The organism is Ensifer sp. Root278 (genome assembly GCF_001429285.1).
Taxonomy (GTDB): domain Bacteria; phylum Pseudomonadota; class Alphaproteobacteria; order Rhizobiales; family Rhizobiaceae; genus Ensifer.
This window is the reverse complement of record NZ_LMJJ01000041.1, coordinates 286480-342346: the sequence shown is the minus strand read 5'-3', so window position 1 is coordinate 342346 and position 55867 is coordinate 286480. Positions and strand designations below refer to the sequence as shown.

Sequence of the window (55867 nt, the reverse complement as noted above, 5' to 3'; positions counted from 1 at the left end):
ACCGTGATAGCCCGAGACCATCACGCGTCGGTTGTGGGCGAAGCCTGCGAGAATAGCGAGCGTGGTTTCGCGATCGAAGAGGTAATCCGGGTCGAGGTCCGGCACATAGGCGTCGCCCTTCGAATAGGCAGGAACGCGCAAATCCGTATCAATGCCGAAAACCTCCCGGACCGAGATCGTCGTATCGGGGAGGTTGGAAATGTCGAGGTCAATCTTGCTCATCATGTCTCCAGAGCGGCCACCGGACGGCACCCGCGCATTCGCCTGCAAAAGTGCTTCTGTAATAATCCGCGTTGTTAGCAGAAACCAGCCTGTTTTAACAATTGGTAGGCTTGAATAACCGCGCGAAAACGCTCTTCGGATCCCCTATCTCCGCCATTGGCATCGGGGTGATGCTTCTTGACGAGATCCTTGTAGGCAGCCTTGATATCGGCAGCAGTGGCCGAGGCCCCGAGGCCGAGTGTTTCGAACGCCTTTGCCTCGAGCGTCTTCAACTTGCGCTGGCGCGGCTCCGGGCGACGGGCGCGCGCTTCGCTGACGAAACCGAAGGGGTCGCGCATCCGGGCCTGGGCGCCGGCCGAGCCCGACCGCGTCTGCGACTGCGTCGGACCGTTCTTGGCATTCTTGTTGACGCCGACGGTCCAGGTCGGCCGGTGGCCGGTCACCGCTTCCTTCTGGTAGCGGGCGACCTCGCTGTCGGAAAGGCCGGAGAAGTAATTGTAGCCCTTGTTGTATTCCTTCACATGTTCGAAGCAGAACATGAAGTACTGGCCCTCGGCATTGCGGCCGACGGGCGCTTTATGCACGCCCTTCTGATCGCAGCCGTCCCACTGACAGACGGGCGCAGCCGGCTCCGCCCGGGGCTCAACCTTGCGCCGGGTGCGAATGCGATCGAAGTATTTTGAATCGAGTCTCATGGTGCTCATTATGGGGCTTGGCTGGGGCCACAACAAGAATTGACAAAACGGAATGTTGCTGGCTTTGTGCGGGCATTTTGCGCCGCCAAGCCAGCGATTACCGGGTACTGCAGATCCGCGAGGGGGCGTCAAGCAACCAAGGAAATGGGACGGAAGAATGTCGCTCACGGACACGATCGAAAAGAAGCTGATCGAGGCCTTCCATCCTGAGAGATTGGCGGTCATCAACGAGAGCCACATGCATGCCGGTCATCAGCCGGGTTTCGATGGCGGCGGCGAAACCCACCTGCGGGTGCGCATCGTTTCCAGCGCCTTTACTGGCATGAGCCGCGTCGCCCGTCACCGCGCCATCAATGATCTCCTGAAACCGGAACTCGATGCCGGCCTGCACGCGCTTGCCGTAGAGCCCGCGGCTCCCGGCGAAGCGACCCGCTGGTAGCAATCAAGACGTCGGAGCGGCACCGTCTTCCGCCGGGCGGATGCGCAGCTTGGTGATCCGGTTCTTCACCCGTTTCATCACGATGAAGCGCTTGCCGTGGAAGGTGAAGGCCTGGCGCTCCTCCGGGATGCTCTTGGATTCGTGGATGACGAGCCCCGCCACCGTCGTCGCTTCTTCGTCCGGCAGCGACCAGTCGAGCGCGCGATTGAGGTCGCGGATCGGTACCGAGCCGTCAACGACGATCGAACCATCGGCCTCCTGGCGCACACCCTGAATGTCGAGGTCGTGCTCGTCGGCAATATCGCCGACAATCTCCTCCAGGATGTCTTCCAGCGTCACCAGGCCCTGAACCTGGCCGTATTCGTCAACGACGATCGCCAGATGCAGCTTGCGGCGCAGGAAAGCGTTGAGCTGGTCCTTGAGGTTGGTGGTGTCCGGCACGAACCAGGGCTTCTGCGCGATCTTGACGATATCGAGGTTCTCCGGCTCGACATTGGGCTCCGCTAACGCCCGCAACAGATCCTTGGAGTGCACGAGGCCGATGATGTTGTCGGTCGAACCGCGCCAGAGCGGCAGTCGCGTGAACGGGCTTTCGAGGATGTCACGAACGCAGGTCTCCGGCGGCTCGTCGGCATTGATCGCCCGCATGGCGGTGCGGTGGATCATGATGTCGGAGACTTCGAGTTCGCCGAGATCGAGCACGCCGCCCAGCCGGTCGCGGTCGGCCTTGATCACCGAACCCTCTCGGTGCAAGAAGTCCACTGCGCCGCGCAGTTCCTCATGCGCCGAAAGCATCGACATATCGGCGGCAAGATTGACGCCGAAGAGATTGAGCAGGCGCCGGACGATGCCGTTGACGAGGCTGGAGACCGGCCCGACGACCGCGACGAAGGGGCGGACGAGCGGCGCAACGGCAATCGCGAAGCGGTCTGGCGAAGCGATCGCCCAGCTCTTCGGCAGCACTTCCGAGAAAATAACGAGCAGCACGGTCATGGCGAGCGTCGCGATGGCGACGCCGGAATCGCCGAAGAGACCGATCAAAAGGCTCGTCGTCAGCGACGACGCGAGAATGTTGACGAGATTGTTGCCGATCAGCAGCGTGCCGATCAGCCGGTCACGGCGTTCGATCAGCCGGTTGACGATGCCGGCACGCTCCTCGCCGTTGTTTTCGAGCGTGTGCATGCGCGAGCGCGAGGCTGCCGTCAGCGCCGTCTCAGAGCCCGAGAAGAACGCCGACAGCACGAGCAGGCAGAGGACCGAGAGGATCGACAGCCAGTATTCCGCCAGAAAAGCAATAAAGGCTTCGCCTGTCATTGCGGATGTTTTTCCCTCAGGAAGCTTAGGACCTCCGATGCCGGAACGTCATCGGCGACAAAGGATTGTCCGACGCCGCGCGTCAGGATGAAAGTGAGCTTGCCGCCCTTGACCTTCTTGTCCTGGGCGATCGCGTCCATCAGCCTCTCGGCCGGAGGCAAGGTGCCCGGGATTTCCGACATGCGGGTCGGCAAGCCCACAGTCTTCAGATGCGCCTCGACACGGGACGCATCGTCCGGGCTCGCAAGGTTCATGCGTGCCGAGAACTGATGCGCCAGCACCATGCCGATCGAAACGCCCTCGCCATGCACCAGCCGGGCGCTGTCATACTCGGTCGCAGCCTCCAGCGCGTGGCCGAAGGTATGGCCGAGGTTCAGCAGCGCACGCAAGCCGTTCTCGCGCTCGTCCGCAGCCACGACGTCGGCCTTGGCCTGGCAGCTGATCGCGATCGCCTCGATGCGCGCCGCGCCGCCGGCAAAGACCGCCTGCCAGTTCTTTTCGAGCCAGGCGAAGAAGTCCGGCTTGTCGATCAGCCCATACTTCGCGACCTCGGCATAGCCGGCGCGAAACTCGCGTGGGCTCAGCGTGTCGAGCACGTCGGTATCGGCGAGCACCAGATCCGGTTGATGGAAAACGCCGATCAGGTTCTTGCCGTGGGGGGAATTGATGCCGGTCTTGCCGCCGACGGAGGAATCGACCTGTGCCAAGAGCGAGGTCGGGATCTGGATGAAACGCGAGCCACGGCGCACGATGCCGGCGGCAAAGCCGGTAAGATCGCCGATGACGCCCCCGCCGAGCGCGATCACCGCATCGTTGCGCTCGATCCGGGCGCCAAGCACGGTTTCACAGACCGGGATCAGTTGCTCGAAGCTCTTGGTCTTCTCGCCGGCGGGAAGCACGAGCGACACTGCGTCGATGTCACGCTCCTTCAGGCTCGCCATCAGGGGCTCGAGGTAGCGCGGCGCTACGTTCTCGTCAGTGATCACGGCCATCTTGCGCCCCTTGAGGCGGGCCGCGATCTCCTGGCCGGCGGCGGCAATCAGCCCGGGACCGATCAGGATATCGTAGGAACGGTCGCCGAGGTCGACGCGGACCTTGCGTTCGGCAGCGGGCGCAACATGGCTATTCATGGTTCTTCTTGTCCTGGTATTCGATAACGGCGGTGAGAACGTCCTCCACCATCGTCTCTTTCTTCACATCGCGCGACAGCACCGTCAGGTCGGCTTCCGAATAGATCGGGTAGCGCGCGTTCATCAGGTTTTCGAGCGTCTGCTTGGGATTTTCGGTCTTCAGCAGCGGCCGGGTATCGCGCTTGTTAACCCGCTCCCAGAGCACGTCGAGCTCGGCATTGAGCCAGACCGTCAGGCCGCCCTTCCTGATCTGTCGGCGCGAGCGCTCGTTGATGTAGGCGCCGCCGCCAGTCGAGACCACACGCGGACCACTTCTCAGAAGCCGTTTCAGCACCCGCGTTTCCAGCGCGCGGAACTCCTCCTCGCCGTAACGGGCAAAGAGATCGCTGATCGTCATGCGCGAGACGCGTTCGATCTCGTGGTCGGAATCGACGAAGGGAATTCCGAGCGCCTGGGCGGTCAATCTTCCGATTGCCGACTTGCCGGCGCCCATGAGACCGATGAACACGAGATTGCGTTTACCGAGTACAAGCTTCGCCCGCTCGGCAAGCGTTGCGGAAACCGGTTCGATCACGTCGTTCATTGGACTTCTTATTCCCCATTCCCTTTCGGTATCGACAAATCGGGGTGTAGCGTCAAGTCGTCGCGCGCGTCCGCTCACGGTTCTTGAACTCGGCCGAAGCGGCGTTCATATAGGTCTGGCACCCGCCTTCGTGCCGCGCATTCATCCGAACGCGAGATGACGATGGCCGTTTGAACGCCTGCATGCATAGCCTTTGGTCCGCTTCGACCGAACGCTTCATGCAGAGGAGATTGAAATGCCGACCCTGTTCCGGTTCCTGTTCTTTTGTGCCGTCGCCGCCGGATTAGTCTACGGCACGATGGTCTCTCTCGTCACCTTTGTCGAACCGGTTGAGCGCGACGTGACCGTGAAAATCCCGTCCGAGCGGGTGAACAAGCCCCAATGAGCGACCTCTCTGCCGCCCATGTCGAGGCCTTCCTCGAAATGATGAGTGCCGAGCGCGGCGCTGCGGTCAACACGCTGCAATCTTACGAGCGCGACCTGGAGGATGCTTCCTCGCACCTGCGCACGCTCGGAACCGGGCTGACGGCGGCAACCCCGGACGATCTTCGCACCTACCTCGCCCATCTCTCGGGCCAGGGCTTCAAGCCCTCCTCGCAGGCACGGCGCCTCTCCGCACTCCGGCAGTTCTACAAATTCCTCTACGCCGAGGGTATGCGCGGCGACGATCCGACAGGCATTCTCGACGCCCCGAAGAAGGGGCGCAGCCTGCCGAAGACGCTGAGCGTCGAGGACGTCTCGCGGCTGATCGGGCAGGCCGAGAGCGAGGCCGCATCAGGAGGTCCGGACCACCTTGCGAAGTTGCGCATGCATGCGCTGATTGAGCTTCTGTACGCGACCGGCATGCGCGTCAGCGAGCTGGTCTCCCTGCCGGCAAGCGTGCTGGCGCAGAACGGCCGCTTCCTCGTGATCCGCGGCAAGGGCAACAAGGACCGGCTCGTGCCGCTCTCGCAAGCGGCAATCCGGGCGATGCGGGCCTATGGCGAGGCGCTCGCCGAGGAAATGGCCAGGGAGGAAGCGGGCAACCGCGAGAGCCCGTGGCTCTTCCCCTCCTCCGGCAAGCAGGGCTTCCTGCCGCGCCAGGTTTTTGCGCGCGATCTGAAATCGCTCGCGGCACGCGCTGGCATAAGGGTCGCCACGATCTCGCCGCACGTGCTGCGGCACGCCTTCGCCAGCCACCTGCTCGCCAATGGCGCGGACCTTCGCGCCGTGCAGGAACTGCTCGGCCATTCGGACATTTCAACGACACAAATCTATACACATGTGCTGGAAGAACGGCTGCACAACCTCGTGCAAAACCATCACCCTCTTGCCAAACAGGCGAAAAAACAGGATTAGGACGGCCGGGCACGCTGGTTTCGGCCCGCTGGTCCTTGTCGCAAAATGATCGGAAACGCATCTCATGCACAACTATCTCGATTTCGAAAAGCCCATCTCCGACCTCGAAGGCAAGATTCTCGAACTGAAGAAGCTCGCCGGCGAAGACGAGAGCGTGAACACTTCGGATGAGATCGAACGCCTGGAGACGCGCGTCCGCGACGCGATGATCGAGATCTATTCCAAGCTGACGCCCTGGCAGAAGACCCAGGTCGCCCGTCACCCCTCGCGTCCGCACTTCCTGGATTACGCCGCCGAGCTCTTCACCGAGTTCACGCCGCTTGCGGGCGACCGCAACTATGCCAACGACGATGCCATCCAGGCCGGCCTTGCGCGTTTCCGCGGCATGCCGGTCGCCGTTCTCGGCCAGGAGAAGGGCAACGACACGAAGTCGCGCATCAAGCACAACTTCGGTAGCCCCCGTCCTGAAGGCTACCGCAAGGCGATCCGCGTCATGGAAATGGCCGATCGCTTCGGCCTGCCCCTGATCACGCTGGTCGATACCGCCGGTGCCTATCCGGGCGTCGGCGCAGAAGAACGCGGCCAGGCGGAAGCCATCGCCCGCTCCACTGAGATGTGCCTCAATGTTCGCGTACCGATCGTCACCGTCGTCATCGGCGAAGGCGGCTCCGGCGGCGCCATCGCGATCGCTACCGGCAACCGCGTCTACATGCTGGAGCATGCGATCTACAGCGTCATCTCGCCGGAAGGCGCTGCCTCGATCCTGTGGCGCGATTCCACCCGCGCCAAGGAAGCCGCCAGCAACATGAAGATCACCTCCGAGGACCTGAAGGCACTCGGCGTCATCGACGGCATCATTCAGGAGCCGGTCGGCGGCGCACACCGCGACCCGAACGCGGTCATCGGCCGCACCGGAACCGTGATCGCCGACGCGTTGAAGGAATTGTCCGGACGCAATGGCGACCAGTTGCGCACGGATCGCCGACAGAAGTACCTCAATATCGGCCGCAACCTCTAAGCTGGACCGGGATGCGGGCGGAAATCCCACGCCCTCTATCCGATCTGGTCCTGGTGGTTCGCGATTGCGCAAGCGGATTTCGCAACTGCAAAGCGGAGTATGGCCAAATCTTGGCCATATTCATGAGGTCATGAACAGCGCATCGGCAGGGCCACCCTGCAGGGTTAAGAATTCGTGAAGTATAATCGCTTAGTGATTCTCTGAAGAGCCCACCCGTCGCGGACCTGGGCTTTCCTATTCGAGTTGGGTTTGAACGGGCCTCTGCTGATGCGTTTCAGAAACCTTGTAGCCTCCGCCGCCATCGTCGCCGCGCTTGCCGGCTGCACCAATGAAACGCTGGACACGACGACATCGGTCGACCTCAAGTCCGTCAAGAACAAAACCGAGTACCAGGTCTCCGGACCCATGGTCAAAAAGATGACCGAACTCGGGATGCAGAAGCAGGCCCCGATCTCGCTGCGCATCTTCAAGGAAGAAGGCACGCTCGAGGTCTGGAAGGCCAATACGGCCAATCGCTTCCAGCTGCTGAAAACCTATAAGATCTGCGCCTGGTCCGGCAAATTGGGCCCGAAGGTAAAGGAAGGCGATCGTCAGGCGCCGGAGGGCTTCTATCCGCTCTTCCCGCACCAGATGAACCCCAACTCGAATTATTACCTGGCGATCAACACCGGCTATCCCAACACCTACGACAAGGCGAACGGCCGTCAGGGAACGCACCTGATGATCCACGGCGCCTGCTCGTCGTCGGGCTGCTACTCGATGACCGACGAGCAGATGATCGAGATCTTCGCCCTCGCCCGGGATTCCTTCAAGGGCGGCCAGGAAAGTGTTCAGCTCCAGGCCTTCCCCTTCCGCATGACCGCGGAAAACATGGCGCGCCATCGCAACAACCCGAACATCGATTTCTGGAAGATGCTGAAGGTCGGCTACGACCAGTTCGAGATCACCAAGCGTCCGCCTGAAGTGAACGTCTGCGAGAAGAAGTACGTCTTCAACCAGCAGGCCTCCGGCCCGTTCAATCCGAGCGGCCAGTGCCCGGCCATGTCGACCCCGCCGGCGCTGCAAGTGGCGATGGCAGGCTTCGAGAAGACCTACCAGACCGACTACGACAAGGCCATGAAGAAGTATGACGGCATGGTCTGGTACGAGCCGAGCGAAGCCGAGCGCAAGGCGATCGTCGCCAAGCAGCGCGTCGGCCGCGAACTCGCCTATGCGCCAACCGGCAACTCCTTCGACGCCGGCAAGCTGATGAAGGCCAGCGACCTCGAGAAGAAGCTCGCCGACCAGAAGGAAGCGGAAGAGACCAAGCAGGCCGTCGAGATCCAGAAGAAGGAACTCGAAAAGGCGACCGACGGCGGCAAGCACGTCCCGGTTCCAGCCGCCAACCCCGTACCGCAGCCGGTGATGCAGGCAGCCGTCGAGCAGCCGGCGAAGAAATCCTTCTGGAGCCTGTTCTCGAAGAGCGAGCCGGAGGCAGAAGCACCCGCTCCGGCCGTTCAGACACCCGAACAGCAGGCAGCCGTCGCACCGCAGGCGCAGGAACCGGCGAAGACGACCAAGCAGGCACGCACGACGGCGCCAGCTGCGACTGAGCAGCAGACGGCCGCCGTTGCAACGGCACCTGCCCCCGAGGCGGTGGCGGAAACGCCTGTGCTCACCGAAGAGCCGCCGAAGAAGCGCCCCTTCTGGAAAATCTGGGGCAATTGATGCCGAGTGAGACCAAGATCGTCTACGACCTCAGGGGGCTTAAATGCCCCCTTCCCGTTTTGAAGACGCGCAAGCGCATGTCCTCACTAGCCCCGGGCGCATTGCTGGAGATCGAGACGACCGATCCTCTGGCAGTGATCGATATCCCGCACTTCTGCAACGAAGACGGCCACACGCTCGAAGAGTCCGCTGCTGCCGACGGCGGCCACCGGTTTCTGATCCGCAAGGGCGCCTGAGACGCCGCGACGGGCCGCGGCATCACAATGCTATCTGAATGATGATTAAAACCGCATGCCGGGAACGGAGAGCGGGTTGTCGGAAAGCGCCTGCGCGTCCGGCCGGTCGATGCGCGGCTGGCCGGTGAAGGCGTCGAACAGGTCGCGGACGAAGTCTTCCGTCAATCCCTTGGTGATCAGCACCATGCGGGTGCGCCGGTCGTTCGGGTCCGGCCATGCCGTCAGACGCTCCGGCGTATGGAAGACATTCTGCACGCCATGCAACACCAGCGGCCGGTCCGGTCTGTCGGCCACCGCTACGATTGCCTTCATCCTGAGCAGCTTCTCGCCATGAGCCGAACGCAGGAGGTCGATGAACATATCGAGTGCCATCGGCTCGATCGGCCGGTCGTGCACAATGCTGAACGAGCGGATGTCGCCGCCATGCCGGTTCACATCATGATGATGATCGTGGTCATGGTGGTGATCATGATCGTGATGGTGGTCACCATGATCGTGGTGATGATGGTTGTGGTCGTGATGGGCTTCATCCTGCAGCCAGCGGCCGACATCGGCGATCTTCGAGGATGGATCATAAAGGCCGCAGGCGAAAAGCGCTGAGCGTCCCGCCTCGTCGCTGTCGCCATCGATGAGCGGCGCACGCGGATTGAGCGCCCGGATACGAACCGTCAGGGCGTCGCGCGTGGAAGCATCGGCTAGACCGGTCTTGCTGACGACGATGCGGTCGGCGACCGCGATCTGCTTCAGGGCTTCCTCGTGGTTGGCGATCGTCTGCAGGCCGTTGACGGCATCGACGACGGTGACGACGCCGTCCAGCCGGAAGTTCTGCGCGATGATGGGATTGCCGATCACCGATTGCAGCACCGGCGCGGGGTCGGCAAGGCCGGTCGTTTCGATGACGATGCGCTTCAGCGGCCTGATCTTGCCGGTCTGCATCCGGTCCATGAGATCGGCGAGCGTGTCGACCAGTTCGCCACGCACCGTGCAGCAAAGGCAGCCGTCGGAAAGCTCGATAACCCCGTCGCTGGAGGCCTCCACCAGCAGGTGGTCGATCGAGACGTCGCCGAATTCGTTGATGATGACGGCCGTGTCCGAGAGATCGGGATCCTTCAGCAACCGGTTGAGCAACGTTGTCTTGCCCGCACCGAGAAAGCCGGTGAGGATGGAGACCGGCACCGCCGGCAAGGGACTAGCCATCATGAACTCCGATCAGAAGGTCGGCCGCGGCACGGGGATCGGCACATTGGCGGCATCGCCCTGGCCAGCTTGGTCGGCGACGACTTTCGGCGCCTTCTCACCGCTGCCGGCGATAAGACCGGCGAAGGCGAGATTCAGCGGCCGGTTGATTTCGTGGATATAGGGCGAGAGCAGCTTCTGGCGGCCGCCCTCGTCGCGGCCTTCGCTGCGGACCTTGGCCGCTGCCTTCGAGCAGATCTGCTTGCTGACATCGGCCACCATGTCGCGCGTCTCGCCATAGGGCGGGATCTGCACCAGGGAAGGTTTGCCATTGCCGCTCGTCGTCAGCGCCATCTGCATGAGCCGCGCAGATTCGTCGGCACGCGCGCCGAGGCTATCCTCGCCGAGTACGACAGAGACGACGCTACGCCCGTCACGGGTGGCAGACGAAACCTGGTTGAAACCGGAGGCGCAGATGAAGCCGGTCTTCATGCCATCGGCGCCTTCGAAGCGTCCGATCAGCATGTTGTAGTTCGGATAGTTCTTCTTGCCGGTGGTGAAGCCTTCCAGCGAGAAATAGGAGGCATACTGCGGGAACTCGCGCTTGAGCGTAATCGCCAGCACCGCAAGGTCGCGCGCCGTCGTATACTGGCCCGGACCCGGCAGGCCGTTGGGATTGATGAAGTTGGACGAGGTCATGCCGATGCGGCGCGCCTCGGCGTTCATCCGCTCGATGAAGGCGGGCTCCGAACCGCCGACCGTCTCGGCGATCGCGACTGCGACGTCGTTCGCGGACTTGACCAGCATCATCTTCAGCGCGCTGTCGAGCGTCATCGCCTGCCCGGGCTTGTAGAACATCTTGCTCGGCGGCTCGGAGGCCGCATTCTTGGTCATGATGACCGGGCTCTCGAGCGTGAGCTGCCCCGACTTGATGGCGCGGAAGGCCGTATAGGCCGTCATCAGCTTGGTCAGCGAAGCCGGATACCATTTCTGGAAGATGTCCTGGTGCTCGTAGACCTTCAGCGAATTGACGTCGACGACGAGCCGCGGATTGGCCGCAGCCGGCAGCGCTGCAAGAAGCGTCGCGCAGGTTGCCACCGTCACTCCCAGCGCCTTCATCTTGCCACGCGTGAAAAATCCTGCTGTCACCACAATAGAACCTCGAAATTCCGCTGTTGCCTCGTCTCGTCCGGCTATTTAGCCTATATGGCGAGGAGATGGCAAAGCCCATTCACGGGCACCCCTGCCAATCCACCGCAGATACACAGTGATCGAACAGACCGACAGGACGAACCGATGCCGATACTCAACCGTGCCGCCGAGCTCCAGAACGAAGTCGCCGAATGGCGGCGCCATCTGCACAGGAACCCGGAACTCCTGTTCGCGGTTGAAAATACGGCATCCTTCGTCGAAAAGAAACTCAAGGAGTTCGGCGTTGACGAAGTCGTGACGGGGCTCGGCCGCACCGGCGTCGTCGGCCTGATCCGCGGCAATCTCGGCTCGGGCCGCACCATCGGCCTGCGCGCCGACATGGATGCGCTGCCGATTACCGAGACGAGCGGCAAGCCCTGGGCTTCGCAAACGTCTGGCAAGATGCATGCCTGCGGTCACGACGGCCATACCGCCATGCTTCTCGGCGCGGCCAAATATCTCGCCGAGACCCGCAACTTCGCCGGCAGTGTCGCCGTCATCTTCCAGCCGGCCGAAGAAGGCGGCGGCGGCGGTAACGAGATGGTCAAGGACGGCATGATGGAGCGTTTTGCCATCGAGGAAGTCTATGGCATGCACAACATGCCGGGCATGCCCATTGGCCACTTCGGCAGCCGTGTCGGCCCCATCATGGCTTCGACCGACGAGTTCACCATCACCATCAAGGGCCGCGGCGGCCATGCGGCCCAGCCGCATAAGACGATCGACCCGATCATCGTCGGCACCCAGATTGTCACCGCTCTGCAGACGATCGCCTCGCGCACGGTCGATCCGCTCGCCTCGGTCGTCGTCTCCGTCACAAAGTTCAACGCCGGCTTCGCCCACAATGTCATCCCGGAAGAAGCCGTGCTCGGCGGCACGGTGCGCACTCTCGTGCCCGAGGTACGCGATATCGGCGAGGGCCGCATCCGCACGATCGCCGAAGGAGTGGCGGCCCTATACGGCGCGACCGTCAACGTCGCCTACAATCGCAACTATCCGGTGACCGTGAACCATGCGGAAGAGACCGGCTACGCTTTGAGGGCCGCGGCCGAGATCGCCGGGACAAGCAACGTCAAGCCGTCGCTCGACCCGATGATGGGCGGAGAGGATTTCTCCTACATGCTGATTGCCCGTCCCGGCGCCTTCGTGTTCATGGGTAACGGCGAGACCGCCGGGCTGCATCACCCGGCATACGATTTCAATGACGAGGCGATCCCGCACGGCATCTCCTACTGGGTGAAGCTCGCGGAAACGCGACTTGCCGCCTGAGGCATCGGCGGGAGGCACCATGCATCAGATCGACAAGATTGACCGTAGAATTCTCAACATTCTCCAGGCGGATGGGCGCATCACCAATCTGGAGCTTGCCGATCGCATCGGCCTGTCGCCGACGGCGACCAGCGAGCGGCTGCGCCGGCTGTTGAAGGAAGGCTACGTCTCGGGCTTCGGCGCGCGGCTTGACCCGCACAAGCTCGGCTTCGGCCTGCTGGTTTTCATCGAGGTCATGCTCGACAAGACGACGCCCGACGTCTTCGACCAGTTCGCCGCCGCCGTCAAACAGGCGCCGGCCGTGCTCGAATGTCACATGGTGGCGGGGGGCTTCGACTATCTCGTCAAGACGCGGTTCGAGGACATGGCGGCCTACCGCAACTTCCTCGGCCAGGTGCTCTGGACGCTTCCGGGCGTCAAGGAGACCCGAACTTACGCAGTGATGGAAGAGATCAAGAACGACGGACCGCTGCCGCTCGTTTGAGCCGCAGTCAGAAAAAAGGCCCGGAAACCCCATCGGATTCCGGGCCGTTCCATTTCAGTTTAGGCGGCGTCCTGCAGCGACGCCATGTCGATGACGAAGCGATAGCGCACGTCGCTCTTGACGACGCGTTCATAGGCTTCGTTGATCTGTTGGATCCGGATCGTTTCGATTTCCGAGACGATATTGTGCTCGCCGCAGAAGTCGAGCATCTCCTGGGTTTCCTTGATCGAGCCGATCATCGAACCGGAAATGCTCCGGCGGGCGGGCACCAGCGAGAAGGCGTGTACCGGCACCGCATTCTCAGGAATGCCGACCAGCACGAAATCGCCGTCGACCTTCAGAAGGTTGACGTAGGCATTCCAGTCGATCTCGGCAGCGACGGTGCAGATGATCAGGTCGAATGTGCCTGCCAGTGCCTTGAAGGTCTCCGGATCGTTGGTGGCATAGTAGTGGTCGGCGCCGAGCTTCAGACCGTCTTCCTTCTTGGAAAGCGTCTGGCTGAGAACCGTCACCTCCGCGCCCATGGCGTGCGCCAGCTTGACGCCCATGTGGCCGAGGCCGCCCATGCCGACGATCGCGACCTTCTTGCCGGGACCGGCCTTCCAGTGGCGCAGCGGCGAATAAAGCGTGATGCCGGCGCAAAGCAGCGGTGCTGCGGCGTCGAGCGGCAGGTTCTCCGGGATCGACAGCACATAGCCTTCCTTGACGACGATACTGTCGGAATAGCCGCCCTGGGTCGGCGTCTTACCGTCGGCTTCCACGCCGTTATAGGTCACGATCAGACCGGGCATGTAATGTTCCAGATCCACATCGCGCGTGGCGCAGGTGGTGCAGGAATCGACGAAGCAGCCGACGCCGGCGCGGTCACCGACTTTGAACTTGGTGACCTTGGAGCCAACCGCCGTCACGATGCCGACGATCTCGTGGCCGGGAACCATCGGGAAGGCCGAATTGCCCCATTCGTTGCGGGCCTGGTGGATGTCGGAGTGGCAGACGCCGCAATATTTGATCTCGATCACCACGTCGTCGTCGCGCGGTTCGCGGCGCTCGAAGGTGAAGGGCGTCAGCGGCTTCGACGCATCGGTCGCCGCATATCCTCTTGCAATGGCCATCAGTCTGTCCTCATTTTGGGAAAGGGTGCAGGTCCGGAGGGAACCCGGCCTGACGCACCTCGAACTATGGGGGCGCAGACACGGTGAGCGTTAGAGCGATCCTGCAAAATTCTTGCACGATCCTACAAGATTGACAGTGAGATCCTGGAGATGGCACGTCGATGCCCTACCTGAGCGTTGCCTCACACAATGCTAAGCCGCTGGAAAGACCGCAGATTATGACAGCCACAAGACAGACTGCCCGCCACCAGATGATCGATGTCATTGCCCGGTTTGCCGAGCGGGACGGCGACCACCTGACCGGGATTTCCGGCCTGACCCTGCATCGCCATGGCGGCGACGCTCCGGTCAATTGCTCGGCCTATCGGCCAAGCCTGGCAATCATCGTGCAAGGGGCCAAACGTGTGGTTCTCGGCGACGAGACACTGATCTACGGCGCGTCGGACTATCTGCTGACGTCAATCGACCTGCCCGTTCTCTCCCAGGTCTGCAAGGCCTCCGCAGAAGAACCTTATCTCAGCATGGCCTTCACGCTCGATCCCGGCAAGATCCAGGCGCTGCTTGCGTCCTTGTCGCAATTGCCGCAGCCGGCCGCTTCGGCGCGCGGCATGAGCGTCAGCAAGATCACTGTCGATCTCGAAGACGCGGCCCTGCGCCTGCTGCGCCTGCTCGAACGGCCGGACGATATCCCCGCCCTCTTGCCACTGATCGAACAGGAGATCCTCTACCGGCTTTTGACCGGCCCGCATGGCCACCGCCTGCGGCAGATGGCGACGACCGACAGCCAGCCTCATCAGGTCGGCCGCGCCGTCGCCTGGCTGAAAGAGCACTATTCGCGGCCGCTGCGGATCGACGATCTCGCCAACCGTGTCTCCATGAGCGTGTCGTCGCTGCACCATCATTTTAAGGCGATCACCGCGATGAGCCCGCTGCAATACCAGAAGCAGCTCCGGCTGCAGGAGGCGCGACGGCTGATGCTGGAGGAGCAGCTCGACGCCGGCGACGCCGGCCATCAGGTGGGCTACGAAAGCCAGTCGCAGTTCAGCCGCGAGTATGCCCGCCACTTCGGCGAGCCACCGATGCGCGACATCGGCCGGGTGCGCCGCTCGCTGCTCGAACGGCTGGCTCCGCAGGCGGAGATGTTGAGCGAGGGCTGAGGAGCACGCCTCAACTCCGCTCGATATCCCTTCGCAGCACGATCGACGTCGTCAAATCCTCGACATTGTCCATCGTCGCCACCTCGTTGCGCAACTCGTTGAGCGCATTGATCGAGCCGACCTCGACCTCGACGACGAGATCGAGCTGGCCGCTGACGGATGACACCTTGCGCACCGAGGAAAAGCCGGCGAGCCGGTCGAGCACGCCGATCGACGGCGTGCGCTTCAAAGTCACCAGCAGGAAAGCCTGGATCGTGCCCTCCTCCAATTGCCCGATATCGGCGCGATAGCCGCGAATGACACCGGCCTTTTCAAGCCGGCTGACCCGCTCGGTGGTCGCACTTCTGGAGAGGCCGATGCGGCCCGCCAGCGACTTCATCGGGATGCGCGCCTCTTGCGACAGGATGCTGAGGATCGTGCGGTCGATCGCGTCTATGTCCTGCATCTCTGCTCCTCCGCGGTCCGCCGACAAGATGACGGTTATTATAAACATAGTGCCGGTGCAACCGGCATATTGCCGGATGCATCACGGCACGGCTCATGTAACTCTCGCCGACAGATGAGGGTCCCCATGAACGATATGCTGACGACGACGCCTGACTTTTCGACCGATGCGGCAGCGGCGCTGCTGAAGGAGCACTATGGCCTCGAAGGCTTGCTCTCGCTGCTTGCCAGCGAACGCGACCAGAACTTCAAGGTCGAGACAAAGGGTGGCGACACCTACATCCTCAAGATCATCAACGGTGCCGAACCCGCAGTCGAAAGCGATTTCCAGACGGCGCTACTCGGCCACGTCGGAGCCCATGCCGTCGATCTGCCGGTGCCGCATATCCGCCCGACGCTTAAAGGCGCGAGCCTCGGTTCGACCACGAGTGCGCGCGGCGTCACCCACAGCCTGCGCCTCGTCAGCTGGGTCGAGGGCCTGCCGCTTGCCGAGACGGGGCGCAGCGACGCAGCACTTCAGTCGCTCGGGCAGATGCTCGGCCGCTTCGACGCATCGCTTAAAGGCTTCATGCATCCGGGGGCGCTGCGCGATCTCGACTGGGACATCCGTCACGCCGGCCGCTCGGCCGACCGGCTGCACCACGTCGCCTCCGCTGAAGACCGCGCTTTGCTCGAGCGGTTCCTCACCCGCTTCGAAAAATCCGTCGCGCCGCGGCTCGCGACCCTTCGCGCCGCCGTCATTCACAACGACGCCAACGACTGGAACGTGCTGGTCGCCAAGGCCGACCACGACCAGATCTCCGGCCTGATCGATTTCGGTGATGCACTGCACGCGCCCGTCATTGCCGAAGTGGCGATCGCCGCCGCCTATGCCGGGCTCGATCATCCCGATCCGATCGGCGCCGCCGCTGCAATCGTCCGCGGCTTCCATCAGGAATATCCGCTGGCGGAAGAAGAGGTCGACCTTCTGTTCGATCTCATCGCCATGCGCCTCGTCACTTCAGTCACCATCTCGGCCTCGCGCCGGGCTCACACCGACGACAACCCCTATCTCGCGATCAGCGAGCGGCCGGCCTGGACGCTGCTGCGCAAGCTCGACCGGATGAACCCGCGTTTCGCCACCGCCATCCTGCGCAAGGCCTGCGGCTTCGAAGCAAGCCCCGGCGCCAGCCGCGTCACCACCTGGATCAACGCCAACCGCAAGACGTTGAAGCCCTTGCTCGCGCGCCCGGCTGCGACCTACCCGGCGGCGCTCGTGCCCTATGGCGACCCCTTACATCCGATGACCGTGAAATCGGCCGGTGAACAGCCGGACGAAGCCCAGGCGATCTGGGAAGTCTATTGCCGCGAGCATGGCGTTGAACTCGGCATCGGTCCCTTCGGCGAGGAGCGCACCGTCTATGCCGGCGAGATGTTCGTCTCGCGCTTCATCGACCACACCCGCCGCACCCGCCATCTCGGCCTCGACCTGTTCATGGCCGCCGGCACCAAACTCTATACCCCCCTTGCCGCCACCGTCGTCAGCGTCGAGATCGAAGAAGATCCGCTGGGCTATGGCTGCCTGATCGCGCTTCGCCACGAGCCCGACGGCTGCCCGCCCTTCGTCACACTCTGGGGTCACCTGGCACATGAAGCGGTGGGACGGATCAGGGCCGGCGACCAGCTTGAGGCCGGGGCGCTCGTCGGCGAAATGGGGGCTCCAAAGGAAAACGGCGGCTGGGCGCCGCATCTGCATCTGCAGCTTTCGACCGACACCAGCCTGACCGCGACCGAGATCCTCGGCGTCGGCGAGCCGCAGTTTCTCGACGTCTGGGCCGAACTGTTTCCGGATGCCCGCACCTTTGCCGGCATCGCGGAAGAGTTCTACGAGAAGAAGGGCCGCTCGCACGAAGAGATCGTCAGGCGGCGCAAGGAACTGCTGCTGCCGAACCTCTCGATCTCCTACGACAAGCCGATCAAGTTCGTGCGCGGCGAAGGCGTCTGGCTGATCGACGACAGCGGCCGCGCCTATCTCGACTGCTTCAACAATGTCTGCCACATCGGCCACGCCCATCCGGCGGTGGTCGAGGCGATGGCGAAGCAGGCGGCGATCCTCAACACCAATACGCGCTACCTGCACGACAACATCGTCGCCTATGCCGAGCGGCTCACCGCGACGCTGCCGAAAGAGTTGACGGTTGCCGGCTTCGTAAACAGCGGCTCGGAGGCGAACAGCCTGGCCCTGCGGCTGATGCGCGCCCATACCGGCCGCGAGAACGCGATCACGCTCGACTGGTCCTATCACGGCACGACACAGGAACTGATCGACATCAGCCCCTACAAGTTCCGCCGCAAGGGCGGCAAGGGTCCGAAGCCGCATGTCCATGTGGCGACCATTCCCGACAGCTACCATGCACCCGCCGACTGGCCGGTCGAGGAACACGGCAAACGTTTTGCCGAAAGCGTCGCCGAACTCATCGCGACGATGAAGGCCAAGGGCGAAGGCCCGGGCTTCTTCATTGCGGAATCGATCCCGAGTGTCGCCGGCCAGGTGTTCCTGCCTGAAGGTTATCTGAAGGAAGTCTATCGGCTCGTGCGCGAGGCGGGCGGCGTCTGCATTGCCGACGAGGTGCAGGTCGGTTTCGGCCGCGTCGGCAGCCATTGGTGGGCCTTCGAGATGCAAGGGGTCGTGCCCGATATCGTCACCATGGGCAAGCCGATCGGCGACGGTCATCCGCTGGCGGCGGTCGTGACGACCCGCGAAGTCACCGACAGCTTCAACAACGGCATGGAGTATTTCAACACCTTCGGCGGCAACCCGGTCTCCTGCGCCGTCGGTCTCGCGGTGCTCGACGTGATCGAGGGTCGGGATCTGCGCGGCAACGCCCTTTCGATCGGCAACTATCTGATCGACGCCTTCCGCGCCATGCAGGCCCGCTACGAGGTGATCGGCGACGTGCGCGGCATGGGCCTGTTCCTCGGTATCGAGCTTGTGACCGATCGCAAGACCAAGGCACCGGCGACCGAGTTTGCCCGGGCCGTTTCCAACGGTGCGCGCCGCCGGGGCGTGCTGATGGGCACCGAAGGTCCGCATGACAACATCCTGAAAATGCGCCCGCCGATGATCTTCTCGAAACGCGATGCCGATCATTTGATCGCCGTGCTCGAAGAGACTTTCGCAGACGTATCGAAAACGTTCGGCTAAGGCCGGGCGCAATACCGCCGAAACCAGAACCAATCGGCCGGGATGCGACGCGCATCCCGGCGGCGAAGACGCATGCCCTAAAACATGAAAAAGAGGAGAACAGGACAATGAAACTTGAAGTTCTAGCACTGGCGAGCGCGGCGTTTCTCGCCGGCACCGCCGCCAACGCCGGCATGCTCGATGTTATCAAGGAGCGCGGCGAACTTCGCTGCGGCGTCAGCCAGGGCGTGCTCGGCTTTTCCGCCCCCAACGACAAGGGTGAATGGACCGGCTTCGACATCGATTTCTGCCGCGCAGTCGCAGCCGTTGCCCTCGGCAATCCCGACAAGGTGAAATACGTACCGCTCTCGACCAAGGAGCGCTTCACCGCCCTGCAGTCGGGCGAGGCCGATCTCCTCTCGCGCCAAACCACCTGGACCCTGTCGCGTGACACCGATCTCGGCATGAGCTTCGTCGGCGTCAACTACTATGACGGCCAGGCCTTCATGGTGCGCAACGATCTCGGCGTGAAGAGCGTCAAGGAACTCTCGGGCGCCTCCGTCTGCACCGAGACCGGCACCACGACCGAGCAGAACATGGCCGACTATTTCGGCGCCAACAACATCCAGTACCAGGTGGTCGCCTTCGAAAAGGCCGACCAGACGATCCAGGCGTTCAACACCGCACGCTGCGACGTCTATTCGACCGATGCCTCGGCGCTCTACGCCCAGCGCCTGACGCTCAACGATCCGGATCGTTTCGTCGTGCTGCCAGAAGTGATCTCCAAGGAGCCGCTCGGCCCGGCCGTCCGCCAGGGCGACGATCAGTGGTTCAAGATCGTGCGCTGGACACTGTTTGCGCTGACCGAGGCCGAAGAACTCGGCATCACCAAGGACAATGCCGCCAAGCTTCTCGAAAGCGGCACGACCGGCCAGAAGCGTTTCCTCGGCATCGAAAACGAAGCCGGCAAGTCGCTCGGCCTTGATCCGAAGTGGGCCTATCAGGCGGTCTCCGCCGTCGGCAACTATGGCGAGGTCTTCGAGCGCCACCTCGGCAAGGACAGCCCGCTGAAGATCGAGCGCGGCCTCAACAAACTCTGGAGCCAGGGCGGCCTGATGTACGCCCCGCCGGCACGCTGATCCCCCCAGCAATTCCGGCAAAGGTCTCCGTTCGGAATTGCTCGACCAAGGAAAAGCGCCAACGAAAACGCCGCGGCCCTCCCCGCGGCGTTTTCGTTTTGAGAAGGTGCCAGCCAGCCTACCAGCCTTCCTCCAGCACCCGCGCCAGCATGTCAGCGAAAAAGTCGGCGCTCTCCCGGCTCAGGCAGAGCGGCGGCTTGATCTTCAGCACGTTCAGGTGATCGCCCGTCGGCTGCATGATGACGCCGAGATCGAGCAGGCGGTCGCAGATCGCCACCGTCTCCTCCGTCGCCGGCAACAGGCTCTCCCGGTCGCGCACGAATTCGACGCCGAGATAGAGCCCCATGCCGTGCACCGCGCCGATCAGCGGAAAGCGTTCACCCAGCGCTTCGAGCCGCGCCTTCAGATAACCGCCGACGACACGCGCATTCTCCGGCAATCGTTCTTCCGTCAGGATATCGAGCACGGTCTGGCCGACGACCGAGCTGACGGGACTGCCGCCGGCGGATGAGAAGAAATACCCTTCCTTCTCCAGCGCGTCGGCAATCTCGCGCCGCGTGATGACGGCGCCGAGCGGGTGGCCGTTGCCCATACCCTTGGCGACGGTGATGATGTCAGGCACGACACCCTGCTCTTCGAAGCCCCAGAAATAGTCGCCGAGACGGCCATAACCGACCTGCACCTCGTCGGCGATGCAGACACCGCCGCGCGACCGCACCATGGCATAGACTGCGTCGAGATAGCCCTTCGGCAGGGGAATGCCGCCGGCATTGCCGTAGACTGGTTCGCAAATGAATCCGGCAAGCTTCTCGTCCGCGGCGTCCAGTTCGGTAAGCTTCTTGACGACGGAGCGGACATAGCTGTCCGCCGTATCGGCGCCACGGAACTCGCCGCGATAGGTGTTGGGCGCCGGCACCGGATGCACCCAGCCAGGGCGGGTCTCCAGCGCCTGCGGATTGTCGGCGATCGAGGTGGAGATCGCGTCACTGGCGACGGTCCAGCCATGATAGGCTTCGAGCAGGGTCACGACATTACGCGCACCGGAATAGGCCCAGGCGAGCCTGAGCGCCAGGTCGTTCGCCTCCGAGCCGCTATTGACCAGGAACACCGTGTCGAGCCCGTCAGGCGCAAGCGCCGCCAGCCGCGTCGAGAACTCGGCGACGGAGGCATAGTGGAAGCGCGAATTGGTGTTGAGCAGCGACCATTGCCGCCCGACGGCGGACGCCAGTCGGGGGTGCCCGTGGCCGAGGATGGTCACGTTGTTGACCATGTCGAGATAGCTGCGGCCCTCGACATCGAACAGATATTCCTTCCAGCCGCGCTCGATCTGCGGCGGGTGCTTGTAGTAGTTCTTCTGCGGCTTGGCGAAGTGCTGCTGTCGTCGGCTTAGCAACGCTTCGCTGTGCAGTTCCGGCGCATCGCATTCGAAGCCGAGGACGCCGGCCGGTGACGGGCACAGATGCTTCCAGGCCTCTGCCTGATGCGGCATGGCAAAGAGCGGCGGAACGAGGCCATGCTCGCGGCAAAGCTGGACGCGGATCAGGCCATAGGACTGCTGTTCGCCGGAGACGACGCCCAGCACCGCGCCGGCGGCGGCCGTCTCCTCAAGATCGCCGCTGACTTCCACCCCTTCAAGGAAAAGACTCCCCTCGGCTCCCTCCAGAACCAGCAGCCCGTCCTGCCGGATGACGCGCCCCGCAAACGGGGCAACGATCTCGCGGCCCGCTTCCAGGCAGATGTCGACATGCAGCGCCAGCGTCGCGTCGGGCTTCGGCGAACGCAGTTGCGTCTCGGTCATCCGGTACTCGCCGTAGCGCGTGGTCGCGACACCGATCGCGTGCGCCGCGTGCTGCAACAGCGAAATCGGCAGCCCCTGGTGCTGCCAGCGCTCCTCCGGCAACAGCGGGCTCAGGATCGACAGGTCGATCTGGCGCACGTCGGTCGGCCCGAGCCCCTGGATCAGGCTCTCCCCGGTCACCGGCTGCGATGCCGGCGCAAGCCCCGCCGCCGCCAGGATGGCGTGCTCCATCAGCGCCGAAGGGACCGAAGTCGCCACGTCGAAGATCTCCCGCTCATGCGCGGCATTGCCCTCGACGTAAGTGTTGTCAGGTTCGCGCGAAAGCTGGTGCTCTGAGCTTGCGACCAGCACGGCGGCGCGGGCGACGATCAGCGGCCAGAGCGCCTTCAGCTCCACCTCGGTCAGCGGGCACGCGGCGTGAAACGCCATGACCGCCGGCAGGATGAACCAGGGGTCGCCGTCAGCATGATGCAGCAAAGAGGCGCAGGTCACGGCAAGCTCGGCGACCAGCCACCCCTTGAGGATATCGCCGAAATCGATGACTCCGTCAGGGATCGGCCGGCCGGATGCATCGGGCTGGCTCACCACATTGTCGTCTGTGACATCATGATGGATCGCCTGGATGCGCAGTTCCGCCGTGATGGGCTGCAGACGCCGCATGGCTCCGACCATGATCTCGGCGATCCGCTTCTTGCGCTGCTGGTCCGGCATGTCGGCGAGAAGATGAAGCACGACGGGACCGGCGCGGCGCAGGTCCCATTGCAGTTCCCGTTCAAGCCCGGGATGTTCGAAGTCCTGCAGCGCCGCGGCCAGCCGCCCGGCCAGCGCGCCGAGCGCGGAAACGGCTTCACGCGAGAGATGCTTGCGCCGGGTCAGCGGCTCGCCATCGAGAAAATTCAGCAGGCGAATCCGGTAGTCCTGGTCGCGGACGGCAACGCTCTCGATCGCCTCGCCCTTGAGCGAGGGCACCACTTCCGCAACACGCGCCAAAGTCAGACGCTCGGAAAGATGCCGCAAGGCCGCATTCTGGGCCTCCAGTTCGAGCGCCCCATATTCCGCGCGGCAGATCTTCAGCACATAGCGTCGCTCGCCGGTATCGATGCGATAGTTGCGGTCCTGCTGGCTGCCGAGTTCGCTGATCGTGCCTGAGAGACCGTAGTGCTCCGCCAGCAACGCCTGCGCCTCCTCGGCACTGACATCGGGCCTGGGCAACTCGGTGCGAAGCTTCAGCGCGTCCTCAACCATGGTCTCGTCATCCTCCCACTCGGCGGTCGATCCTCCGAATCGACCGGAATATTGTCGAGATTAGAGCGGGATGAGGAAAAGATGTGCGGTTTTCTGCGGAAGCCCCAATCCCGATCTACTGCGACATGCCCTCAAGGCGATAGCGCGTGCCGGGATAAAGCAGGCGCGCCGTCGTCACATTGGCTGTCTCCGACCAGGTACGGCGCCGGATCATCAGGCATGGTTCGTTGCGGTCGATGCCGAGCAGCTTGCATTCCCACGGCTGCGGCGACACCGCCTCGACGATCTGTTCGGTGCGCGTGATGGGCGCGACCGCAGTCAGATAGGCGTTCGGCGTCATCGTCTGGAAATCCTGCTCCATATAACGTGGGCAGATCGCCGGATTGACGAAACGATCTTCGATCTGGATCGGCAGCCCGTTTTCCGAATGCACCATGATCGAATGGAAGACGCGCGCACCGGTCACGAGCCCGAGCGCATAGCCAATGTCCGACGGCGCGACCTCTTCCTGCATCAGCGTCATGCGCGAGGTGTGCGCGTGGCCGCGCTCGCGGATTTCGTCGGCGATATTGCGCACTTCAAGCAGCGCGGTACTGCCCTTGTGAGCCGCAACGAACGACCCTACGCCCTGAACACGGGTGATCGCGCCCTCGCTTGCCAACTCTCGAAGCGCCCGGTTGGCGGTCATGCGGCTGACGCGGAGATCGGCGACGATCTCGTTTTCCGAGGGAATGCGATGGTGAGCCGGCCACTCGCCGCTCTCGATGCGGCTGCGGATGAACTGCTTGACCGCTTCGTAGCGCGGCACCGGTCCGTCTTCGAATGCGGTCATTTCGTTCCTTCTTCCAAGCGCTGTCATCAACTCAAACCCCGCCTTTCCAGGATGCCGAACAAATCATGCGTATTCGACAATGATTCTTTTCGTTCATTTCGCGCTTGCGCGCCACCGTAAAATATCTATAGTTCCATATACAACTACGTACAGGAAAATCGCACCATGGCAACTTTTCCCGTCAACCGGCTCTTCGCCGACCATGCGCTTCTGCCGACAGGCTGGGCGCAGAATGTCGCCATTGCGCTTGACGCATCAGGCGGGATCGTCTCCATCGAGATCGATCAGTCGATCGCCGATGGCGACGAACGCGTCGCTGGTCCGCTGGTTCCCGCCGTCGCCAACCTGCATTCCCACGCCTTCCAGCGCGCCATGGCGGGCCTCGCCGAGGTCGCCGGCAGCGGCGACGACAGCTTCTGGACCTGGCGGGAAGAAATGTACCGTACCGTCGGGCTGGTGAACCCTGATGATGTCGAGGCGATCGCCGCCAAGCTCTACATGGAGATGCTGAAGGGCGGCTTCGGCCACGTCGCCGAGTTCCACTACCTGCACCATCAGGCCGACGGCACGCCCTATGCCGATCCGGCCGAGATGTCGCTGCGTATTCTCGCCGCGGCCCGCACGACCGGCATCGGCCTCACCCATCTGCCGGTCTTTTACGCGCACGCCAATTTCGGCGGCGTCGACCCCAATCCCGGCCAGCGGCCGTTCCTGCATGATCCGGATCGTTTCCTGGCCCTGCTCCAGCGCCTTGAGCCTCTTTGCCGCGAGGCCGGCCATACGCTCGGCTACGCCATTCATTCGCTGCGTGCGGCGACGCCCGAAGAAATGCGCACGATCCTCGATGCAGCGCCCGTAAGAGGGCCGATCCATATCCATGTTGCCGAGCAGACCAAGGAAGTCGACGACAGCCTCGCCTGGAGTGGCCGTCGTCCGGTTCAGTGGCTGCTTGACGAAATGCCCGTCAACGAGCGCTGGTGCGCAATCCACGCCACGCATCTGACCGACGACGAACGGCAGCGTCTGGCGCGCTCCGGTGCGGTCGCCGGTCTCTGCCCCGCGACCGAAGCCAATCTCGGCGACGGCATCTTCCCGGCGGTCGACTTCATGGCCGAAGGCGGCATCTTCGGCGTCGGCACCGATAGCCATGTGGCGACCAGCGTCGCCGAGGAACTGCGCCTGCTCGAATACGGCCAGCGCCTGCGCGACCGCCGCCGCAACCGGCTGGCCTCCGGCCCCGGCGCCTCGATCGGCCGGACCATCTTCGACGCTGCCCACAAGGGCGGCGCCCAGGCGGCCGGCCAGAAGACGTCAGGCATCGCTGTCGGCGCACGCGCCGATTTCGTCGTGCTCGACGGCGACAATCCCTACATCGCCGCCGCCAGCGACAACCAGATCCTCGACCGCTGGCTCTTTGCGCTCGGCGGCGAGAGCGTCCGCGACGTCATGGTCGCGGGCGAGTGGAAGATCCGGAACGGACGCCACGACCGGGAGGACGATATCGACCGCGCCTTCGCGCGGGTGCTGATGAAACTGAAATAGTAACAGAAGCCAAAATCAAAACAGGGAACAGCTTAATGTCGATCAGCAAATTGAAACTCACCCTTGCCGCCACCGGCCTCGTGCTCGCGGCTTCCACCGGCAGCGCCAGCGCCTCCTATTGCGGCGACGGCAAGACCGTCATGTTCGCCGGCATCGACTGGGAAAGCGGCGCCTTCATCACCGAAGTGATGAAGACCATTCTTGCCAAGGGCTACGACTGCCAGGTGGATTCGATCCCCGGCAACTCGGTGACGCTGGAACAGGCGACCGCCAACAACGACGTGCAGATCTTCGCCGAGGAATGGCTCGGCCGTTCGGACGTCTGGAACAAGGCCGTGGAAGAAAAGAAGGTCGTCGCCGTCGGCAAGACCTTCGTCGGCGCCAGCGAAGGCTGGTTCGTGCCGGAATACGTGGTCAAGGGCGATGCCTCCCGCAATCTCGAAGCCAAGGCTCCGGACCTGAAGAACGTGTCGCAGCTTTCCGACCCCAAGATCGTCGAGCTCTTCGCCGATCCGGAAGAGCCGACCAAGGGCCGCTTCCTGAATTGCCCATCGGGCTGGACCTGCGAGGGCGTGAGCTCCGCCAAGCTTGAAGCCTACAAGCTCGGCGAGACCTATGTGAACTTCCGTCCGGGCACCGGCACTGCGCTCGATTCCGCCATCACGTCCGCCTATCTCCAGGGCGAGCCGATCCTCTTCTACTACTGGTCGCCGACCGCGATCATGGGCAAGTTCAAGCTCGTCCAGCTCGAAGAGCCGGCCTATAGCGAAGCCTGCTGGAAGGAGCTTTCGAGCGCCAACGGCAAGCGCGATGAGGGCTGCGCCTTCCCGTCGGTCGACGTCTCCTACGGCGTCAACAGCACCTTCGCTCAGGAAGCGCCGGAGATCGTCGCGATCCTCGAAAAGGCGACCTTCCCGCTCGAAGCCGTCAACGGCAGCCTCGCCTACATGGCCGACAACAAGGTCGACGCGACGGCAGCCGCCGCCGAATTCCTGAAGACCAAGGCCGACGTCTGGGGCAAGTGGGTTTCGGACGAAGCCCGCGGCAAGATCGAAGCCAGCCTGAAGTAATCGCGACCCATCGCCAGCTCGGGCTTGTCGCTGCATCCAATGCGCGCGTGAGCTTGAGCTGGCGGTTGGCCACAATACCCGAGGCAAGCGCCGTCGGCGGCTCACCGTGTCCGCTGGCAGCCCGAGCAAGGAACGCGTCCGATGTTTCCGGATTCTCTCAATCTCTCCATTCGCGGACCCGTGAATGATTTCATCCAGGCGCTGGTCAGCGGCTATGGCTGGGTCTTCAAGGCGATCAGCGCCGTCATTCTAAAAGCCGTTCTGTTCATCGAATGGATCCTGCGCGGCCTGCCCTGGTGGGTCGTCATCCTGATTTTCATGGCGCTTGCCTGGCAGAGCTCCAAGCGCTGGACCCTGACGGTGGCCGTCGGTATCCTGCTCTTCTTCGTCGGCGTGCTCGGCCTCTGGGACCTGACGATGCAGACGCTGGCGCTGATGCTGATGGCAACGATCGTCTCGGTCGTCATCGGCGTGCCCATGGGCATTCTCGTCGCCAAGAGCCGGGTGATGCGCAACATCACCCTGCCGGTGCTCGACGTCATGCAGACGATGCCGAGCTTCGTCTACCTGATCCCGGCGCTGATGCTCTTCGGCCTCGGCAAGGTGCCGGCGATCCTCGCCACCATCATCTATGCCGTGCCGCCGCTCATTCGCCTTACCGATCTCGGCATCCGCCAGGTTGACCATGAGGTGGTGGAAGCGGCGACCGCCTTTGGCGGCAGCCCCAACCAGATCCTCTTCGGCGTCGAGCTGCCGCTCGCCACCCCGACGATCATGGCCGGCCTCAACCAGACAATCATGATGGCGCTGTCGATGGTGGTCGTCGCCTCGATGATCGGCGCCCGCGGCCTCGGCGAGCAGGTGCTGAACGGCATTCAGACGCTCGACGTCGGCAAGGGCCTGGAAGCCGGCATCGGCATCGTCATTCTCGCGATCGTACTCGACCGCATCACACAAGGCTTCGGCAAGAGCCAGACGGAGGATCCCCGCAATGGCTGATATCGAGATCCGCAACGTCTACAAGATCTTCGGACAGGACTCCAAGGCCGCGCTCGCCATGGCCAAGGAAGGGCTCAACAAGTCCGAAATCCTCGCCCGCTCCGGCTGCAGCGTCGGCCTCAACAATGTCAGCCTGACGATCGGCGCCGGCAAGATCTTCGTGATCATGGGGCTTTCGGGCTCCGGCAAGTCGACGCTGGTGCGCCACATCAACCGGCTGATCGAACCGACCAGCGGCGAGGTGATGTTCGACGGCAGCAATATCCTGACGCTTGACGCCAAGGCGCTGCGCACCTTCCGCATGCACCGCGTCAGCATGGTGTTCCAGAGTTTTGCGCTGATGCCGCACCGCACCGTGCTGCAGAACGTCGTCTACGGTCAGCGCGTGCGCGGCCTGCCGAAGGCTGAGGCCCGCGACATCGGCATGAAGTGGATCGAGACGGTCGGCCTTGCCGGCTACGACGCCAAGTTCCCGCATCAGCTCTCTGGCGGCATGAAACAGCGCGTTGGTCTTGCCCGGGCGCTCGCCGCCGACACCGACGTGATCCTGATGGACGAGGCCTTCTCGGCCCTCGACCCGCTGATCCGCGCCGACATGCAGGACCAGCTGCTGCAACTGCAGCAGAACCTGTCGAAAACCATCGTCTTCATCACCCACGATCTCGACGAGGCGCTGCGCATCGGTTCGGAAATCGCCATCCTCAAGGACGGACAGGTGGTGCAGGTCGGCACGCCGGACGATATCCTGGAGCGGCCGGCCAACGACTATGTTGCCCGGTTCGTGCATCGCCGACAGGGACGGCCGGAAGCCCATGAGTGAGAGCATAATCCTCGACGCGCCTTTGACCTGGCAGGAAATCGCGGCGGTCGCCAATGGCGCACCGCTCGCGCTTTCCGATGCCGCGCGGCGGCGCATCGTCAATGGGCGCCGCATTGTCGATGCGCTGGTCGAGCGCGGTATCCGCGGTTACGGCATCAACACCGGCGTCGGCGCGCTCTGCGATGTCATCATCGACCGCGAAAACCAGCAAGCGCTCTCGCGCAACATCATCCTCAGCCACGCCTGCGGCGTCGGGGACCCGCTTCCCCGCCCGGAAGCGCGCGCGGTCATGGCGGCCCAGATCGCCAACTTCGCCCACGGCTATTCCGGCGTGCGCGTCGAAACTGTCGAGGCGCTTTTGGGTCTGCTCAACGCCAACCTTATCCCCGCCATCCCCTCGCGCGGTTCGGTCGGTTATCTCACCCATGCAGCCGCAATCGGCCTCGCGCTGATCGGCCACGGAAGCGTCGACGACGGCAAGGGCAAGATCGGCGGTGCAGAAGCCCTCGCCCGCGTCGGCCTCAAGCCATTGCGATTGGAAGCCAAGGAGGGCCTGAGCCTCGTCAACGGCACGCCCTGCGCCACCGGTCTCGCGGCGCTGACGCTTTCCCGTGCCGCCCGCCTGTTCGACTGGGCGGATGCGGCTGCCGCCATGACCTATGAAAACCTCGGCAGCCAGGCCAATGCCTTTGCCGCCGTGCCGCTTGCGCTTCGCCGCTCCAAGGGTCTCGAAGAGGTCGGCGCGTCGCTGCGCACCTATCTTGCCGATAGCCCGATGCTTGCGGAAACCGCAGGCACCCGCACGCAGGACCCCTTGAGCCTTCGCGCCGTGCCGCATGTGCATGGCGCTGCCCGCGATGTGCTGAAGCAGGTTGCCGAAGTCGTCGACCGGGAGCTTGCAAGCCTCACCGACAACCCGGCCGTTTCCGGTACCCCTGAGGCGCCGGAAGTGCATTCGCAGGCCCATGCGGTTGGTGCTGCCCTCGGGCTTGCCATGGACAGCCTGGCGGTCGCGGTCGCCGAAGTCGCCGCCATTTCCGAGCGCCGCATCGACCGGCTCGTCAATCCGCTCGTGAGCCGTCTGCCGGCGTTTCTCGCCGGCGACAGCGGCGTCTCCTCCGGCTTCATGATCGCGCAGTATACGGCTGCAGCTCTTGCCGCCGAAAACCGACGCCTCGCCGCCCCCGCCAGCCTCGATGGCGGCATCACCTCGGCGCTGCAGGAAGACATCCTCACCCATGCGACGCCGGCCGCCTGGAAGGCGCTGTCGATTGCCGACAACCTCGAGACGATCCTCGCGATCGAACTGCTGGCCGCATCCCAGGCCTACGACCTTCAGCCGCGCGGCCGTGCCGCCCGCACCGACGGGCTCTACCGCCGTATCCGCGCGGCGATCCCGACCTATGCCGACGACCGGCCACTGAATGGCGATTTCGCGCGCATGCGCGCACTCATGGAAGAGAGCACGCCATGAAGATTCTGCGCGCGGAGAACTACAAGCGCATGCCGTGGAAGAACGGCGGCGGCGAGACGGTGGAGATCGCCGTCTTCCCGGATAACGCCTCGCTCGCCGATTTCGACTGGCGCGTAAGCATGGCGACTGTGGCCAGCGACGGCCCCTTCTCCAGCTTCCCCGGCATCGACCGCACGCTTTCGATCCTTCAGGGCAAAGGCATGCGGCTGACGATCGAAGGGCGCGAGCCCGCTTTGATGACCGGCGAGACGGCACCACTGCCTTTCCCGGCCGATGTCGCAACATCAGCAACGCTCGTGGACGGTCCGATCGTCGACCTCAACGTCATGACCCGGCGCGGCAAGCTTACGCATACGGTCCAGCGCCTGTCGATCGGCCATCCGCAGACAGTGGACGGCACAACCGACACGACCATCGTCCTTTGCCATGGCGGTGCCGTGCGCTTGGCAGCGGCAGAGGGACAAGCCGACCTCGCAGCAGGCGACACGGCGATCCTCAAAGGCTCAGCCACTGTCACGATCGAGCCGACGACCTCAGCCGTTGTGTTCGTGATCACTATCGACAAGCCGGCCGCCTGATCGGGCGCCGGCTTGCGCCAATCAACCCCGGCGCAAATGCAGCAAGGGATAGGGCCGGCCGGCATCGTCGACCGGCGAACGCCCAATCACTTCGAACCCCAGGCGCTGATAGAACCCGGCCCCAGAGGCATTCTGCTCGTTGACGTCTACCGTCAACACCGGATGCAGCGTCATCGCATGCTCGACGAGCCGCCGGCCGACGCCACTGCTGCGCGCCTCCGCGTGAACGAAGAGCGAGTCGATCTGCGCCCCGCTCATGCCCATGAAGGCGAGCGCCTGATCGTTTTCGTCAGCCGCAATCCAGAACTCGGCTGCCGGCAGATACTGGTCGCGAACCATCCTCTCAATGGCAGCGAAGTCCTCCGGCGTCAGGAAGTCGTGCGTGGCGACCACGGCGCCGCGCCAGATCTCGAAGGTGCGCGGATAATCGTCAGGACGGGAGGGGCGAATGGAAATGGTCATGCAACAATCACTTTGAAAAACGAGGCGCCGATGGGATTGCCGCGCTCAGGCCCGGGCCAAAGCAGCGCACAGGACGCCAGATGGTGAAGATGTCCGGTCCCGAATCCGATCCGGCACGACGCGCGCACTCTAGTTGAGGGCGCCCCGATCGCAAGCCGTTCGGCCAGGTGCGCTTTTCAGGCAACGACGATTAAGTTTCCAGTAACCATATCTCATGTTCCCCGGGGAACAGCGCAGCTGACGCCACACGATAGTCTCTATGTCACGGTTTCTACCGACACACGTCAACAAACGCAGGGCTTGGAGGACACGGACATGATCAAAACCGCTTTCGGCGTCAACGTCACCGTACTGGTCTTCTCGATCACCGTGATCGCCATCATGCACTTCGCCCTGTCCCAATATCGGGCGGCCGAAATCGCCGATATCAACCTGCCTGACTACTCGACCATCACTTCGTCGATCCACTACTAAGGCCCTCGTTCCGGCCGCGAAAGTCAGGCAGCGTGTCGAACTGGCTTTCCTCCGTCTGCACCTCCTTCGAGCAAAACGATCTGTAGGCGCTACCATCGATGATGGCGGCGCCTTTTTGCATCGATCAGCCGCCCCATGAACGGCCGGAGAGATTATGATAGGCAACGCCGATCGAGCGAATCGAACGCTCGAAACAGACGTCTATCAATGTTCCCAAAGGGGCCGAGGCAAATATGGCAGATCCGCAAAACGAGCTGAAGCTCAGCACCTTCAAGCTGCACGAACAGGCGGTCCGCGCATCCGTCGGCGGGAAGCAGCTGGCATTGGACGCACTCGAACTCGGCGGCGAAATCCTCGTCGTCCTGACATGGCTGGGCAACTCCGAGAAGGGCCTGCGCAAGCCGGAATATGTCCTGCCCTTGAGCGCGATCATGCACCAGAAGCTGAGCAACGATTCGGACGCGAAGTACAAATGGGCTATCGGTTCACCGCTGCCGCAGTCGCTTTTCGACGGCAGCGCGTCGAGGCAATTCAGAAGGCAGTTCGGTGTCAGAAGCGGGCCGGCACTGACGTTGCCATTGAATCCAACGCGTCATTGAGGGCGGCGTTCCCTCCCTGACAGGGCTCCGTTACATACGAAAACCACTGTATATCGCACCACGTGGCGAATGCCGTGGCCTTGCTTCAACAAGGAGAATAGAAAAGGCGGCAAGCGGCGGCCGCGCCAATCTAGCCCGAAAACTCCGCCACAGGGGGTGCGTTTTCCGCGCTGGGATTACCTATGTCTCAGGTATGGACAATTGGAGAAATGGTAGCGGAGGAGGGATTCGAACCCCCGACACAAGGATTATGATTCCTCTGCTCTAACCTACTGAGCTACTCCGCCGGGTACCGCGTCAGGGCTTCGAAGGAGAAGCCGTCTTGACTGGACGGGCGGCTTATACGGCCCGCTTCCGGGCAGTGTCAAGCCAAGTCTCCGGGAAAATGTGAAGTTTTCACAACAGCCCGGAAATCAAGGGCTTCAGGCGGCCGCAGGCGCCGAAAGAAGCACCTTCAACGCCGCTTCGGCACTCGCTTCGCGCTCCGATTTGCGAATGAAACCGCCGCCATAGACGCGTGCATCCTCGCCGACGCCGGAATAGAGCGCGCAGGCCTGGCCGGGCGCGATGCCGGCTTCGCCTTCGGCGAGCTCCACATAGATGCCCTCCTCGTCCGTCGCCAGCACGGCAGGCGCCGGCTGGCGGGTGGAGCGCACCTTGGCGAAACAGTCAAAGCCGCGCGCAGCCGCCACTTCGACGTCCTCGTCGCCCAGCCAGTTGACGTCGCGCAGATAGACGCGGCGGGTTTCGAGCGCCTCCTTGGGGCCGACGATGACGCGGCGCGAGCGCGCGTCGAGATAGACCACGTAAAGCGGCTCGCCGGTGGCGATGCCGATGCCGCGGCGCTGGCCGATGGTGAAGTGCAGGATACCTTCGTGCGTGCCGAGCACGCGGCCATCGAGATGAACGATCTCGCCGGAAAGGGCTGCATTCGGCTTCAGCTTGGAGACGATGTCGCTGTATTTGCCCTGCGGCACGAAACAGATGTCCTGGCTGTCGGCCTTCTGGGCGACGACGAGGCCCATCTCCTCGGCGAACTTGCGCGTTTCGGCCTTGGAATAGCCGCCGAGCGGAAAGCGCAGATAGTCGATCTGTTCCTGGGTCGTGGCAAACAGGAAGTAGCTCTGGTCGCGCTCGGCATCGGTCGGCCGGTAAAGCGCCCGCTGGCCGGCATAGCGCGGGCTTGGGCTCGGGCGCGAGCGGATATAGTGGCCGGTCGCCAGCGCATCGGCGCCGAGCTCCTTGGCGGTCGCAAGCAGGTCGGCGAACTTGACCGTCTGGTTGCAGGCAACGCAGGGGATCGGCGTCTCGCCGGCGATATAGCTTTCGGCAAACGGATTGATCACCGTTTCACGGAAGCGCGCTTCGTAGTCGAGCACATAGTGCGGAATGCCGAGGGTTTCGCAGACGCGGCGGGCATCGTCGATGTCCTGGCCGGCGCAGCAAGAGCCGGCGCGGTGCACGGCAGCGCCGTGATCGTAAAGCTGCAGCGTGATGCCGAGAACGTCGTAGCCCTCGCGTTTGAGCAGGCCAGCAACGACGGAACTGTCGACGCCGCCGGACATGGCGACGACGACACGCGTATCTTCGGGCTTGCGGTCAAAATCGAGACTGTTCACGGGATCCAATCCGGCCTTCGGGCGGCAATCCATGCGCCGGCCCTGTTTCACGCTTCATGCGATGCTTGGCCGAGGAACTCTCGGCTCACGGTATGCTCGGCTTCTACAGCGACCCTTGCGCGTCTGATCAGACGCGCAAGGGTCGCTGTAGCACTTTGTTGCTGCATGTTTTTGTCCTTTAATCGGCTACGATTAAAGGAAACATGCGGTAGGCGCCGCGCGTCCAATGAGACGCGCAAAGGTCGCCGCAGCACTTTCATTTCCGCGACATATAGAAACTTGTCCGTCCGGCGGCAAGGCCGGCCGCCATACCCGACAGCGCCGCGCGTCCATTGGGACGCGTCATGCCAGCTCAGATCAGCTTCAGCCGCATGGCGCGGGCGATCGCCTGCATGCGGTTGACGGCGTCGAGCTTGCGGGTCGCGCTCTTGAAGTAGCTGCTGACGGTGTAGGTCGAGATGCCCAAGATGATGGCGATCTCGTCGCTGCTTTTGCCCGCAGCCGCCCAGCGCAGGCATTCTACCTCGCGGCTCGAGAGCTTCTCGCGCGCCGAATTGCCGGTGTCGAAGGTACGCTCGAGGCATTCGAAAAGCTGGACCAGCGTCAGATAGAGTGTCGCGCATTCGACGCCGACCGGTGCCTCGCGGCGGCCGGACAGCATGGCGATGAAGGGATCACCATTGCTCGTGTGAAGGAGCACGGCGAAATGGCGGGCCATCTCCGGGTGAGCGAGCAGCCGGTGCACCATGGCCTCGTCCACCGGCTTTGCGGCGATATCGAGGAGCTCGGGTCCGCCGGTTACCGGCAGCTTCGTAAACCGCAGCCGCTCGACCAATGTGCTCGACTGGAAGCTTTCGCAGGCGTCGTATTGGCGGACGAGCTCCGACGGCCAGTTGCTGAGCACCAGCCGCTCGGAGAAGCGCTGCTGTTCGGCGAGCGGCATGCGCGCGATCATGAAATGGCCAAAACCATAGCGGGCGATCAGTCGCCGCATGAGATGCAGAAGTTCGTATTCGGTGCGGACGGCAGCCGTATCGACGTCCGAAAAAATATCCGCCGCTTCAGCCTCGCGCAGCAAGGCCGGTTCATTCGATTCCTTCATCTGCGATCACCACATCCCCAGGCGCCACCGCGCCCGGTCGAGAGAATACAAAAAACGCCTCAGATCACCTGAGGCATGAAGTTCACCCCGGCGAACAAATACAGCCGCCGCTACCGGCCTGTCCGCGCAAGAAACGCGTCCGGTTGTGAAAACTATGACGATGCACCAAGAATGATTGCGGGAGCGCGCATACGACGCTCATCCTTATTTCGGCGCCTCGTTACCAAGAATTTTAGTTAAAGTGAAATGTGGTAATTGCATGGCTCCCATGACAATTCCGGGATAATCCAGGCTCTTCTCAAAGCAATTCACAAGCATAGGGCGCGCAGCCCCATGAATTGAGTGGGGCGGGCGGTCGAAATGGCGCCCCGCCGAAGTGTCTCAAATTATGAGTAAATTGTTACTTCCTGCTTAGGCAAATGTTAAATGTGGCAGGCTAAGGTCACGGTCATATGGTCTTGAGTTTGTGTAGAGAGTCCCATGACCGAAATGATGCGACCACGTGTAAAATATGTCATCGGCCCCGATGGCAGCCCTCTGACGATTGCGGATCTGCCGCCGGCGAATACCCGGCGCTGGGTGATACGCCGCAAGGCAGAGGTTGTTGCCGCCGTGCGCGGTGGCCTTTTGAGCCTTGAGGAGGCGTGCGAACGCTATACCCTCACGGTCGAAGAATTCCTGTCCTGGCAGTCCTCGATCAACGATCATGGTCTTGCCGGCCTGCGCACCACTCGCATCCAGCAGTATCGCCACTAGTTCGCCCATTACAGGGCCATAGGTCGAGCGGCGGCTTCGGGTTCCCCGGAGCCGCCGCCGTCGTTTCAGCCTCGCGGTGAAAGGCGGATTGGTGCTGTTTCGGGAACAGTCTGTGTACCGCGGCACGGGTTTGGTGGATTTCGATTTCCGGATTTCTGCGCTAGCTTTCGGACAAGGAAACCCGGTTCGCCAAGGAAGGCTGTCATGGAAATCTTACACGAGGAAACTGGATCGCACGGCCGCTACTCGACCGTTGTCGAGGGGCATACCGGGGAAATGACCTATTCGCGCACGTCGCCGCAATTGATCATCGTCGATCACACCCTTGTTCCGGATGCCTTGCGCGGCAAGGGCGTCGGCCAGGCGCTCGCCAAACACGCTATCGAGGAAGCCCGCAAAGGCGGCTGGAAGATCATTCCGCTCTGCCCTTTCATGAAGGCGCAGACGATGCGGCACCCCGAATGGCAGGATGTCATCCAGGCATGAGACACGGCTGCGCGCCGGCAAGCCTCTCCTGATCTCAACAGACTTGCGCTGATCTCAAAATGAGAAGACCCGCCCGAACGCCAAGGCATCGGGCGGGTCTCTTCGTCTTGTCACGATCGTGCCGGATCGGGTCATGCCAGACGCATGCCCCGACAAGGCTGGAAATATCTGCCCCGAAACGGGCTACCCGCCTGACCAGCGCACAAATTCCCCGGACCGGAATCGACCTGGAGATCAAATCGTCCGCTAGATCAAAGGCTTGCGGTTCGGCTGCGCCCGATCGGGGCGCAAGAGCCGCAGCTTATGCCCGCAGGCGGGTCGATGTGTCCCGCTCTTCGAGGGCCGCCGCCTTCGCGTATTCAGCCTGCACTTCTTCGAGCGCGAGCTCGGCAGCATCCTGCTGCGCCTTCAGTTCGCGAATGGAAACCTGAAGATTGTCGGCTCTCTGACGTGCGGCCTTGGCGAAGGTGGGATAGGCGAAGTGCTGGGGATCGGAGATGCCCGACTTCTTTTCCTCGAAAATAATCTGATTTTCCAGATCCTTGGTCATCCGTTCGAACTCAGCCATCATCATCTGAAGCTGGTTCAGTTGACGCTGCTTCTCGCGGACCTGAAATTCCTTCAGGCGGACAAGGCTCTCACGTGCTTTCATACGCAATACTCCCGTGGATAACGAGACCCCGGTTACTGATTTGCCCGCGAGCCGGCCCGAACGGGGCCGGAAACGAAAAATCTTCAGCGATATTAACAAAAGCCTACCGCTGGTAACCTTTCGTTTACGGGCATCGTTAATCATAGGCGTGATGATTTAAGGCTCCGTAAATGCTGAGGCACGAAATGTGACCGCCCTGGCATTAACGAGTCGGAAGAGTCAGATAGTGGCATTTCCTCATGTTTCACATGAGATTAGCCGTTCTGGATTCACGTTGGAAATCAGGAGACTGGTAAAAATATTTAACAAACTCGATACACCTTGCCAGAGGGAATCAGAATTTGTTAACCATTTGGTGGCAGCCTCCAAATCAGGCAACGACTGGATCCGTATCGCGTAAGGGTGCCACGACGACCTTGGGCGGCGGAAAAGGGGAAGAATATGCGGGTTCTATTAATCGAAGACGATAGTGCAACGGCTCAGAGCATTGAGCTGATGCTCAAGTCCGAGAGTTTCAATGTCTACACCACCGACCTCGGTGAAGAAGGCGTCGATCTCGGCAAACTTTATGACTATGACATCATCCTTCTCGACCTCAACCTGCCGGATATGTCCGGCTATGAAGTCTTGAGAACGCTGCGCCTTTCCAAGGTGAAGACCCCGATCCTGATTCTCTCGGGCATGGCCGGCATCGAAGACAAGGTCCGCGGCCTAGGCTTCGGCGCCGACGACTACATGACCAAGCCCTTCCACAAGGATGAGCTGGTCGCCCGTATTCACGCCATCGTCCGTCGTTCCAAGGGTCATGCCCAGTCGGTCATCTCCACCGGCGAGCTGATCGTCAACCTGGATGCCAAGACGGTCGAAGTCGGCGGACAGCGCGTCCACCTGACCGGCAAGGAATACCAGATGCTCGAGCTGCTTTCGCTGCGCAAGGGCACGACGCTGACCAAGGAAATGTTCCTGAACCACCTTTATGGCGGCATGGACGAGCCGGAACTGAAGATCATCGACGTCTTCATCTGCAAGCTGCGCAAGAAGCTTGCAAACGCTGCCGGCGGCGCCAACTACATCGAGACCGTCTGGGGCCGCGGCTACGTGCTGCGCGAGCCGGATGGCGCCGAGTACGCCGAAACCGCCTGATACCCGCAAGGGCCTGCATGCCCCCCGCATGATGCGGGCCCAGAGTGTTCACAAAACCCGCCACGAGCGGGTTTTGTCGCTTCTACAGCGCCGCGCGTCTTATCAGGCGCGCAAAGGTCGCTGTAGCAATTTAATTCACTGCATCTTTCCTTTAATCGGCTACGATTAAAGGAAAGATGCAAGTAGCCATATCTCACGCCGCTCCCCCTCAAAAGGCGCAGCCCCTTCGCGCGCATGAAGAACCAACGGCCGGCGGCAAACACGCAAAAGCCGCGGCAGTGGCCACGGCTTTCATCTCATCCGGAATATGTGCGCGTGAGTGCTCAGGCCGCCATCGACTGGCTTGCGAAAACACTGGTCAGGATCTTGCGGTCGAAAGGCTTCAGCAGGAAGTCGTCGGCGCCGGCCCGCTTGCCGGCCATCATCTTCTTCAGATCCGCCTCGACGACGCAGTAATAGATCCGCACCGAAGGGCCGTTCGGGAGCCGCCGGATGTTGCCGATGAGTTCGAGCGCGCCTTCCAGCCCGGCGTCGATGACCAGGATGTTCGGGAGTTCGGCTTCGCAGCGGACAAGCGCCTCGAGGCTGTTCGATGCCTCGTAAACCATGAAGCCCATGCCGGACAGGATACGTTTCCCAACTTTCCGGACGACATCCGAGCCGTCGGCAATCATCAAGCGCCGCATGTCCAACTCCCTTCGCAACTTACCTATACGCGTACTCGCAGGCTTGAAACAACTCTATACAAATTTGGGAAAGAATTCGTTACGGAGTTTGCTTAATAGCGCCTTTCTTCGCCGCATCAACCATCTGAAAACATTAAGTTTTCCAGAAATGGACGCAAGCAGAAAGAAACATGACGCACATGTGCGGCCCCACGCCGAAGCGCGGGACCGCACGTTTTAAGGACTTTGAATAGAATGATTGCAGGCGGGAAATGAAACCTCAGGCTGCAACGCGGGTGGTGAAGATGATCTCTTCACCGGTCGATGCAACCTCGATCGTCATGCCGGCTTCCTCGCCGAGCAGCACAGTGTAGTAAGGCTGGATCGAATGCGCGTCGACCGCTTCCTCCGGCGTACCGGACAGCAATTCCGTCAGCCTCGGCGGTACGCGCATCATGCGGCCCTTCGCGACCAGGGTGAAGACGGCGTCGAATTCCGGGTTCTCCAGCGTGACGTCGATCGAACCGCCGCGCGGGATCGCCCCATAGGCGATGAGGAAGAGGTTCAGGAGCAGCTTGACCCGGTTCTTGGCGATGATCGCGCGCGGGCCGTGCCAGTTGACCTCGGTCTTCTTTTCGGCAGCCGCGAAATCCTTGGCCGCCTTCTCCGCTTCACCGGTGTCGATCGAGGCACCGACCGAGCCGGATGCGCCGAATGCGAGGCGGGCGAATTTCAGGCGGACCGAGGCGTTGAGCGCGCTCGTCCGGATCAGGTCCATCGCATCGGCGTCGGCGCCGCCCTCATCCAGCAGTTCCAGGCCGTTGTTGATGGCACCGACCGGCGAGATGATGTCGTGGCAAACCCGGCTGCACAGAAGCGCGGCCAGATCGGGTCCCGTCAGTGTCAGGTTCGGATTCGTTGCCATCGTGTATCCTTGTTGGTTCCGCCGGCCCGCCGCTTGGGGGCACGCGCCATCGTGACGCCGGTAAAGCCTCACGCGAAAAGACGCAAGTCATGGGCTGCCCGGCGCAGCCGTTCATCAGTGGATCATAATGACACCACATTTGGTAAACCGATTGTTAAGACCATCGGTTCAAATTGCATGGAAATGGTCCAGCCCCCTCACTGGTCGCACAGTGGTCTGACTGGCGGCCGCTGCAAACCCGCAAGCGAGCAATTTTCGCGCCTGACGGAGGAAACGATGCATCAGATCATGAAGGCAGCCACACAGGCCTGCCGTGTTGTCCTGGCCACGCTGTTCCTGGTCGCTGCTGCCCAAACGACGGCGCATGCCCAGTCTGCGAACAACAGCCAATACACGATGCAGGAAATCGTCGATGCCGGTCACGGTTTCTTCGGCGAAACTTCGGGCGGCTTGGCGAAGGTCGTCGAACGCGCCTTCGAGCGCTACGGCCTGCCGAACGGCTACATTCTCGGCCAGGAAGGCTCCGGCGCATTCATCGCCGGTCTCACCTATGGCGAAGGCGAACTCAACACCAAGAACGCCGGCCAGCACAGCGTCTTCTGGCAGGGTCCGTCACTCGGCATCGACTGGGGCGGCCAGGGCAGCCGCGCCATGATGCTCGTCTACAATCTGCCGAGCGTGCCGGCACTCTACAAGCGCTTCGGCGGCGTCTCCGGTTCGGCCTACGTCGTCGCTGGCGTCGGCATGACGGTGCTGACCGACGAACAGATCGTCGTCGTTCCGATCCGCACCGGCATCGGCGCGCGGCTCGGCGTCAATGTCGGCTACCTCAAGATGACCCAAACACCCACCTGGAACCCCTTCTGAGGTCAGCTGCATTATTCCTTAAATCGGCATCGATATAAGGGCAAAATTATGCAGCAGATCTAAAATGCTACAGCGACCTTCGCGCGTCTAAAGAGCGCGCGAAGGTCGCTGTAGTCGGGTCGGCGCAGGCAAAATCCCGCGCCGGAGACTTGCAGCGCACGAAACGTCATGTTTAGTGCAAGAATGCGGAATTAAGGAGTGCCTGCCGCACCGCGAGGTCCGGCAGCCACTCCGGTTCCGGTACAGTTTTGAAACGGCCAGCTCGTGATCCAATTCGCGCTTCTCTTTGCCCTGGGCTTTCTGACGGCGATCATCATCGGTCTGCTGGTCGCACCGGCGATCCACCGCCGCATCGTGCGCTTTGCCGAAGACCGACTGAAGGCGACCATGCCGCTCAGCCCGCAGGAGGTGCGCGCACAGAAGGACGCTGCCCGGGCCGCTTACGCCGCTGAAAACGCCCGCACGCAGCAAGCCCTGAAGCGCGAACGCGACAAGGGCGTGTCGCTGATGCTTGCCAACGAGAAGAGTTTGCACGAGGCGCGGCGCCTTGGCGGCGAGAATGCCGACCTGCATGCGCAGCTTGCCGACATGAACGTCGAAGCGGCGGACATGCGCTCTGCCATCCGGCAATTCGAGCAGCGCCTGGAACGGATGAAGGCAACGCTCGACAGCGTCGAGCGCGACAATGCCGGAAAATCCGACGAGATACAGAAGCTCGGCGTCCACCTCGCCCAGCATGCCGCCGAAATCGACAATCTCAGGATCACCCTGGTGGCGCGCGAGACCGAGGTCGAGCATCTGAAGAGCCGGATAGCCACGCTGCGCGACGAGCGCGAAGCCCTGCGTGGCGATCTCAAGGCCGAGACGACCCATGCCAAGGAAATGGAGATTCGCCTCTCTCGCGACGAAACGCGGCTACACCGGCTGGAAGACAAGCTGGCGCGCGAGATGGCAACCAGCGCCGACCGCGAAAGCGCACTCGAGCGGCGCGCGGGAGAAATCGAACGGTTGAAGACCAAGGTGAAGGATACCAATCAGGAAATGCGCGATGCAGCCAAGGCCCTGCGCGCCGCGGGCATCGCCTTCCCGCTGAGGAAGGAACGCCGGCCGGCCACCGAACAGGCTGCCAACGGTTCCGTATCCCCGCCCGATCAGCCGGCCAGCGAGATTGCTGGTTCTGCAGCCGCCGATGATCTGCGCAACCGCGCCACCGCGCTTTCGGAACGCCTGACCAATTCGAAATCCGCCGCCCATGACGACGCTCTGCGCGACGAGGTTGCGGCAATTGCCGCCGGCATGGTTGCGTTGACGGCGACGAACGAAGGCCCCTCCTCCCCCATCCTCAATCTGCTGGCAGGTGAAGAGCAAGAGCAAGGCGCAGCCAAGCGGGAGAGTTTGGCGAAGCGGGCGAAGGACATTCTGCCGCGCGAATAGAGCCGTTGGCCGGGCAGACCATTGACGCCTTTGGCGCACGCGCCGGTCACCAGGTCACGGGATCGAGCCATTTCCTGCTGTCACCGGAAAGCCTGGGAACCTTGAGTGTCAGATGCGGCCGTTGATCAGCGCCACCTGGTGCAGGGCAATGCCGGCCGCCGTCGAGACGTTGAGGCTATCGAGGCCCGGACGCTGGCGGATTCGCGCCGTGCGGATCGAGGTCAGCACGGATTGCGGCAACCCCTCCCCTTCGGTCCCCATGAGAAGTGCCGTACGCGCCGCCGGGGGGATCGCGCCAAGATCGGTTTCTCCGGCGGGAGAGAGCCCCCAGATCGCAAAGCCCGTCTGCTGCAGCCGCTCCAGCATCGCGGCCACCGAGCCTTCGCGCACAAAGGGCACCGTCAGCACCGAGCCCACGGAGACGCGGATCGCCTTGCGATACATCGGGTCGCAGCTCGTCTCGTCCATCAGCACGGCATCGACCCCGAAGGCCGCAGCGTTGCGGAAAAGCGCCCCCATGTTGTCGTGATTGGAGATGCCGCAGGCCGCCAGCACGAGGCTCGACGCCGGCAGCGACGCGATCAAGGCGTCGCGGCCGGGCGCGCCTTCGCGGCGACCGAGCGCAAGCACGCCCCGGTGCATGTTGAAGCCGGCGATCGCATCGAACACCTGCGCGTTCGCCACATAGACGGGCACCGTCGACGGAAATCGTTCGAGGATTTCCTGAACGCCGGCGAGACGGTTTTCGAGCAGCAGGATCGCCTCGGCGGCAAAGCCGCGCCCGCTTTGATGCGCAGCCGCCAGCATGCGCAGCACGACCGTGCCTTCGGCGATGAAGCGGCCCTGCCGTCCCGTCAGGTCGCGCTCCTTGATCGAAACGAAGCCGGCAATCCTGGGATCGGCGGCGTCGTCGATGCGCTGGACGGGCGGGAGGGCGCTCGCCATGCCGTCAGTTGGTCCTGACGGTGATGTCGGCGACGATGCGGCCGGCGCCGATATCGAACACGATGGCGCGCGGCTCCGATCCCGGCAGGTTGCCGTAGAAGAGCACCTGGGAGCCGGAGAGCGCCACGTTCGTGACGGTGAAGCCGGCGGGCAGTGCTGCGACCGCATTGACCGGCGCTTCGCTCGGAACGACGGCAGTGGCGGCCTGAACGGGCGCCTTCGCGTCCGTGCGCGTCAGCTTGTAGACAATCGTCCCAAGGACGGCCATAAGCATGACCAACATGACGCCGGCCGAGACGAGCTGAAGCTTCACCATCTTGCGGCGGACATTTTCCATGGCCGGATCTAGCGGCTTGTCTTCCTGGTCATCGGGCTCGATTGCGGTCATGGTTGGCCTTTTTTCGGATTTGAACGGAATGAACGACCCCTTTAAACAAGCGACGGCCAATAGGAAAGTCCTGACGGCGGGCGAGGATGCCGCGGGACGCCTGGATTCCTTCCTGACGGACGCACTTTCGGGTGAATTCTCCCGCAACCGGATCAAGGGCCTGATCGCACAGGGAGCGGTGTCGATCAACGGCAAGGCGGTGACCGAAGCGAAGAAGAAGGTCCATCCCGGCGATGTCTTCGAGATCGACCTGCCCGAACCGGAAGATCCGGAGCCGAAGGGCGAAGACATCTCGCTCGACGTGCTCTACGAAGACGACGACCTGATCGTGCTTTGCAAGCCAGCCGGCCTCGTCGTTCATCCCGGCGCCGGCAACTGGACCGGTACGCTGGTCAATGCGCTCATCCATCATTGCGGCAGCAGCCTGTCGGGCATCGGCGGCGTCAAGCGCCCGGGCATCGTCCATCGCCTCGACAAGGAGACGAGCGGCGTCATGGTTGTCGCCAAGAACGATGCCGCGCACCGCCACCTCTCGGAGCAGTTTGCCGACCACGGCCGCACCGGCCCGCTCGAACGCGCCTATCGGGCCGTCGTCTGGGGCCGCCCGCGGCAGCTGAAGGGAACGATCGACGCCCCACTCGGGCGTGCCGTCGACCGGACGAAACGCGCGGTCAAGCGCGAAGACAGCGACGACGCCCGCGAAGCCATCACCCACTACGAGGTCGTCGAGCGTTATCTCGAAAAGCCCGATGGCACCTGCCTGGCGTCGACGGTGGAATGCCACCTCGAAACGGGGCGCACGCACCAGATCCGCGTGCACATGGCCCATATCGGCCATCCGCTGATCGGCGATCCGGAATACGGCGCCGCCTTCCGCACCAAGGCGAACTTGTTGCCGGATGCGGCCAGGGTCGTCGTCAATCAATTTCACCGCCAGGCCCTGCACGCCTTCATGCTGCAGTTCGAACATCCGGCGACCGGCGAGACCATGCATTTCGAATCACCGGTGCCTGTCGACATGGAGCAACTGATCGAGGCCCTGCGGAGCGAAGAGTGATCGTGCCCTTGAATTCCGGTGTCGGGATTCCAATTTAAGGCTCAGTCTTTGTTCGTGACATTTCTGTCGCCCGGCGTCACAGATTGGTGAAACCGGACTCCTTGAATCATGCTTTCGCCGTACTTATTTTCTAGGCTCGTGGGGTCTTGACGAAGACCCACATGCCCGGCTTGCCGACCGGAGGCCGGAGACGACAAAGGGGGGTGCTTCATATGGCCCGAAACAATTTGCCGACCATTGCCGCTGGAGAAGGCGGCCTCAATCGCTATCTCGACGAAATCCGCAAGTTTCCGATGCTGGAACCGCAGGAAGAGTACATGCTCGCCAAGCGGTACCAGGAGCATGACGACCGCAAAGCAGCGCACAAGCTGGTCACCAGCCACCTTCGCCTCGTCGCCAAGATCGCGATGGGCTATCGCGGCTACGGCCTGCCGATCGGCGAAGTCGTATCCGAAGGCAATGTCGGCTTGATGCAGGCCGTCAAGAAGTTCGAGCCCGATCGCGGCTTCCGCCTTGCCACCTACGCGATGTGGTGGATCAAGGCGGCGATCCAGGAATATATCCTGCGCTCGTGGTCGCTGGTGAAAATGGGCACGACCGCCAACCAGAAGCGGCTGTTCTTCAACCTGCGTCGCCTCAAGGGCAAGATCCAGGCGCTCGACGAGGGCGATCTGAAGCCCGAACAAGTCAAGGAAATCGCCACCACGCTCAAGGTGAGCGAGGATGAAGTGGTTTCGATGAACCGCCGCCTCTCCGGCGACGCTTCCCTCAACGCGCCCATCAAGGCGAGCGAAGGCGACTCCGGCCAGTGGCAGGATTGGCTTGTCGACGATCACGACAACCAGGAAGAAATCCTGATCGAACAGGACGAGCTTGAAAACCGCAGGGCGTTGCTCGCCAATGCGATGAAAGTGCTGAACGACCGCGAGCGCCGCATCTTCGAGGCACGCCGCCTGACCGAAGAGCCGCTGACGCTCGAGGATCTTTCGGCCGAGTTCGACATCAGCCGCGAGCGCGTGCGGCAGATCGAGGTCCGTGCCTTCGAGAAGGTCCAGGACGCCGTGCGCAAGGCCGCTCTCGAGCGCGCCAATGCATTGCGGGTCGTCGAGGGCGCATAATAAACGCTCTTCGCGGTTTCCGGGCGCTACGGTTGCCCGTCATCGATAAAAGCCAAATGAAAAACCCGGCGGATCGCTCCTGCCGGGTTTTCTTTGTCCTGTCCGACCGCGCTTGCTTACTGGCTGTTGGTCGCCGCGTCCGTTGCCGGTGCGGCCGTCCAAGCGCGCATCGCCTGGTTGAAGGCGTCGGTTCCGCTCGGCCCCTTCTCCAGCGTCAGCAGTGCGCGGCGCCCGTTCCTGTAGGTCAGCGGAATGTCGATCCAACTCCGGCTGCGCAGCAGTTCGGTGTTGTTGCCGATCGCGTCCTTCGAATCGTTGAGCGCGATCATATGGAAATCGTCGGTGATCTTGGCCGGAACCGCAATCAGCGCATCGCCGCGATCCTGCTCCGTACGCTTCATCGAAACGCGCTGAACGCTGTCGATCGCGCCGCCTTCGAAGTTCGGCGGCAGCGAGAAGACGAATTCGACGACATGGCTGGCCGGCAAGGACTCGTCGGCGTTGCGCTTGATCGTCATCAACGCGGTCAGACCCCGGTCCGGAATGGTGATCTGCGCCTGGATGGCCGGTTCAGGCTTGGCGTCGCCACCAGGCGATTCTTCCTTTACCGACCACGCAACGGTTCCCGGAATGGCCGTCGGCGAAGACTGGCCGAGACGCTCTTCGTAGAGGAACATCTTCTCGCCATTGGCGATCGCAATCTCCGGCGTCGTCGGCTGACCACCGGTCTGCTGGCCCGCAGGCGGCGTGCCTGCAGCCTGTCCGGCCGTTCCACCTTGGGCAGTGGCCGTTTCGACGGGCTTGCTCGCCTCTGTCTGCTGTGCCACGGACTTGCCTTCCTGCGCGGCGCTCTCGCCGCTTGCGGTGGCAGGTCCATTGTCGACTTCCGAGCCGTCACCAAGAAGGCGTTGGGTGAACTTGGTCGAGCTGTTGTCCGGGACCGCCGTGTCGTCGTGCCGTGCCGGTTCCTGCTGCGTCGATTCTCCCTGGGTTTCCGCCGGCGGAGCGCCCTCTTGTGCCGGCGATCCACCGATGTTTGAAACGGCCGAGGTGACCGATGCCACGATGCCCGAAAGCCAGGCATTGCCGGCTTCCCGGTTCTGCCAGTAGGCGAAGCCGCCGCCACCAAGCGCCAGCAAAATGACTGCAGCGACGGCGAGGCGCTTGATGCTGAAGCGCGATGGCTTCGGGGTGGCCCGGTAAGATGCCGGCCGCGATGCCGCGGGCGCCGGTGCCTCAGCGCCACGCTCCGGCTCACGCGCAGCCGTCGATGCTGCTGCACCCGCCGTCGCCGCAGCAGTGGCACCTTCGAAACCGAGCAGGTCGTCGATGTGATCCCAAGCCGTGCCTGCACGATCTTGCTGGCTCTGAGGGGTATCGGTCGAGGCCGTCTGTCCGGTCTTCTCGACCGGCCAGGACCAATCGGCAATCTCCGGCTCAGCGCTCTTTTCGGTTCGCCGTTCCTCCAAAGGCGCAAAGGGATCGTTGTCGTCGAACGACCAGTTGCGCGCGGTGTCAACCTTGGGAAGCTCTGCTTCGGCCCTCGGGGTCTCCGCCGGCGCATGCTGCTGCAGCTCTTCCACCGGATGCATGCCAAGAAGCTCGGGGGTATGGGCCGGCTCTTCTTCGCCGACCTGCTGGTCCGTGGGAGCGGCGTGCTTTGCTACGGGAGAGGCGGTCTCCCATTCCGGCAGCTCCCATTCCGAGGCGGCCGACTTTTCTTCGGCGGCCACTGCCGGAACATCATCCCATGTCGGTTCTTCGACAGACCGGGCTTCCTCGTCTATCGACGGGGGAGCGACGGTCTCTTCATAGCTCTCGACCGGAGCTGGCTCCGAATATTCCGCAGCCTCGTAAACCGGGGCATCCGCCTGCGGCTCTTCGACGACGGGGGCGCTCGGCTCCTCTACCGGAGCCTCGGTCGCTTCGACATGTTCGGCAACCGGCTCTTCCGCAACCCGCTCTGCCGGCGCTACCTCTGCGGCTTCGACGTAGTGTTCCGTATACGGTGCCGGTACTTCGTGAACCGCAGCATCGTGGTCAGGTGCCGCAGTGCTTTCCGCCTCCGGAGCCGCTTCCTCGGCAACCGCAATCGGCTGGCTTTCACCAACCGGCTCGGGCTGCGCTTCGGGCTCAGAAACGACGTCCTCGACAGGCGACTCGGCGGCTACGGCTTCGGTCGCTTCCTCCACCACCTCCGTCTCTTCGAGCGCGGGCAAGGCTTCGGCATATTCGCTGTCGACCTCGACGATGGCGTTTTCGAGTTTCGCCAACTGGCGATTGATCATGTCGTCCGACGGACGCGGGTTCATGTTTTCGAGTTGGCGGCGCACGGCCGCGCGCGCCTTCTCGTATACCCTGTCCCGCATTTCAGGGGTGTTTTCCGACAGGCCGTCAACGGTCCTGCGAATAACTGCAACAAAATCCGCCATTAGTACTTTCTCATACGCCCAGGTATGTCGTTGCGATCGCGACGCAATGTCATTTCGCCGACACTAGTCCTCAAAGGGGTCCGTCACAAGTATTGTGTCGTCCCGCTCGGGGCTGGTCGAAAGAAGAGCAACCGGCGCACCGATCAGTTCTTCCACCTGGCGAACGTATTTGATCGCTTGCGCCGGAAGCTCCGCCCAGCTGCGTGCGCCGACCGTCGATTCCTTCCAGCCTTCGAGTGTAATATAGACTGGCTTTGCCGAAGCTTGCTGCGCTTGGCTTGCCGGCAGATGGTCGATCTGCTGTCCGTCCAGAGTATAACCGACGCAGATCTTCAGTTCGTCGAGACCATCGAGCACGTCGAGCTTGGTGAGCGCGATGCCGGTGATGCCATTGGCGGCAACGGACTGGCGCACCAGCGCCGCGTCGAACCAGCCGCAGCGGCGCTTGCGGCCCGTGACCGTGCCGAACTCATGGCCCTTTTCGCCGAGGAACTGGCCGATTTCATCGGTGAGTTCGGTCGGGAACGGGCCCTCACCGACGCGCGTCGTATAGGCCTTGGTGATGCCGAGGATATAGCCGAGAGAACCCGGGCCCATTCCCGAGCCGGCAGCAGCCTGGCCGGCAACCGTGTTCGACGAGGTGACGAACGGATAGGTGCCGTGGTCGATGTCGAGCAGCGTGCCCTGCGCGCCTTCGAACAGGATTCGCGCGCCCTTGCGGCGGGCCTTGTCGAGCAGCACCCAGACGGTGTCCATGAACGGCAGCACCTTGGCGGCAACAGAAGAAAGCTCCTGCATGATCGCCTCGTGGCTGATCTCCGCTTCACCGAGACCACGGCGCAGCGCATTGTGGTGGGTCAGCAGGCGATCGACCTTGGCCGGCAGGGTATCGAGATCGGCGAGGTCCATCACACGGATCGCGCGGCGGCCGACCTTGTCTTCGTAGGCCGGGCCGATGCCGCGGCGCGTGGTGCCGATCTTCGTGCCGCTGTTGGAGGCCGCATCTTCGCGGATGCCATCGAGCTCGCGGTGCAGCGACAGGATCAGCGTGGCATTGTCGGCGATGCGCAGGTTGTCCGGCGTGATCGCGATGCCCTGCTTGCCGAGCTTGTCGATTTCGGCGATCAGCGCGTGCGGGTCGATGACGACGCCATTGCCGATGACGGCGAGCTTGCCGGGACGCACGACGCCGGAAGGCAGGAGCGACAGCTTGTAGCTGACGCCGTCGATTACCAGCGTATGGCCGGCATTGTGTCCGCCCTGAAAGCGCACGACGATATCCGCGCGCTCGGAGAGCCAATCCACAATCTTGCCTTTGCCTTCGTCACCCCATTGGGAGCCGACCACTACGACATTCGTCATAATTCTCTTCCTGTGCAGGCGCGCAAACGAAGCTGCGCTGTTCTCAAACCCGCGCATCTATACTGTGTTGTCATCTGGAAAGCGACCCCGTTATATCCGGCGTTCCGCCCTTTTTGCATGACAAGGGCGGGATTTAGCGCCTATATCTTCGTCTCTCCCGCCATCGCGGCAACAGGTCGCCCATCCCCGCACAGGTCTGAGCATCGTGAATTCCAGGGCCTACTTCTATCTCTGCGTCACCGCACTCTTCTGGGGCGGCAATTCCGTCGCCGGCAAGATGGCGGTCGGACACGTAAGCCCGATGATGCTGACGACCTTGCGCTGGGTCTTCGCGCTGGTCGTCATCCTGGTGCTGATGACGCCGCAGATCCGACGCGACTGGGACAAGATCCGCAAGCACTGGCTGCAGCTTCTCGCCTACGGCGCGATCGGCTTCACCACCTTCAACGCGCTGCTCTATTCGGCGCTGAAATATACGAGTGCCATCAACGCCGTTATTCTCCAGGCCGGCATTCCGATGTTGATCTTCCTGTTCAACTTCGTGCTGTTTCGCACGCGGGCGTCGATCGCCCAGGTGATCGGCTTTACCGTCACCCTGATCGGCGTATTGGTGACTGCAGCCCATGGCGACATTTCGAGCCTGTTGACGCTCGAGTTCAATTTCGGCGACGCGTTGATGATCATCGCCTGCGTCGTCTATGCCGGCTATACCGTCGCACTGCGCTACAAGCCGACGATGCACTGGCAAAGCTTCATCGCGGCGCCTGCCTTCGGCGCGCTTCTAAGCGCCCTGCCGCTGCTCTTCTGGGAAATCGGCACCGGCACGGCGATCGCGCCGGATCCCACCGGCTGGATCATCGTTCTCTATGCGGCGATCTTCCCCTCGCTGATGTCGCAGGTGCTCTATGTCCGCGGCGTCGAGATGATCGGCGCCAACCGCGCCGGCCTGTTCATCAATGCCATTCCGGTCTTCGGGACGCTCCTTTCGGTGCTCCTGATCGGCGAGACCTTCCATCTCTTCCATCTCGTCGCGCTCCTGCTGGTGCTTGGCGGCATCGCGATCGCCGAAAGGGGCCGTCCGCGCTGACGACCCCTCGCGTCTGCCGAGCAGGCGTCGCGCAAAGATATCTCTTTTCATTGAAGGCTCGCTGGGGAGGCTTGGCGCCACCCAAAACCTCGCTCATTCCTGTGCTCGTCACAGGAATCTCTAGCAGTTCCGCTGGACCTGCGGCATCAGCCCAAGTCCTTGGACCCGACGGACGTCGGGTTGCTGGATTCCCGCCACAAGGGCGAGGATGAGGGGGAACGGGACACCCCTCGCGGCAGAAAGCCATCTTTAGGGGTTGTCAGCAGCCTGAATGGCGCCGTTTCCGGCGCCATTTTCATTTATCAGGCAAGAAGCCGCTCCATATAGAGCGCTTCCTCGCCGTAGCTTGAGAGCTTCAGTGCCAGCCGCTCGTCCATCCGGACTTCAAAACCCTGCCTCTCCCAGAAACTGCGGGATCCGTTGACGGAGACGAGCGACATCGACCGCAACGCTTCCGTTCTGGCGGCATCCTCCAGAACAGGAAGAATTCCGCCGCCCGCTCCGGAACCACGCATCTCGGGCAGAAGGGCGAGATCGTGGATGTACCAGGTGTCGGCGGCATCAGGAATTTCGCCAAGCATGCTGTTCAGCGACGGCGGCGCGCCACGAAGCCAAGGATGGCTCAACACGTAGCCACGCGACTGCCCGGCCGCGTCCAGCATGAAGCACCCGGCAGGGCTCAAGGCGATGCGGTCAGCAAGTACGGCATCGTCCTCGGGAAAGGCCTGGTGAACCACAAGCTGGATCTCCGATACGGAGGCGAGATCGGGCAGGCTTGCCTCGCGCCAGCGGAATGTCATTTCGGTCATTTCTCGTCACATGCGTTCGAAACAGGAAAACGCACCGGCGGCCACCGGTGCGTCTTCGATATGTCCCGTGATTGGGTCGGCACAGCGGCGGATCACACCGCCGCTTGCAGTGCCGGCGTCAATCGATGTTGAAGACCAGCGGCTTTGCCTGGCGGATTGCCTGATTGGCCCGCAGCTTGTCAAGAACAGCCTCGGAAACGGCGCCGTCAACGTAAAGCAGCGCAATCGCGTCGCCGCCTTCCTTCTCGCGGCCGAGCTGGAAGTTGGCGATGTTGACGCCGGCGTCACCGAGCGTCATGCCGATGAAGCCGATCATGCCGGGAACGTCGGTGTTGGTGATGTAGACCATGTGGCTGCCGACATCCGCATCAAGGTTGATGCCCTTGATCTGGATGAAGCGCGGCTTGCCGTCCGAAAACACCGTGCCGGCCACAGAGCGGGTCTGGTTGGCGGTCTTCACCGTCAGCTTGATGTAGCCGTCGAAGACGCCGGTCTTGTCGCGCTTGACCTCGGACAGGATGATGCCCTTTTCCTTGATCATCACCGGCGCCGAAACCATGTTGACGTCGGCGACCTGCGGGCGGATCAGACCGGCGAGAACCGCGCTCGTCAGCGCCTTGGTGTTCATGCCGGCGGTCGAGCCGTCATAGAGGATCTCGATTTCCTTGATCGCGCTCTCGGTCACCTGGCCGACGAAGGCGCCGAGAACGTCGGCAAGCCGGATGAACGGCTTCAGGATCGGGGCTTCCTCAGCCGTGATCGACGGCATGTTGATGGCGTTGGAGACGGCACCCTTGACCAGGTAGTCCGACATCTGCTCGGCCACCTGCAGGGCGACGTTCTCCTGGGCTTCCGTGGTCGAAGCGCCGAGATGCGGCGTGCAGACGACGTTCGGCAGGCCGAAGAGCGGGCTTTCGGTGGCGGGCTCGACCTCGAAGACGTCGAAGCCGGCGCCGGCAACATGGCCGGACTTGATCGCTTCGGCGAGCGCCTTCTCGTCGACGAGACCGCCACGAGCGCAGTTGACGATGCGCACGCCCGGCTTCGTCTTGGCCAGCGCTTCGGCACTCAGGATGTTGCGGGTCTTGTCGGTCAGCGGCACGTGCAGGGTGATGAAGTCGGCGTGGGCGAGCAGCTCGTCGAGTTCGACCTTGGTGACGCCCATTTCCTCGGCGCGCTCCTTGGACAGGAACGGGTCGTAGGCGAGAACGTGCATCTTCAGGCCGATGGCGCGCGAGCAGACGATCGAGCCGATGTTGCCGGCACCGATGACGCCGAGCGTCTTGCCGGTGATCTCGACACCCATGAAGCGCGACTTCTCCCACTTGCCGGCCTGCGTCGAGTTATCGGCGGCCGGAAGCTGGCGGGCAACGGCAAAGAGCAGCGCGATCGCGTGTTCGGCGGTCGTGATCGAGTTGCCGAAGGGCGTGTTCATCACGATGATACCGCGACGCGAGGCAGCCGGGATATCGACATTGTCGACGCCGATGCCGGCGCGGCCGATGACCTTGAGATTGGTCGCAGCCGCGATCAGCTTTTCCGTCGCCTTGGTGGCCGAGCGGATGGCAAGGCCGTCATAGTTGCCGATGATTTCGGCGAGCTTGTCCTTGTCCTTGCCGAGCTTCGGCTGGAAATCGACTTCGACGCCGCGATCGCGGAAGATCTGGACGGCGGTTTCCGACAGTTCGTCGGATACGAGAACGCGAGGTGCCATGAGGGCCTCCTTAAAGATCAGGTCTGAATGGGAATGCGGTTAGCCAAGCCTCGCTCCCATGGGGAGCGAAGCGGATCACTCAAATCAGTGTGAGATGCGGGCGAAGTCCATTGTTCCTCACCCCTTGTCTGATCAGGCCGCGGCCTGCGTCAGCGTTGCCTTCTGGGTCTCGAAGGCCCAGGTCAGCCACGGCATCAACGCTTTCATGTCGGCGGTCTCAATGGTGGCACCCGCCCAGATGCGAAGGCCCGACGGCGCATCGCGATAGTGGCCGATGTCGAAGGCGACGCCTTCCTTTTCGAGAAGCGCAACCACGCCCTTGGCGAAGGCCGCCTGTCCGTCGGCGTCGAGCGCCAATACGTCCTTGTCGACGATCTTCAGGCAGACCGAGGTGTTGGAGCGGGTCTCGTCCTTGACCGCGAGGTTGGCGATCCAGTCATTGGCGGCGACGAAGTCGAAGATCGCTTGCGCGTTGGCGTCAGCGCGGGCCATCAGGCCCTTGAGCCCGCCGACCTGCTGCGCCCAGAGGAGCGCATCGATATAGTCCTCGACGCAGAGCATCGACGGCGTGTTGATCGTCTCGCCGGTGAAGATGCCCTCGATCAGCTTGCCGCCCGAGGTCATGCGGAAGATCTTCGGCAGCGGCCAGGCCGGAACGTAGGTCAAGAGACGCTCGACGGCACGCGGCGACAGGATGATGACGCCGTGTGCGCCCTCACCGCCGAGAACCTTCTGCCAGGAGAAGGTGACGACATCGAGCTTGGCGAAATCAAGGTTCTGCGCAAAGGCGGCCGACGTCGCGTCGCAGATGGTCAGACCCTTGCGGTCGGCCGGAATGAAGTCGGCGTTCGGGACACGCACGCCGGAGGTCGTACCGTTCCAGGTGAAGACCACGTCGCGGTCGAAATCGACCTTGGCAAGATCGGGAAGTTCGCCGTAGCCGGCTTCGAACTTGCGCACGTCGGCAAGCTTCAGCTGCTTGACCACATCGGTCACCCAGCCGGCGCCAAAGCTTTCCCAGGCGACCATGTCGACGCCACGCTGACCGAGCAGCGACCACAGCGCCATTTCGACGGCGCCAGTATCGGAAGCGGGCACGATGCCGATGCGATAATCGGCCGGCACTTCAAGAATGTCACGGGTAAGATCAATGGCCTGCTTCAGCTTCGTCTTGCCGATCTTGGCGCGGTGCGAACGACCGAGCGGAGCATCGGAGAGAGCGTCGAGCGTCCAACCGGGGCGCTTCGAGCAAGGACCAGAAGAGAAATGGGTATTGTTCGGACGGAGGTCCGGCTGTGCAGGCTTTGCCATGTGCTATCCTTCCAGATAGATAGCCCTTCGTTGGGGAAGGGTGTCCCGCCGTCGTCGATATTGTGGACGGGACCGGAAGTCAAGCGCTTTGTCGCAATCGAGAAAATTTATGGCGCCGCGGGCAAGATCTGCAAAAGCAGAACGATGCCTGCCGACTGATTGTTGCCGGCCGGCACTTTCGTCCTGGCAATAGGCTGAGGCGATCGGCGGAACGATATGACCCGGTTGTCGCCGAAACTGTGGCGCTTCAAGGCGTTAGAAGGAGAAGCGCAGGCCGGCGCGGATCTCGTGACGGGACAGTCCGTCGTCGAAGCCCTTGTCGCCGGCAGCCCCCACCAGCGCCTCGGCGCCGAAGCCGAACATCTCGCCATCGGCGATATGGGAGTAACGATAGCCGACATCGAGCTTCAGCTGCTCGCTAAGATCATAGGAAACGCCCGCCATCAGCGCATAGGTGAAGCGCCAGCTGTCGCGCCCCTCATAGGAGGTCGAGGTGGGCGAACCGCCACAAGCACCAACGCTGGCCACACAAGTGGCGCGTTCGATTGCCGTGTCCCAGTTGAGGCGCGTTGCGCCGATGCCGCCGCCGACATAGGGCGTGAAGCCTGCGAGTGTGCCGAAATCCACATAGGCGTTCGCCATCAATCCAAGGGCGGAGTAATCGGCGCCGGTCGAGAAAGCGCAGGACGTGCCCGCCCCCTGCCCGGCACAAGGACCGGCAGAAGAAGATGAACCGCTGAACCGACCCTCGAAATAGTCGGCCGTCAGATCGGCGCGGAATGTATCGGTAAACTGGTAACCGACGCCGAGCGAACCGGAGAAGGGCTTGTCAAAGCGGGCATTGTCGAAGGAGACGCTGTCATAGGTCAGTGTGCCCGCATCGAAGGTCCGGTAATAGGGATCGCCCTCACCGCGCCAGGGTGCATAGCCGATATCGCCGCGCAGATAGATCGCGCTTGTGCCGACAGTTTCTTTCTCGATGGTGATCTCCGGGGCATTCAGGAGATCCTCGTCAGCAGCCAGCGCGGCGCCAGAGAGAAGCAGGCCGGCACCAAAAGCGGCTCCGCAGAACCCGTTTCGCCAATCCATGCCATGCCCTTTCACCGCTACTATCCGTGCGGGATGGAGCCATGCCGTCGCCGCTTCGTTCAGCGTTAACTATTGCAGCGACTGGTTAACCCCCGGTTAACCATGCCTGTTAGGAAACGGGCAAAGGTTGGGGGCAACGAAAAAGGCCACCCGAAGGTGGCCTTGGTACGTGTCGGATACTGTCCGATTACTTGTAGACGATCGGCGGCGGCTCGTAAGGCACTTCGCAGACATTGCCGAAGGAGTAGCGCAGACCAGCGCGCGCCTCGTGGATATAGAAGCCATCGTCGAAGCCCGGACCGCCGCCGTTGGCGTAGCCGAACATGTCGCCATCATCGACCTGGCGGAAGCGATAACCGATATCCGCCTTCAGGTTGCAGGTCAGGTCGATCGCGGTGCCGGCCATGAGGGCGTAGGTGAAGCGCCAGCTGTCCTTGCCGCCATGATTGGTCGTCGGGTCGCATCGGGTGGGGTCGCCATCTACGCAGCTCGTGTTGCGCAGCCCGTCCCAGCTCACGCGCGTCGCACCGATACCGGCGCCGACGTAAGGGGTGAAAGCACCGTAGGTGCCGATGTCCACATAGGCGTTGGCCATGAGGCTCCACGCAGAAACCGAGCTAATGTCTCGCGAAACGCAAGGCTCGCCCGGGAAGAGCCCGCAGCCGCCGCTGGTCGAGCCGGCAAAGTCGCCGTTGCCCCAGTAGTCGGCCGTGATGTCGGCGCGCAGGTAGTTGTTGAACTGATAACCGACACCGCCGCCGATTACCCAGGAATCATCGATATCAGCGGAATCGAAATCCGCGATCGAGCCGCTCGGCCCCCCCTGGTAGAAATTTGCGCCGCGCAGATGGTTCCAGGCGTAACCGACGTCTCCGCGCAGGTACCAGCCGCTGGTCTGGACGACCTCGACGGGCTGCTCCGGCACCGGCTCCATAGGCGGTTGGTAGACATCCGCAGCAAAAGCTGCTGTGCCGCTGAGCAACATAGCAACAACGCCACTCAAAATTCTCTTCATGGCCCACTCCAATACATTCCGTTGCTTGGTTCACCATGAAACCGGTGCCCAAATCCCGATGTTGGTTATGGATAATGAGGAGGAAAGGTTAAGTTCCAATTAACTACAAACGTTTACCGAGATTGTTAAGAAAGCAGCCTATTCTTGCGGTTGTTGTGCCGCTTTACTGTCGGCGATACTG

The 55867-nt window shown here is 62.6% G+C and carries 53 protein-coding genes and 1 tRNA gene (1 of these 54 cut by a window edge); 27 read left to right on the top strand and 27 right to left on the bottom strand.

What is annotated here, in order from left to right; translation table 11 throughout:
* Both cobS and ASE60_RS27460 read right to left on the bottom strand, forming a co-directional pair.
* Window positions 1-222, bottom strand: partial view of a cobaltochelatase subunit CobS gene (gene cobS / locus ASE60_RS27465; RefSeq protein ID WP_057254839.1) — the 5' end (the start) only. It extends 774 nt beyond the left edge of the window; the window shows 222 of its 996 coding nt (coding positions 1-222); its start codon is at window positions 220-222; its stop codon lies off the left edge, out of view.
* A 74-nt stretch (window positions 223-296) separates the two neighbouring features.
* Window positions 297-926, bottom strand: a complete 630-nt coding sequence (locus ASE60_RS27460; RefSeq protein ID WP_057254748.1) for a J domain-containing protein — start codon at window positions 924-926, stop codon at window positions 297-299.
* A gap of 148 nt (window positions 927-1074) precedes the next feature.
* On the opposite strand from ASE60_RS27460, the gene ASE60_RS27455 reads away from it, so the two are divergent.
* Window positions 1075-1356 (top strand): BolA family transcriptional regulator, encoded by a 282-nt coding sequence (locus tag ASE60_RS27455; RefSeq protein ID WP_057254747.1) that lies wholly within the window; start codon window positions 1075-1077, stop codon window positions 1354-1356.
* A 3-nt stretch (window positions 1357-1359) separates the two neighbouring features.
* On the opposite strand, the gene ASE60_RS27450 is transcribed toward ASE60_RS27455, so the two are convergent.
* Genes ASE60_RS27450 through ASE60_RS27440 form a run of 3 tightly spaced genes read right to left on the bottom strand, consistent with a single transcriptional unit; the run spans window position 1360 to window position 4383 of the window.
* A complete protein-coding gene (locus tag ASE60_RS27450) occupies window positions 1360-2670 on the bottom strand; it encodes an HlyC/CorC family transporter (RefSeq protein WP_057254746.1) in 1311 nt (436 codons plus the stop codon).
* The gene (gene aroB, locus ASE60_RS27445; RefSeq protein ID WP_057254745.1) at window positions 2667-3800 is read right to left on the bottom strand and encodes a 3-dehydroquinate synthase; all 1134 of its coding nucleotides are present in this window, start codon (window positions 3798-3800) and stop codon (window positions 2667-2669) included. Before aroB ends, ASE60_RS27450 begins: the two co-directional genes overlap by 4 nt.
* Window positions 3793-4383: a shikimate kinase gene (locus ASE60_RS27440; RefSeq protein ID WP_057254744.1), complete on the bottom strand. Its 591-nt coding sequence runs from the start codon at window positions 4381-4383 to the stop codon at window positions 3793-3795. The genes aroB and ASE60_RS27440 overlap by 8 nt, the downstream gene beginning before the upstream one ends.
* 235 nt (window positions 4384-4618) lie before the next feature.
* On the opposite strand from ASE60_RS27440, the gene ASE60_RS35315 reads away from it, so the two are divergent.
* The 5 genes from ASE60_RS35315 (at window position 4619) to ASE60_RS27420 (ending at window position 8682) form a co-directional block, all read left to right on the top strand.
* Window positions 4619-4768 (top strand): hypothetical protein, encoded by a 150-nt coding sequence (locus ASE60_RS35315; protein WP_093233937.1) that lies wholly within the window; start codon window positions 4619-4621, stop codon window positions 4766-4768.
* Window positions 4765-5721, top strand: a complete 957-nt coding sequence (xerD, locus tag ASE60_RS27435; RefSeq protein ID WP_057254743.1) for a site-specific tyrosine recombinase XerD — start codon at window positions 4765-4767, stop codon at window positions 5719-5721. The genes ASE60_RS35315 and xerD overlap by 4 nt, the downstream gene beginning before the upstream one ends.
* 64 nt (window positions 5722-5785) lie before the next feature.
* Complete coding sequence (locus ASE60_RS27430) at window positions 5786-6739, top strand: acetyl-CoA carboxylase carboxyltransferase subunit alpha (RefSeq protein ID WP_057254742.1); 954 nt, start codon at window positions 5786-5788, stop codon at window positions 6737-6739.
* Window positions 6740-7006: 267 nt separating this feature from the next.
* The gene (locus ASE60_RS27425; protein ID WP_057254741.1) at window positions 7007-8446 is read left to right on the top strand and encodes a murein L,D-transpeptidase family protein; all 1440 of its coding nucleotides are present in this window, start codon (window positions 7007-7009) and stop codon (window positions 8444-8446) included.
* Complete coding sequence (locus ASE60_RS27420; protein ID WP_057254740.1) at window positions 8446-8682, top strand: sulfurtransferase TusA family protein; 237 nt, start codon at window positions 8446-8448, stop codon at window positions 8680-8682. Before ASE60_RS27425 ends, ASE60_RS27420 begins: the two co-directional genes overlap by 1 nt.
* A gap of 45 nt (window positions 8683-8727) precedes the next feature.
* Here ASE60_RS27420 and ASE60_RS27415 read toward each other — a convergent pair whose 3' ends face one another.
* Together ASE60_RS27415 and ASE60_RS27410 are read right to left on the bottom strand one after the other, a co-directional pair.
* Complete coding sequence (locus ASE60_RS27415) at window positions 8728-9879, bottom strand: GTP-binding protein (RefSeq protein WP_057254739.1); 1152 nt, start codon at window positions 9877-9879, stop codon at window positions 8728-8730.
* 12 nt (window positions 9880-9891) lie between these two features.
* The gene (locus tag ASE60_RS27410) at window positions 9892-10977 is read right to left on the bottom strand and encodes a D-alanyl-D-alanine carboxypeptidase family protein (RefSeq protein WP_057254738.1); all 1086 of its coding nucleotides are present in this window, start codon (window positions 10975-10977) and stop codon (window positions 9892-9894) included.
* 177 nt (window positions 10978-11154) lie between these two features.
* Here ASE60_RS27410 and ASE60_RS27405 point away from each other — a divergent pair, with 177 nt between their 5' ends.
* Together ASE60_RS27405 and ASE60_RS27400 are read left to right on the top strand one after the other, a co-directional pair.
* On the top strand, window positions 11155-12318 hold the full coding sequence (locus tag ASE60_RS27405; protein ID WP_057254737.1) for a M20 aminoacylase family protein: 1164 nt from the start codon (window positions 11155-11157) through the stop codon (window positions 12316-12318).
* Window positions 12319-12337: 19 nt separating this feature from the next.
* On the top strand, window positions 12338-12802 hold the full coding sequence (locus ASE60_RS27400) for an Lrp/AsnC ligand binding domain-containing protein (protein WP_057254736.1): 465 nt from the start codon (window positions 12338-12340) through the stop codon (window positions 12800-12802).
* 59 nt (window positions 12803-12861) lie between these two features.
* Here the strand turns inward: ASE60_RS27400 and ASE60_RS27395 are convergent, their stop codons facing one another.
* Window positions 12862-13914 carry an NAD(P)-dependent alcohol dehydrogenase gene (locus tag ASE60_RS27395; RefSeq protein ID WP_057254735.1) on the bottom strand — a complete coding sequence of 351 codons (1053 nt, stop codon included), beginning with the start codon at window positions 13912-13914 and terminating at the stop codon, window positions 12862-12864.
* A gap of 218 nt (window positions 13915-14132) precedes the next feature.
* On the opposite strand from ASE60_RS27395, the gene ASE60_RS27390 reads away from it, so the two are divergent.
* Complete coding sequence (locus ASE60_RS27390; RefSeq protein ID WP_057254734.1) at window positions 14133-15071, top strand: AraC family transcriptional regulator; 939 nt, start codon at window positions 14133-14135, stop codon at window positions 15069-15071.
* A 10-nt stretch (window positions 15072-15081) separates the two neighbouring features.
* On the opposite strand, the gene ASE60_RS27385 is transcribed toward ASE60_RS27390, so the two are convergent.
* Window positions 15082-15564 carry an Lrp/AsnC family transcriptional regulator gene (locus ASE60_RS27385; protein ID WP_057254733.1) on the bottom strand — a complete coding sequence of 161 codons (483 nt, stop codon included), beginning with the start codon at window positions 15562-15564 and terminating at the stop codon, window positions 15082-15084.
* 78 nt (window positions 15565-15642) lie between these two features.
* On the opposite strand from ASE60_RS27385, the gene ASE60_RS27380 reads away from it, so the two are divergent.
* Together ASE60_RS27380 and ASE60_RS27375 are read left to right on the top strand one after the other, a co-directional pair.
* Window positions 15643-18699 (top strand): aminotransferase class III-fold pyridoxal phosphate-dependent enzyme, encoded by a 3057-nt coding sequence (locus ASE60_RS27380; RefSeq protein ID WP_057254732.1) that lies wholly within the window; start codon window positions 15643-15645, stop codon window positions 18697-18699.
* 107 nt (window positions 18700-18806) lie between these two features.
* Window positions 18807-19817 carry an amino acid ABC transporter substrate-binding protein gene (locus ASE60_RS27375; protein ID WP_057254731.1) on the top strand — a complete coding sequence of 337 codons (1011 nt, stop codon included), beginning with the start codon at window positions 18807-18809 and terminating at the stop codon, window positions 19815-19817.
* Window positions 19818-19935: 118 nt separating this feature from the next.
* Here the strand turns inward: ASE60_RS27375 and ASE60_RS27370 are convergent, their stop codons facing one another.
* Both ASE60_RS27370 and hutC read right to left on the bottom strand, forming a co-directional pair.
* Window positions 19936-22860, bottom strand: a complete 2925-nt coding sequence (locus tag ASE60_RS27370; protein WP_057254730.1) for an aminotransferase — start codon at window positions 22858-22860, stop codon at window positions 19936-19938.
* A gap of 115 nt (window positions 22861-22975) precedes the next feature.
* Window positions 22976-23719, bottom strand: coding sequence for a histidine utilization repressor (hutC, locus tag ASE60_RS27365; RefSeq protein ID WP_057254729.1), 744 nt, complete (start codon window positions 23717-23719; stop codon window positions 22976-22978).
* A gap of 138 nt (window positions 23720-23857) precedes the next feature.
* On the opposite strand from hutC, the gene hutF reads away from it, so the two are divergent.
* The 6 genes from hutF to ASE60_RS27335 all read left to right on the top strand — a co-directional run bounded on the left by hutF (window position 23858) and on the right by ASE60_RS27335 (window position 30175).
* Window positions 23858-25234 (top strand): formimidoylglutamate deiminase, encoded by a 1377-nt coding sequence (hutF, locus tag ASE60_RS27360; protein WP_057254728.1) that lies wholly within the window; start codon window positions 23858-23860, stop codon window positions 25232-25234.
* Between the two features lie 35 nt (window positions 25235-25269).
* Entirely contained in the window at window positions 25270-26304 is a 1035-nt protein-coding gene (locus ASE60_RS27355; RefSeq protein WP_057254727.1) for an ABC transporter substrate-binding protein, read from the top strand.
* Between the two features lie 141 nt (window positions 26305-26445).
* Complete coding sequence (locus ASE60_RS27350; protein WP_057254726.1) at window positions 26446-27303, top strand: proline/glycine betaine ABC transporter permease; 858 nt, start codon at window positions 26446-26448, stop codon at window positions 27301-27303.
* The gene (locus ASE60_RS27345; RefSeq protein ID WP_057254725.1) at window positions 27296-28123 is read left to right on the top strand and encodes a betaine/proline/choline family ABC transporter ATP-binding protein; all 828 of its coding nucleotides are present in this window, start codon (window positions 27296-27298) and stop codon (window positions 28121-28123) included. The genes ASE60_RS27350 and ASE60_RS27345 overlap by 8 nt, the downstream gene beginning before the upstream one ends.
* Window positions 28116-29597 (top strand): histidine ammonia-lyase, encoded by a 1482-nt coding sequence (gene hutH, locus ASE60_RS27340; protein WP_057254724.1) that lies wholly within the window; start codon window positions 28116-28118, stop codon window positions 29595-29597. Before ASE60_RS27345 ends, hutH begins: the two co-directional genes overlap by 8 nt.
* Window positions 29594-30175, top strand: coding sequence for a HutD family protein (locus ASE60_RS27335; protein ID WP_057254723.1), 582 nt, complete (start codon window positions 29594-29596; stop codon window positions 30173-30175). The genes hutH and ASE60_RS27335 overlap by 4 nt, the downstream gene beginning before the upstream one ends.
* Window positions 30176-30196: 21 nt before the next feature.
* Here ASE60_RS27335 and ASE60_RS27330 read toward each other — a convergent pair whose 3' ends face one another.
* Window positions 30197-30637: an acetyltransferase gene (locus tag ASE60_RS27330; protein ID WP_057254722.1), complete on the bottom strand. Its 441-nt coding sequence runs from the start codon at window positions 30635-30637 to the stop codon at window positions 30197-30199.
* Between the two features lie 315 nt (window positions 30638-30952).
* Here ASE60_RS27330 and ASE60_RS34920 point away from each other — a divergent pair, with 315 nt between their 5' ends.
* Both ASE60_RS34920 and ASE60_RS27325 read left to right on the top strand, forming a co-directional pair.
* Window positions 30953-31111 carry a hypothetical protein gene (locus tag ASE60_RS34920; protein WP_156414732.1) on the top strand — a complete coding sequence of 53 codons (159 nt, stop codon included), beginning with the start codon at window positions 30953-30955 and terminating at the stop codon, window positions 31109-31111.
* A 233-nt stretch (window positions 31112-31344) separates the two neighbouring features.
* A complete protein-coding gene (locus tag ASE60_RS27325) occupies window positions 31345-31710 on the top strand; it encodes a hypothetical protein (RefSeq protein ID WP_057254721.1) in 366 nt (121 codons plus the stop codon).
* A 210-nt stretch (window positions 31711-31920) separates the two neighbouring features.
* On the opposite strand, the gene ASE60_RS27320 is transcribed toward ASE60_RS27325, so the two are convergent.
* From ASE60_RS27320 to ASE60_RS27310, 3 genes are all read right to left on the bottom strand, one after another.
* A tRNA-Met gene (locus ASE60_RS27320) sits at window positions 31921-31997 on the bottom strand.
* Window positions 31998-32132: 135 nt separating this feature from the next.
* Window positions 32133-33362 (bottom strand): tRNA 2-thiouridine(34) synthase MnmA, encoded by a 1230-nt coding sequence (gene mnmA / locus ASE60_RS27315; protein ID WP_057254720.1) that lies wholly within the window; start codon window positions 33360-33362, stop codon window positions 32133-32135.
* Window positions 33363-33681: 319 nt separating this feature from the next.
* On the bottom strand, window positions 33682-34431 hold the full coding sequence (locus ASE60_RS27310; RefSeq protein WP_057254719.1) for a LuxR family transcriptional regulator: 750 nt from the start codon (window positions 34429-34431) through the stop codon (window positions 33682-33684).
* Window positions 34432-34911: 480 nt separating this feature from the next.
* Here ASE60_RS27310 and ASE60_RS27305 point away from each other — a divergent pair, with 480 nt between their 5' ends.
* Window positions 34912-35187 (top strand): DUF1153 domain-containing protein, encoded by a 276-nt coding sequence (locus ASE60_RS27305; protein ID WP_003527546.1) that lies wholly within the window; start codon window positions 34912-34914, stop codon window positions 35185-35187.
* 204 nt (window positions 35188-35391) lie between these two features.
* Window positions 35392-35673: a GNAT family N-acetyltransferase gene (locus tag ASE60_RS27300; protein ID WP_057254718.1), complete on the top strand. Its 282-nt coding sequence runs from the start codon at window positions 35392-35394 to the stop codon at window positions 35671-35673.
* A 301-nt stretch (window positions 35674-35974) separates the two neighbouring features.
* Here the strand turns inward: ASE60_RS27300 and ASE60_RS27295 are convergent, their stop codons facing one another.
* A complete protein-coding gene (locus tag ASE60_RS27295) occupies window positions 35975-36325 on the bottom strand; it encodes a flagellar export protein FliJ (RefSeq protein ID WP_057254717.1) in 351 nt (116 codons plus the stop codon).
* A 441-nt stretch (window positions 36326-36766) separates the two neighbouring features.
* Here ASE60_RS27295 and ctrA point away from each other — a divergent pair, with 441 nt between their 5' ends.
* The gene (gene ctrA, locus ASE60_RS27290; RefSeq protein WP_025424706.1) at window positions 36767-37468 is read left to right on the top strand and encodes a cell cycle two-component system response regulator CtrA; all 702 of its coding nucleotides are present in this window, start codon (window positions 36767-36769) and stop codon (window positions 37466-37468) included.
* Window positions 37469-37791: 323 nt separating this feature from the next.
* Here the strand turns inward: ctrA and ASE60_RS27285 are convergent, their stop codons facing one another.
* Complete coding sequence (locus tag ASE60_RS27285) at window positions 37792-38154, bottom strand: response regulator (protein ID WP_057254716.1); 363 nt, start codon at window positions 38152-38154, stop codon at window positions 37792-37794.
* A 259-nt stretch (window positions 38155-38413) separates the two neighbouring features.
* Complete coding sequence (locus ASE60_RS27280; RefSeq protein ID WP_057254715.1) at window positions 38414-39058, bottom strand: histidine phosphotransferase family protein; 645 nt, start codon at window positions 39056-39058, stop codon at window positions 38414-38416.
* Between the two features lie 276 nt (window positions 39059-39334).
* On the opposite strand from ASE60_RS27280, the gene ASE60_RS27275 reads away from it, so the two are divergent.
* Both ASE60_RS27275 and ASE60_RS27270 read left to right on the top strand, forming a co-directional pair.
* A complete protein-coding gene (locus tag ASE60_RS27275) occupies window positions 39335-39925 on the top strand; it encodes an EipA family protein (RefSeq protein WP_057254714.1) in 591 nt (196 codons plus the stop codon).
* Between the two features lie 264 nt (window positions 39926-40189).
* The gene (locus ASE60_RS27270; RefSeq protein ID WP_057254713.1) at window positions 40190-41359 is read left to right on the top strand and encodes a hypothetical protein; all 1170 of its coding nucleotides are present in this window, start codon (window positions 40190-40192) and stop codon (window positions 41357-41359) included.
* 108 nt (window positions 41360-41467) lie between these two features.
* On the opposite strand, the gene ASE60_RS27265 is transcribed toward ASE60_RS27270, so the two are convergent.
* Window positions 41468-42304: an RNA methyltransferase gene (locus tag ASE60_RS27265; protein ID WP_057254712.1), complete on the bottom strand. Its 837-nt coding sequence runs from the start codon at window positions 42302-42304 to the stop codon at window positions 41468-41470.
* A gap of 4 nt (window positions 42305-42308) precedes the next feature.
* Window positions 42309-42692 carry a hypothetical protein gene (locus tag ASE60_RS27260; protein ID WP_057254711.1) on the bottom strand — a complete coding sequence of 128 codons (384 nt, stop codon included), beginning with the start codon at window positions 42690-42692 and terminating at the stop codon, window positions 42309-42311.
* 28 nt (window positions 42693-42720) lie between these two features.
* Here ASE60_RS27260 and ASE60_RS27255 point away from each other — a divergent pair, with 28 nt between their 5' ends.
* Both ASE60_RS27255 and rpoH read left to right on the top strand, forming a co-directional pair.
* Complete coding sequence (locus tag ASE60_RS27255) at window positions 42721-43749, top strand: RluA family pseudouridine synthase (protein ID WP_057254838.1); 1029 nt, start codon at window positions 42721-42723, stop codon at window positions 43747-43749.
* A 212-nt stretch (window positions 43750-43961) separates the two neighbouring features.
* Window positions 43962-44867 carry an RNA polymerase sigma factor RpoH gene (gene rpoH / locus ASE60_RS27250; protein WP_057254710.1) on the top strand — a complete coding sequence of 302 codons (906 nt, stop codon included), beginning with the start codon at window positions 43962-43964 and terminating at the stop codon, window positions 44865-44867.
* Window positions 44868-44983: 116 nt separating this feature from the next.
* Here the strand turns inward: rpoH and ASE60_RS27245 are convergent, their stop codons facing one another.
* On the bottom strand, window positions 44984-47299 hold the full coding sequence (locus tag ASE60_RS27245; RefSeq protein WP_057254709.1) for a hypothetical protein: 2316 nt from the start codon (window positions 47297-47299) through the stop codon (window positions 44984-44986).
* A 63-nt stretch (window positions 47300-47362) separates the two neighbouring features.
* On the bottom strand, window positions 47363-48661 hold the full coding sequence (locus tag ASE60_RS27240) for an adenylosuccinate synthase (protein ID WP_057254708.1): 1299 nt from the start codon (window positions 48659-48661) through the stop codon (window positions 47363-47365).
* Window positions 48662-48866: 205 nt separating this feature from the next.
* Between ASE60_RS27240 and ASE60_RS27235 the strand changes: the two genes are divergently transcribed.
* The gene (locus tag ASE60_RS27235; protein WP_057254707.1) at window positions 48867-49748 is read left to right on the top strand and encodes a DMT family transporter; all 882 of its coding nucleotides are present in this window, start codon (window positions 48867-48869) and stop codon (window positions 49746-49748) included.
* A 302-nt stretch (window positions 49749-50050) separates the two neighbouring features.
* Here the strand turns inward: ASE60_RS27235 and ASE60_RS27230 are convergent, their stop codons facing one another.
* The 5 genes from ASE60_RS27230 to ASE60_RS27210 form a co-directional block, all read right to left on the bottom strand.
* The gene (locus tag ASE60_RS27230; protein ID WP_057254706.1) at window positions 50051-50557 is read right to left on the bottom strand and encodes a GNAT family N-acetyltransferase; all 507 of its coding nucleotides are present in this window, start codon (window positions 50555-50557) and stop codon (window positions 50051-50053) included.
* A gap of 118 nt (window positions 50558-50675) precedes the next feature.
* Window positions 50676-52271, bottom strand: a complete 1596-nt coding sequence (serA, locus tag ASE60_RS27225; protein WP_057254705.1) for a phosphoglycerate dehydrogenase — start codon at window positions 52269-52271, stop codon at window positions 50676-50678.
* A gap of 132 nt (window positions 52272-52403) precedes the next feature.
* Entirely contained in the window at window positions 52404-53582 is a 1179-nt protein-coding gene (locus tag ASE60_RS27220) for a phosphoserine transaminase (protein WP_057254704.1), read from the bottom strand.
* A 255-nt stretch (window positions 53583-53837) separates the two neighbouring features.
* A complete protein-coding gene (locus ASE60_RS27215; RefSeq protein ID WP_057254703.1) occupies window positions 53838-54671 on the bottom strand; it encodes an outer membrane protein in 834 nt (277 codons plus the stop codon).
* A gap of 187 nt (window positions 54672-54858) precedes the next feature.
* Entirely contained in the window at window positions 54859-55686 is an 828-nt protein-coding gene (locus ASE60_RS27210; protein ID WP_057254702.1) for an outer membrane protein, read from the bottom strand.
* Window positions 55687-55867 lie beyond the last annotated feature (181 nt).

Excerpts from the sequence above, each read along its gene's own strand:
- ASE60_RS27295 (WP_057254717.1), bottom strand. The coding sequence starts at position 36,325 with ATGAAAGCACGTGAGAGCCTTGTCCGCCTGAAGGAATTTCAGGTCCGC.
- ASE60_RS27255 (WP_057254838.1), top strand. The coding sequence starts at position 42,721 with ATGAACGACCCCTTTAAACAAGCGACGGCCAATAGGAAAGTCCTGACG.
- ASE60_RS27210 (WP_057254702.1), bottom strand. The coding sequence starts at position 55,686 with ATGAAGAGAATTTTGAGTGGCGTTGTTGCTATGTTGCTCAGCGGCACA.
- mnmA (WP_057254720.1), bottom strand. The coding sequence starts at position 33,362 with ATGGATTGCCGCCCGAAGGCCGGATTGGATCCCGTGAACAGTCTCGAT.
- ASE60_RS27240 (WP_057254708.1), bottom strand. The coding sequence starts at position 48,661 with ATGACGAATGTCGTAGTGGTCGGCTCCCAATGGGGTGACGAAGGCAAA.
- ASE60_RS27275 (WP_057254714.1), top strand. The coding sequence starts at position 39,335 with ATGCATCAGATCATGAAGGCAGCCACACAGGCCTGCCGTGTTGTCCTG.
- ASE60_RS27440 (WP_057254744.1), bottom strand. The coding sequence starts at position 4,383 with ATGAACGACGTGATCGAACCGGTTTCCGCAACGCTTGCCGAGCGGGCG.
- ASE60_RS27425 (WP_057254741.1), top strand. The coding sequence starts at position 7,007 with ATGCGTTTCAGAAACCTTGTAGCCTCCGCCGCCATCGTCGCCGCGCTT.
- ASE60_RS27420 (WP_057254740.1), top strand. The coding sequence starts at position 8,446 with ATGCCGAGTGAGACCAAGATCGTCTACGACCTCAGGGGGCTTAAATGC.
- ASE60_RS27355 (WP_057254727.1), top strand. The coding sequence starts at position 25,270 with ATGTCGATCAGCAAATTGAAACTCACCCTTGCCGCCACCGGCCTCGTG.
- ASE60_RS27460 (WP_057254748.1), bottom strand. The coding sequence starts at position 926 with ATGAGCACCATGAGACTCGATTCAAAATACTTCGATCGCATTCGCACC.
- hutH (WP_057254724.1), top strand. The coding sequence starts at position 28,116 with ATGAGTGAGAGCATAATCCTCGACGCGCCTTTGACCTGGCAGGAAATC.
- ASE60_RS27285 (WP_057254716.1), bottom strand. The coding sequence starts at position 38,154 with ATGCGGCGCTTGATGATTGCCGACGGCTCGGATGTCGTCCGGAAAGTT.
- ASE60_RS35315 (WP_093233937.1), top strand. The coding sequence starts at position 4,619 with ATGCCGACCCTGTTCCGGTTCCTGTTCTTTTGTGCCGTCGCCGCCGGA.
- ASE60_RS27450 (WP_057254746.1), bottom strand. The coding sequence starts at position 2,670 with ATGACAGGCGAAGCCTTTATTGCTTTTCTGGCGGAATACTGGCTGTCG.
- ASE60_RS27335 (WP_057254723.1), top strand. The coding sequence starts at position 29,594 with ATGAAGATTCTGCGCGCGGAGAACTACAAGCGCATGCCGTGGAAGAAC.
- ASE60_RS27310 (WP_057254719.1), bottom strand. The coding sequence starts at position 34,431 with ATGAAGGAATCGAATGAACCGGCCTTGCTGCGCGAGGCTGAAGCGGCG.
- ASE60_RS27325 (WP_057254721.1), top strand. The coding sequence starts at position 31,345 with ATGGCAGATCCGCAAAACGAGCTGAAGCTCAGCACCTTCAAGCTGCAC.
- ASE60_RS27220 (WP_057254704.1), bottom strand. The coding sequence starts at position 53,582 with ATGGCAAAGCCTGCACAGCCGGACCTCCGTCCGAACAATACCCATTTC.
- rpoH (WP_057254710.1), top strand. The coding sequence starts at position 43,962 with ATGGCCCGAAACAATTTGCCGACCATTGCCGCTGGAGAAGGCGGCCTC.
- ASE60_RS27405 (WP_057254737.1), top strand. The coding sequence starts at position 11,155 with ATGCCGATACTCAACCGTGCCGCCGAGCTCCAGAACGAAGTCGCCGAA.
- xerD (WP_057254743.1), top strand. The coding sequence starts at position 4,765 with ATGAGCGACCTCTCTGCCGCCCATGTCGAGGCCTTCCTCGAAATGATG.
- ASE60_RS27265 (WP_057254712.1), bottom strand. The coding sequence starts at position 42,304 with ATGGCGAGCGCCCTCCCGCCCGTCCAGCGCATCGACGACGCCGCCGAT.
- ASE60_RS27385 (WP_057254733.1), bottom strand. The coding sequence starts at position 15,564 with ATGTTTATAATAACCGTCATCTTGTCGGCGGACCGCGGAGGAGCAGAG.
- ASE60_RS27350 (WP_057254726.1), top strand. The coding sequence starts at position 26,446 with ATGTTTCCGGATTCTCTCAATCTCTCCATTCGCGGACCCGTGAATGAT.
- ASE60_RS27300 (WP_057254718.1), top strand. The coding sequence starts at position 35,392 with ATGGAAATCTTACACGAGGAAACTGGATCGCACGGCCGCTACTCGACC.
- ASE60_RS27230 (WP_057254706.1), bottom strand. The coding sequence starts at position 50,557 with ATGACCGAAATGACATTCCGCTGGCGCGAGGCAAGCCTGCCCGATCTC.
- aroB (WP_057254745.1), bottom strand. The coding sequence starts at position 3,800 with ATGAATAGCCATGTTGCGCCCGCTGCCGAACGCAAGGTCCGCGTCGAC.
- ASE60_RS27455 (WP_057254747.1), top strand. The coding sequence starts at position 1,075 with ATGTCGCTCACGGACACGATCGAAAAGAAGCTGATCGAGGCCTTCCAT.
- serA (WP_057254705.1), bottom strand. The coding sequence starts at position 52,271 with ATGGCACCTCGCGTTCTCGTATCCGACGAACTGTCGGAAACCGCCGTC.
- ctrA (WP_025424706.1), top strand. The coding sequence starts at position 36,767 with ATGCGGGTTCTATTAATCGAAGACGATAGTGCAACGGCTCAGAGCATT.
- ASE60_RS27260 (WP_057254711.1), bottom strand. The coding sequence starts at position 42,692 with ATGACCGCAATCGAGCCCGATGACCAGGAAGACAAGCCGCTAGATCCG.
- ASE60_RS27415 (WP_057254739.1), bottom strand. The coding sequence starts at position 9,879 with ATGGCTAGTCCCTTGCCGGCGGTGCCGGTCTCCATCCTCACCGGCTTT.
- hutF (WP_057254728.1), top strand. The coding sequence starts at position 23,858 with ATGGCAACTTTTCCCGTCAACCGGCTCTTCGCCGACCATGCGCTTCTG.
- ASE60_RS34920 (WP_156414732.1), top strand. The coding sequence starts at position 30,953 with ATGATCAAAACCGCTTTCGGCGTCAACGTCACCGTACTGGTCTTCTCG.
- ASE60_RS27305 (WP_003527546.1), top strand. The coding sequence starts at position 34,912 with ATGACCGAAATGATGCGACCACGTGTAAAATATGTCATCGGCCCCGAT.
- ASE60_RS27430 (WP_057254742.1), top strand. The coding sequence starts at position 5,786 with ATGCACAACTATCTCGATTTCGAAAAGCCCATCTCCGACCTCGAAGGC.
- ASE60_RS27345 (WP_057254725.1), top strand. The coding sequence starts at position 27,296 with ATGGCTGATATCGAGATCCGCAACGTCTACAAGATCTTCGGACAGGAC.
- ASE60_RS27215 (WP_057254703.1), bottom strand. The coding sequence starts at position 54,671 with ATGGATTGGCGAAACGGGTTCTGCGGAGCCGCTTTTGGTGCCGGCCTG.
- ASE60_RS27410 (WP_057254738.1), bottom strand. The coding sequence starts at position 10,977 with ATGAAGGCGCTGGGAGTGACGGTGGCAACCTGCGCGACGCTTCTTGCA.
- hutC (WP_057254729.1), bottom strand. The coding sequence starts at position 23,719 with ATGACAGCGCTTGGAAGAAGGAACGAAATGACCGCATTCGAAGACGGA.
- ASE60_RS27370 (WP_057254730.1), bottom strand. The coding sequence starts at position 22,860 with ATGGTTGAGGACGCGCTGAAGCTTCGCACCGAGTTGCCCAGGCCCGAT.
- ASE60_RS27395 (WP_057254735.1), bottom strand. The coding sequence starts at position 13,914 with ATGGCCATTGCAAGAGGATATGCGGCGACCGATGCGTCGAAGCCGCTG.
- ASE60_RS27390 (WP_057254734.1), top strand. The coding sequence starts at position 14,133 with ATGACAGCCACAAGACAGACTGCCCGCCACCAGATGATCGATGTCATT.
- ASE60_RS27380 (WP_057254732.1), top strand. The coding sequence starts at position 15,643 with ATGAACGATATGCTGACGACGACGCCTGACTTTTCGACCGATGCGGCA.
- ASE60_RS27330 (WP_057254722.1), bottom strand. The coding sequence starts at position 30,637 with ATGACCATTTCCATTCGCCCCTCCCGTCCTGACGATTATCCGCGCACC.
- ASE60_RS27400 (WP_057254736.1), top strand. The coding sequence starts at position 12,338 with ATGCATCAGATCGACAAGATTGACCGTAGAATTCTCAACATTCTCCAG.
- ASE60_RS27375 (WP_057254731.1), top strand. The coding sequence starts at position 18,807 with ATGAAACTTGAAGTTCTAGCACTGGCGAGCGCGGCGTTTCTCGCCGGC.
- ASE60_RS27245 (WP_057254709.1), bottom strand. The coding sequence starts at position 47,299 with ATGGCGGATTTTGTTGCAGTTATTCGCAGGACCGTTGACGGCCTGTCG.
- ASE60_RS27280 (WP_057254715.1), bottom strand. The coding sequence starts at position 39,058 with ATGGCAACGAATCCGAACCTGACACTGACGGGACCCGATCTGGCCGCG.